We start from the raw sequence: 45,527 nt of genomic DNA on the forward strand, positions 1-45,527 counted from the left end.
CTCTTTTCACAATAGGTAATATACCTTCCTTTTCATAATACCTCATTGCTGAACTATTAATTCCCACTATTTTTTCAACATCTTGAGTATAATACATTAATCATCACCCTCTTTAAAGTTACTTTAACAAAAACATTCGAAATATTACAATATTAATATATGAAATTAATTGTAATATTAAGCTGAAAATGACAGTTAAAGTGAAAAAGAAATAAAGTTGAACTTATTTTCGTTTTTGACACAAAACCTCTTAACTTAATATTAAGAGGTTTTTCTTGGATATTTAAATCTATAAACTTGTGTTATAATCTATGTATCATAAATATCAAAACTCATGAGTTTTTAGACGATGAGAGACGCGTTTATTTGCATCGAGAATTAGATTTCGTTAATAAGTACCCATAAAACGATTAAAAGAGGTGGTATTCAAATGGCTAAAATTGGTTATGCACGTGTATCAACACAAGATCAAAGTCTTGATGGACAGATTGATACACTTGAGGAATATGGTTGCGAACGTATCTTTAGCGAGAAAGCGAGTGGTCGCAAAACGAAAAGAACGGAACTTGATAAGTGTTTGGATTATTTACGAGAAGGAGACATTCTAGTTATCTATAAACTAGATCGTCTTGGACGTACAACGAAACAATTAATTGAGTTATCTCAGTGGTTGGATGAAAACAGCATTGATTTACATATTATAGATATGAATGTATCAACAAAAGATGCGATGGGCAAGATGTTCTTTACCATGATGAGTGCATTCGCTGAACTCGAAGCTAATTTACTAAGTGAACGTACTAAAAAAGGATTAGAAGCTGCAAGAGCAAGAGGTAGAAAAGGTGGACGACCATCTTTACCAGATCACAAGAAAAGGGAAATTAAATTCTTATATGATGAACAGAAGCTTACAGGTGAAGAAATTGCTGAACAAACTAGAGTAAGTAGATCGACTGTTTACAGGGTTATTAAAGAAATATAAATATCATAGATTTTATCAAATTAGTCTTTTGCATTCCTATACCTTATGGTTTTATAATATAATTAATAAGTAGAGTGTCTATAAGATAAACACCGAGCCCGATAACTATGTCAGTAGTCATCGGGCTTTTTTTGGTGTATTTACTATGTCGTCTTATTATTTATTACATTATTAAAAATTAGTACAATCTCACATATACTGTAGCAATATAAACTATTTTAATTTGTTGCTATATCTTTGCTCGTTTTGATAATAAATAAAACAAGTAAAGTCAGACAAACAGAACCAACAAGTGTCGGAATTATAAAGAACATGCCTGCCGAATTTGATAATGCATTGCCTGAAGAATTTAACATTGTTAGACCAATGAATGCACCAATTACTGCTGAAATCAAACTAATAATAAGATTAGTAATTTTATTGTTAGTTAACCAGATTGAAAATACCACGCCAACGATTACACCTATTACTATTGTAATGATAAAATCCATAAAACCCCTCCAGTAATGTAATATTTCAAACTGCGTTAATATTAAGTAACTCCTAACTTGATAGAAAAACATAATAAATATCCTACTTACAAACTCAAATAACCTCAAAAGAAGTATGTTAAACACGTAAAATTAAAATTTTGACTTAAACAAAAGTTTATTTTCCAATTTAAATAATAAAAAAATGACCCACACCCTGAATACGTCTTGCTCAAAAAAAGAAGTTAAATCATTCGAATAAGTAATTGTTTTACGTATAAACTTTCACATTTACAAAGATTTATGATTTATACATACGAATACAGGGGATAAAATAAGTGTATATCAAATAATAAGGAGGGTTTTTTATGTCAAGATACGTTTTTCAATCGCCAAGTAGATATATACAAGGAAAAGGAGAAATAAAAAGTTTAGCCAATGAAGTTAATAAATTAGGTGATACACCCTTGATTATTTCAGATAGTTTAGTTTGGTCACTAACAAATAAAGACATAAATGAGAGTTTTGAATCTAACGAGATTAGTTACAAATACGAAGAATTTAATGGGGAAGCCTCTGAAAATGAAATAGCAAGACTTAGCCAAATAGCCAAAGAAAATAACATAAATGTGATTGTTGGCGTTGGAGGAGGAAAGACATTAGATACAGCAAAAGCAATTTCTGATGATCTTAATTCCCCTGTTATTATTGTCCCAACAACTGCTTCTACAGATGCGCCTACGAGTGCTTTGTCAGTTATCTATTCAGATGAAGGTGTTTTTACGGGTTACAGATTTTACTATAAAAACCCAAATGTAGTATTAGCAGATTCACAAATTATAGTCCAAGCACCAGTCAAATTGTTTGCGGCGGGCATGAGCGATGCTTTAGCTACTTTAGTAGAAGTTAAAGCAACTTTAAACCGTAGAGGGAAAACTATGGTGGATGGAAAACCAACATTAGCTTCTTTAGCCATTGCTGAAAAAGCAGAAGAAACAATATTTAAATACGGTAAAAGCGCCTATTTTTCTGCAACACAAGGTATTGTAACACCTCAAGTGGAGTCTATTATCGAAGCAAACACTTTACTCTCAGGACTTGGTTTTGAAAACGGTGGACTTGCTGCAGCCCATGCAATACACAATGGGTTTACAGCTTTATCAGGAGATATCCATAAACTTGGACACGGCGAAAAAGTGGCGTATGGGACTCTCGTTCAAATGGTTTTAGAAAATAGACCTTATGAAGAAATTAAAAAATATATTGATTTTTATAAATTCTTAGAAATGCCAACAAATTTAAATAATATGCATTTACACGACGTTTCTTTTGAGGATTTAGTAAAAGTGGGAGAATTAGCAAAAGATCCTAATGACACTTTCTCTAATTTAAGTGACGAATTCACTGCTGAAGACGTAGCGCAAGCTATACTAGCAGTGAATGAATTAAGTGGAGGCAAAACTAAGTAAATTGCTCTTTATTTAGACTACGTATATATTTATTCTTATTTTGCATTTCTCTCCACTATGATGTTATAATTTAGATAACAAATATGTGTTGAACATGGTAAACACCGAGCCCGATAACTACTGGAATAGTTATCGGGCTCTTTTTGGTGTTATTACTATGTCGTCGCTTAATTATTTATCACGATTATTCAACCAATATGAAAACAACGTGATTATAACCCCCACTATAATAGGAGCTACTATAGATACAAATATGATGCTGAACATGGTGTCACCTCCTTCCATGCTAAACCAGCACAGAAGTAGAACGACGACTTCCCTATTATACCATCTGTTAATCTGCAAGCATATGCACTTCCGATAAGTTGAATTATGTTTGATTATTCATCGTTTAACCACTTAAGTAAAACTAAACTAATTATCAATAAAATCACCAAAAATAAACATGTTTTTACCAGTAGCCCAGAAGCTTTCCTATTCTTATTTTCCAATTCTTCAATCCTTTGAAGATAAATATCCATATCTTCTCTAGACCCTGAGTCATCGTATAACACAATTGATTCATTTTTATTTTTCATATTTCAACCCCTTTTTCCGATTTATGTACTGATTTTTATAGAAACAGAATCTAATTTTTCTAAAGATGCCCACTATTTTACTACAATTGATTTACATCTAAATCTACCAATTCTTCTAGTTCATCTTCTTCATTACTTTTCTTTCTGGATTGTTTAATATTTTCTTGCTTAATTGCTTCTCGAATTTCCTTTTTTCGTTCTTCACTCGGATTTCTCAATAATTTTCCATTATCGTACTTGATAGATTCCATATCATTTATTTTGTTATTAAAAGGTATCGGAGGAGTACCACCCAAATCATTAATGTATCTAATAAGTGCTTCTCGTATATGCGCAGTTTTGGTACCTTTAGGAACATTTTCTAAAAAATCAAAGATTTGGGGATAATCTTTTTTTTTAATTTTTAGAAGATGATTAGTTTCTTGTTTGCTCAAAGCAATCAACCTCTTGTTCTACCTTATCTTTCAGTAGTTCCCCCAATTTTTCGTAACCACGTACATTACTAAGCTGACTGTTTTCAACCTTTTCAAAAACATCAGGATAATAATAACTCAATGAATCAAAATGAATAGCTGAACCGCCACCAGTCACTATAATTCTGTCTATAGAATTAATATTACCTACCACTGTTTCAAATCTACTCATAACTTCCTGTATAATTTTTTCTTGTTCTTCTATAAAATAATCCACAAAATCAACTGTTAGTCTCGAATTCACCTTACATTGCTTATACTCCATCCCCTCTTCGATCATTCTTGGTGTTATTGAAGCACCATCAGCTTCTTTACTAACATGTGTAGCAATACGCTTATAAAAATCAATCATACCTTTATTAATAACAAAACTTTCTTCCTCTACACGTTTTAGGTTTTGATATGTATCTATTATTGTTGTCCCACTACCAAAATCTAAAACACTATACTTACCTTCTGTGAAAGATTTAAAGACTTTTCCATTTTCCATATGTAAATCTAATAAAGTTCCCATAGGTTGTGCGATGATTTTAATATCTTGAACATTAACTACTTTAGTTATACCATCTATTGTTATAGACCTATTTCTCCTTAATATTTCCTCAAATTGAGCCTGGCTTTTAGAATCTATTTCGTTACTAGGCATACCTGTTGCGATGACAACATCTATCTCTTCTTCAGGTAGTTCCCTTGCAAGTAAACCGATGGAGCATTCAACTAAATCTTCAAAAGATTGGTATATGTATCTATTATTAGTTGATGCAGTATCTTTACCCGTGCTTGTTGTCTTATCTAAGTCTTTACCAAATAATATTATATTTTCATAATCGTCGTTAATAACAAATTCACTAACCTCTATTTCACTATTAATAAAACCCTCTAATTGTTTATCGGTATTTGATTTATAACCAATGCGCGAGGGGATTACAAAATTTTCATCATTAATTCTTCCTTTTACAAAACCATTTCCAAAATCTAAAGCCATTACATGAATATTTGCCATTTTTAATAAAACCTCCATCAAGAAAATTTACAATATAAATACTTATACACCTTTATATACTTTTTTATACTTTTATAAACATATTTTTTGTTTCATCCTTGATTTTATTTAATATAAAATATTATATTCATATAATATTTTCGTTCAGGTAACTATTTTAGAATCTATATTATTTTATAAATACACTCTCTTATTGTTAGGAAAATTCTTCACTTAATAATACATCTCTTATCAAATAAAAAAACCCACCTAATAAATAGGTAGATTTTCCGGAAGTATTTCATTTTTATTTATATTGTTTGAATAAATTTTGATTAAATTCGGTATTATCCATAGCCCCCTCAAACATCTCTTTGTTTACTCCATAACCATATATATTTGTATCATGCCCGACATGTGAATCTGAAGTCCATCCTGTATTACTTCTTTCATTTACTGGTTTGGTTAAGGCTTTTTCTAACGTGTTTTGCTCTTTATAATCTTCATCTTTGTCTGATTTCATTTCTTGAGCAGCTTTTTTAATTTTTTCTATTTCTAATTCTTTTAATTTAAAACCATACCCCTCTTTTATTACTTTATCAATATTTTCACCTTTTAGTATCTCTTCTTCCATATGTCTAGCCGAATGATTCATTTCTTTAATAGCTTCTGGATGAAAACTTTGTTTTCCTTTTGTTCCCATCGTTAATCCTCCTGTGGCATGATCTCCTGTTGTTACAACTAAAGTATTCTTGTCTTTCTTGGCAAACTCTATAGCTTCTTTATATGCTTCCTCGAAATCCTCCATCTCTGACATCACACCAGTCGCATCATTTGGATGGGCTGCTTTATCTATTTGTGATCCTTCCACCATTAAAAAGAATCCTTTGTCATTTTTATTCATTTTTTGTATTGCTGATGAAGTCATGTCTTTTAGCGATGGTGTATCAGTTTTTCTATCTATTGCATATGGTAGAGTTTCATCTGCAAATGTACCTAAAATTTGCTTTCCATCAGATTCATTTAAACCTTTTTTATCTGTTATAATATCGTAACCGTCTTCTTTGAATTTTTGATCTAGATTCCTATTCTTTTCTCCAAAATATTTAGCTCCCCCACCTAATAATACATCTATTTTATGTTTTCCATTGATTTTTTCATTATAATAATCTTTAGCGATTTCATTTTTATTATCTCTATTTGTTTCATGTGCTCCAAAAGCCGCTGGGGTAGCATCTGTAAGGTCTGAAGTAACAACGAGACCTGTTGATTTTTCATTTTTTTTAGCATACTCTAACACAGATTCTAATTCTTTTTTATTATTATCAACTGACACAGCACCATTATATGTCTTTTCTCCAGTTGCCATAGCAGTTCCAGCTGCAGCAGAATCAGTAATATTCTCCTCTTCTGTATTCTCAGGATCTGTTGACATTTGACCTAACAAATTACTATCAAATGCTGTTCTTTCAATTTTTGATGTTTCTGGATTGTCCTTATAATGACGATAAGCACTATTAAATTCGGGACCCATACCATCACCTACTAAAACAATGACGTTCTTTGGCTTATCTTTATCTTTTCCCGACTCTCCAGCATATGTATTACTAGTCAAAGCTGTTGAAATTACTAACGAAGCTACTAAAGTCTTTTTGATATTTAACATGTATTTTACTCCTTAAAAATGTGATTTATTAAACTTATCATCTGTATGTAAATAGGATGTTTATTTTATTTTAAGAAAATGTAAAAAACCCTTCCAGTTAATTAACTGAAAGGGTTTAAAGAAAATAGCACTTATAAACAAAATTTCTTTTACTATTTTTCATTATATTTTTTAAACAACAGGACAGCATTATGTCCGCCAAAACCAAGACTGTTACTCATAGCATACGTAACATTTAAATTCTCATATTCATTAGCAACCAAGTTAATATCGCAATCTAAATCAGGTTTTGTAGCATTGATAGTTGGAGGAATCTTACTATCTCTAATAGATAAAATAGAAAATATTGCCTCAATAGCTCCAGTAGCACCAAATGAATGCCCCATCATCGACTTAGTAGAGCTTACTTTTAAAGATTTAAAGGCTTCACCGAAAACTTTTTTTATAGCTTGTACCTCTGTAAAATCTCCCAATGGAGTACTTGTACCGTGAGCATTTAAGTATTGAATATCTTTAGCTTCTATTTGTGCATCTTCTATTGCTGCTTGTATTGCACGAGCACCTCCTTCTCCTTCAATAGCTGGAGCTGTAATGTGATAGCTATCCCCTGTTGACCCATAACCAACAACTTCCGCATAAATTTTAGCGTTTCTTGATTGTGCTGACTTTAGAGATTCAATAACTAAAATACCTGCTCCTTCTCCTATAACAAAACCATCTCTTTCCTTCTGAAAAGGGCGGCATGCAGTTTCAGCATCATTATTTATGGATAAAGCATGACTTGCACTAAAACCAGCAATACCAATTTCGGTAATTGGCGCTTCTGTCCCACCAGTAACCATAGCGTCAGCATCCCCACGTTGAATAATCCTAAATGCTTCACCGATGGAGTTTGTACCTGTAGCACATGCAGTGACAGTAGCACCGTTTGGTCCTTTAATACCTAAATCAATTGAAACTTGCCCAGTCGCCATATCAGGTATAAGCATAGGTATACAAAAAGGACTCACACGTTTTGCACCTTTATACTTTAAAGTACTATAAGTTTTCTCTAAAGTTTCTACGCCCCCCATACCTGCACCAATCCATACGCCTATATTTTTTGCATTATGCTCGTTAATATTTAAATTAGAATCTTTAACAGCTTCTCGAGCTGCTACAACTGCATATTGTGTAAAACGGTCCATACGCCTAGATTCTTTCTTAGATATGTAATCATTTATATTAAATTCTTTCAATTCACCGGCTAAGTGTACATTATACGGTTGAGTATTAAATCGGGTTATTTTATCGATACCATTAACTCCATTTAATGTATTTATCCAAGTGGTCTTAGCATCATTACCTAGAGGCGTAAGGGCCCCGATACCTGTAACTACCACACGTTGATTTCCGTTCATAAAAATCCTCCTTACGAATTTTTAAAATATGTAAATTAATATTAAAACAACTTTCATTATAAATAATCCTCTAATATAATACATTAGAACTAAGTGAAATACAGATCTATAAGTTTTCCATAAACATTTGATAAAAATATATTTAAATATTTTATATCATATAAATACATACCCTGTTTAAAATTTTTATATTAATATATTAACTAAAAAGTATATTATGTAGAAAATCGAACTAAATATTCTAATAAGGTTGTGTTGCTAATAATCTCTGTATACGCTTATGTATGTGTTCTGTAATAAACTTTGACACACTAAAAACCCCCTATGGTTAGGAGGTTACAATGCTACTAGAAGTATCAGACATTCATTAATTTAAATGTCTTTTTTTAAATAATTAAAACTAATCCAGCTCTACGATATCTTTTCAATTTTTTATTATATATCTTTTATCATCATGATTAAATGAAGCTCTCCATATTAACCACTAATATATCCACTTCTGATAAGTTAAATTATGTAGTATCTGTATAACGATATAAAGGGAAATGTAAAATTACAGAAATGTTTTTTATGTGAGTAACTTTTTAAATTGACCAAAAAAACTCTATCTTCTTGTGGACTTTGAGTAAGGTTGTGAACTGACATATAACCCCTTTTTTTCTATCTCTTTGTCTAACAGGTGCTATATTGCTAATACATTTATAATATTTGTAAGTCTCGAGGAAATGAAGTTAATATTTCTACTTCACTGTTTTCATTAATATATACTTCATCTTCAATGCGTACGCCACCATAATTAGGAATATAAATTCCTGGTTCAATTGTAAAAAACAGACCAGATTGAGCGATATCTTCATTCTGTTCATGAATAGAAGGTGATTCATGAACATCAATACCCAAACCATGACCAACTCGATTATTAAAATATTTACCATAACCACTTTGCTTGATAACATTACGTGAAGCAATATCAAATTCTTTAAGGGGAACTCCTGATTTTACAGCATCGAGACCTGCTTGATTTGAGGCTTTGACAATGTTGTAAATGTTTTTTTGTTTTTCATCTGCTTCTCCAATGATGAAAGTGCGCGTAATGTCAGAACAGTAATTATTTTGCGTTATGACTCCAAAATCAATGAGTAAAAAGTCCCCATTTTTAAATTTTCGTTCACCTGGTGAGCCATGAGGTAAAGAAGCCTTTTCCCCTGATAATACTGTAGTTGCAAATGAAGGTCCCACTGCTCCATATTTTTTCATTAACAATTCTAATTGTCCTGTAAGTTCAAGTTCAGTCATCCCTATTTTCACTTCTTTAATACCATCTGATAATACTTTTTCAATAATATCAACTGCTTCTTGTAAGTACTGAATCTCTTGAAGAGATTTTATTAACCTCTGCTCATTAATCAGGGGACCAATATCAAAATAGGCGGATGATTTAAAGATGTTTTGGAACCCCTCATAACGCATGACACTTATATATTCTTTCTCAAAGTAGATTTTAGAATTTATCCCATTCATATGTAATTGGATTACTTGAAAAGGATCTTGTTCATCACTAATTGGTATGATTTCTTGGATGACCGACTCAGCAAGAGCTGCATCATTGTCTAATGTAGGGACAAAAAGTGTGTATTGTTCTGTTTTGAAATCAAATATCAACCCCATAAAACGTTCATGTGGATTTGAATTAAATCCAGTAAAATAAAAAACATTTGCAGGATCCATAATAATTGCTAAATCTGCTTCTTCTTCTTTTAATCGTGTTGTTAATGTTTTAATACGTTGAGTATAATTAATCATACTTGTCCTCCTCGAATTTCTTAAAATTACTTAATGTAAATATTTAACATGATATACTTTGTTTTTAATTTCAATAATTAAAGCGAAGAATTTTCTTTTAAAAAGTGTAAGTAAATAAATTTAATTAGTCCGAGAGGCCTTCCACAGCTTGTTAACATAATCTCGTCCTTCTTCGATACATTCATGGAATTCTATCGTCGCTTCGCGACGTTCTTGTAAAAGTTCATTTTGTACTGATTTCACTTTTTCAGCCAAACCTAATATTTTATAAGCAGCTATTTCTCCCTGCTTCATAGCTACCATGGCGCCTTCAATACCCGTTATATTTCCGGCTATATATAGATTTTTTATTTCGGTCTCCATAACATCATTGTGTAATGGGATAAACCCTCCTAAACTTTCTATATAGGTAAATGATACATCTAATAATCCAAGCAGCTCAGATAAAGGCGTTAAACCTCCAGACAAACATACAAAATCTATAGGGATAATCTCTTCTTTATTTGAGATTACGTTGCCATCTTTATCTACATTTTTTAATGTAATAGATTCTACTTTTTCTTTACCATTAATAGATACAACTGCTTTTTTTAAATGCACTGATGTATTAAAAAGCTTTATACCTTTTTTAGGAATAAGTTTAAAAGCTAAAGGTTGAATTTGGGGCATAGTTTTCAATAATTTCGTACCTAATTTTATAAAAAAGCTAGGCGCCATATGTGAGATATTCAATAATTTTTTAAATACATTTTGAGGAATAGCATCCTGTGCGTTTACTTCGTTGTGGTATGGCAGGGACATCACTTTAACTTCTATATTAGCCATGTGTAATTCAGATAGAATGGCACTACTTAAGACATTTATACCTATAATGGCTCCTTTATTACCTGGAGCTACACGCTGAACATTTGTTAGAACTTGTGCTGCCCCCACGGTCATAACGCCTGGTAATGTACTTCCGGGTAAAGCGGGCGTTAATTCTTGAGCTCCAGCACACACTAGTAAATATTTAGCTTTAAAATTACCACTAGTGGTATTAATATGATAATATTCTTTTGATTTTTCGATATTAGTAACGCTTGTGGATAATTTTACAGTTAAGTTAGGGTGGTGTAACACATCGGATAGTGTTTCTGCTTTTTCATATCCATTCCAAATTTCTCCGTTATTGTCCTCATAGAGTTGACCTATTAATCTCCCGCCTATACGATAATACTCGTCTAGTAATAATACTTTTTTTTCTTCCATGAGAATTCGCGCAGCGGATGCGCCAGCAGGACCCGCGCCTACTACAATTACATCAAACATGATTTTCACTCCATTCTTTCACATCATGAGGAAGGGATTGGCCACTTATCACAGACATTCCTTCTTGTACTGGTGTAAGACATGTTCTAATATTCTTTTTCCCATCAATCTCTGCTCGGCATTCAAAGCAATGTCCTATATTACAAAAAACACCTCTTGGGGAACTATCATCTTCATGATAACGAATTGTACGTATATCATTGGCTAGTAGGCAACTTGCTACACTTTCTCCAACATGACATGTTAGAGATTGGTGGTTGAAAAAAATTTCAACAGTTTCAGTTTCAATATTTTTCAATAAAGGATGGTTATAAATACGTTTAGTCATCCTCACCACCTCCTAACTCTCCAAATGTAACAGGACGCACGGGAGGTTGAACTTTCATTGTTGTAAATTCATCATTTATTTTTTTGTCTTTATTTATAATCCTATCGATATGATTTTTACATGTTCTCCCACCACAAAACCCCATACCTGCTCGCGTACGTAATTTAGTTTCTCTGACACTACTATCATATTTTTCTACTGTTTCTAGTATGTGTTTTAAAGTTACATTTTCACAACGACAAATCACGATATCTTCCATAACTTACACCTCATTTTCTAATTTATAAATATGTAAGCAAATTTGATGCCAAACTTGTTAAACGATGTTGTAATAGTTTAATTTTGCATATAAAGTAGGCCTAGAGATACCTAGTTCTATTGCTGTTGCCTTTTTATTATAATCACACTCTTTATAGACCTTTTTTATAATTTCACCTTCATGGTATTTTAATTTTTCTGATAAACTGCCCTCTATTTCAATAGATCTTGAATAATTGTTCTTTTTGAAATTAGCATAATCATCAAAAATATATTCTTGAAAATCTCCGTCTTCTGAAAAAATAACTAACCTTTCAATGATATTTTGTAATTCACGAACGTTACCAGGCCAGTTGTAATGTTTGAATTTTTGCATTAAATTCAAAGGGATGGGTTCTAGTTTGATGTCGTAATTTTGTTTAGCTAGTTGATAAAAGTAATATGAAAGTGTTTCTATATCCTCTTTTCTATCTCGTAAAGGTGGGATTTCAATATTTACTACATTAAGTCTATAAAATAAATCCTCTCTAAATGTCCCTTTTTGTACTTCATCTATTAAATTTTTATTTGTAGCTGCAACAATACGTATATCAATAGAGCGTTCTGTGGTACCTCCAACGCGATAAAATTTTTTCTCTTGAATCATTCTAAGTAACTTAACTTGCATTTCAAGAGGCATGTCAGCAATCTCATCTAGGAAAAGGGTCCCTTTATCTGCCCGTTCAATCAGTCCTTCTTTACCTTTTTGGTTGGCACCGCTAAATGCTCCTTTTTCATAGCCAAACATTTCACTTTCGAAAAGGTTGGCAGGTATAGTTCCACAGTTAACGGTTACAAAAGGTTGTTTAAATCGTTTACTAAAATCATGTATACTACGTGAAAATAATTCCTTTCCAACACCACTTTCTCCAGTAATTAATGTGTTCACCTCAGATTGTGCAGCTTTTTTTATTAAATATTTTACACGGGTCATGTTACTACTGTTACCAATAATTGAACTAAACGCACCATGATCATTGTATTCTGAAATTTGACGTTCCAGTACTGAAATTTGGTTTTCAAATTGTTTTATTTTGTTACGGTTATATACTTGGTCACTTACATCTAATTCCGTAACAATTGCACCAACTACTTCATTGTTGCAAATGATTGGTTTTGAAATGATATTAACGTATTTATTATTACCAGCGTAATGTTCTTCTTTTTGGTAGGGCTTCGCTTTTTTTAATGATTCTAAAATAATTAAATCCTTTTTTTCAAAAAATTGATTAATGGATTTTCCTATAATATCTTCATTTGAAATTTGAAATATATTAGATGCTTCCACACTCCAATAAACTACTCGTCCCTCTTTATCAATAATGGTGTAGCTTTGATGACTAATGTTAAGTAATACTTCAACTAATGCTTCTAATTCTGATTTATTCAATAGTATTTTCCTCCAATGTAAAAAAATTAATAAATACTATATAAAAATTAACACTTATGTAAGCGCTTTACCAAAATTCTTTTATTTTCTTTTTGGCATATAAATTGCTTATAGAATTAGTAAAGGAGGGATATTATTTGAACGATATAAATCACGAGGTACTTATAATCGGTGGCGGCATTATAGGCGCAAGTATTAGTTATTTTTTATCAAAAGCTGGATATGATGTCGGTTTGATTGAAAGTAAAGAAATTGCTTCTTTAACTTCATCCCATTGTGATGGAAATATTTTAGCGATTGATAAAACGCCAGGGTTTGATAGCCAAATGACTTTACGAAGTCAAAAGTTGATTCATGAATTGAGCAAAGAATTGATCCTACCTTTTGAGTATCGGAAACCCGGAAGTATATTAGTTTGTGAAACTGAAAAGGAGATGCAGGCTGCAGAACAATGGGTTCAACAACAACGAGACTACGGATTAGATTTTAAAATGTTGGATAAACAGGATATAAAAAATGAGTCTAAGTATTTTTCAGATCATTTATTGGGAGGTTTGGAATGTTCTACAGACTCGACGGTTAATCCCTATATGCTCACCTATAGTTTTATTGAAACTGCTAAACAACATGGCTTAAAAGTTTATGAATATGAACATGTGAAGAACATAAATAAAAGTGATGAAACTTTTTATATTCAAACTACCAATTATTCTTTTTACGCTAATAAAGTGGTCAACGCATGTGGTATATATGCTTCTGAAATAGGAAGTATGCTAGATGTTCATATTCCCATTTATCCAAGAAAAGGACAGATTTTAGTAGCATCTAGGAATGAAACAGTTGGAATTAGAAAAGTAATGGAATTTGGCTATCTGATGTCCAAATTTGGGGGAGAACGACAAGTATCTAAAGAGATGGAGGATTACGGTATTGCTTTAGTATTTGAACCCACAGAAAGTCAAAATTTTCTTATTGGCTCAAGCAGAGAATTTAATGGATATGATAAAAAAGTTAATTCAACGGTAAATCGGTTAATCGCACAGAGAGCAATTCATTTTTACCCTAAATTAAAAGATATGAGTTTAATAAGAACTTATTCTGGATTAAGACCTTTTACAGAGGACCATTTACCAATTGTTAGCGAAACAGAAGTTGAAGGATTTTATGTCGCTGCAGGACATGAAGGGGACGGTATCGGGTTGTCTTCTATTACGGGCTTATTTATAGAACAACTTATTTCAGACAAAGAAACAGAAATTGATATTTCTCCTTTATCAGTGAATCGTTTTAAGGAGGTTTAATTATGAAATATGACCGTTTGTTTTCAACATTTGATACACATACTGGAGGAAACCCTACTCGGACAGTTTTGAGCGGAATGCCTAAAATGATAGGGGATACAGTAGCTGAAAAAATGCAATATATGAAGTTACATTATGATCACTATCGCAGATTTTTAATGAACGAGCCAAGAGGTCATGAAGTAATGAGCGGAACTATCATGGTAGAACCTTGCAATAAGGAAGCTGATTTTGGTGCTATTTATATAGAGACAGGTGGTTACTTACCTATGTGTGGTCACGATACGATTGGGTTTTGTACTGCGCTGATTGAGCTTGGTTTCGTTGAAAAAGTTGATCCTATAACGAGAATTAATATTGATACTCCTGCAGGTTTGGTAAAAACAGAAACTAAAATAGAAGATGGAGAAGTTAAGGAAGTTAGTTTTAAGAACGTCCCGAGCTTTTATTTGAAAACTGTAAATATCGAACATGCAACGCTAGGTAAAATTTTTATCGATATTAGTTATGGAGGAAATTTTTACGGCATTATAGATGCTGACCAATTAGGTATTGAATTAATACCTGAAAATAGCAGCTATATTGTTAAAAAAGCTATAGAGATTAGAAATCAAATTAATGAAAAATATAACGTTCAGCATCCAGAAAAATCGTTTATTAAAGGTTTAACACATATTGAGTTTTCATCTAAAAAAGTGACTCATAAGGATATTAATTTTAAAAACACAGTTATTGTGCCACCAGGTGGTATTGATAGATCTCCTTGCGGGACAGGTACATCAGCTAAAATGGCTACGCTTGTTTATAAAAAAGAACTTAAAAAAGGAGATGAATTTTTACATGAAAGTATTATAGGTTCTGTTTTTAAAGGAATCGTGCTAAATAATACAATCGTGAATGGATATGAATATATTGATGTTAGTATTTCGGGTAGGGCTTGGCCAATGGGGAAAAATGATTTTTATTACAGTGAAAAAGCGAAGGAAGATAATTACTTATTTATCCCGCCATTAACTTAATATAGGAGGTTTATAAAATGAACACTCAATTGATATGTACAAGCTATGATTGTGAAGTAATGGGTGGTTTATTTAGATTTGTTTCTTTTGAACAACTTAAAACTACTTCTAACCAAAAGTTAAGTATGGATTGGATGAAACAAAACATTTCAAAATTATCAGCAATGTATCACGAGCCTAGGGGTCATCCTTATTTATTATTTTGTGTTTACTCTATTAAAGGCGACAAATGTGAAGTGGTAACGTTTCAGCCTCTTGGCCATTCAGTACAATTAGAAACAATTTCGAAAGCCACACGTTTTATGTTACAGAATGTAGTGAATGCAAATATGAATTTTAATATAGAAGTAAACGGCTTATATACGAATCATTCAGTGGAAGATAAAAACATGGAAGTTAAAGTGTCTTCAGTGGAGTTAGTTAAAGAAAAAGAAGAAATGGATATTTATAAAGTTGATAGTAAGCTTTACGGGTTTGTTAAAACTCTAGATTTAAAATCGATGAACATACAAAAAATATTGGGAATATATGATGCATATCAAAAACACCATCAGCAAAATGATATTGAAAATTATATATATTTTGATAGCAAAACACATCGTGTCTTAATTATGCATAGTGATCAAATTGTTAGGGTGCCAGATTCAGCGGCGTATTCTATAATCTATCATCGTTTCGACAATATATCTAGTCTACTTACTATGACGAATCAACATATAAAAACTCAGGATAAAAAATTTGTTTTAGAGGCATCATTAAGTAGCTTTAGTCAATTTTATATGTCTGAAACAGATCCATTTAAAAAAGGGTTCATTTTACAATGACCTTAAACTAAAGGGTGGGGAAAATGGATAACAATTACAGATTACCAACCGGAAAAGAAATCATATTTATACTTATAGCATTTATTATAACTATGTTTGTAGTAGTGATTTATTTAGGATTACCAATCCAAGTAGCGTTATTACTTATTTGGTTCATCATCATTATAGTTGGCTTAAAAATAGGTTACTCCTATAACCAACTTCAAGCAGGTCTATGTAAAGGCATATATGAGGGAATGGAAGCAATACTAGTAATGATTTCAATTGGAGCATTAATAGGTACATGGATTGCTAGTGGTATTGTACCAAGTATCATTTACGCAGGATTGCATATCATAAGCCCAACGTTCTTTCTTGTTACAGCATTTGTTATATGTATTATAACTTCCTTGGCGACTGGTACATCTTTTGGATCAGCAGGAACAGCAGGGATTGCGATGATAGGAATTGGCACAAGCTTTGGATTGCCCCTTCCACTTGTGGCAGGAGCAGTTATTTCAGGCTGTTACGTAGGGGACAAAATGTCGCCACTATCTGACACAACAGTTATGACAGCTTCATTATCTAGAGTGGACTTGTTTGACCACATCAAATCAATGTCATTCGTCTCTATACCAAGTGTCATTATTACTTTAATTCTATTTGGGATAGCTAACTTTACAGTGAGCAGTAAAGAAGGTAGTTTAGCTCAAGCTGAAAAAGCGATGGGACAATTATCTGATCAATTTAACATTTCAGGTTGGATGGCGGTGCCTTTAATAATAGTTATAATTCTATTGGCATTAAAGGTTCCATCTGTTCCTGTAATATTATTCGGAAGCTTAATGGGAGCATTATGGTCTGTTTGGTTCCAAGGCATCCCTTTTGTGGAAAGTATAAAAATATTATATAGAGGTAATGATATTTCTTCTGGCATCTCATTTATTGATAACTTATTAAATCGTGGAGGCATCACCTTTATGCTCGAGACAGTATTACTCGTAATCATTGCCTTAGGTATTGGAGGATTAATGGAAGTAATTGGTGTTACTCAAAAAATAAGTAATATATTTAGTGAATGGGCTTATAATTCAGGGCGTTTAACTTTAACCACTTTACTAGCAGGGATATTTGGTAATTTCTTTGGTGGTGCTGCATATGTATCATTACTTACAGCAACAAAAATGACTGAAAAAAACTACGATAAATTAAAAATTAAGCGTACCGTATTATCTAGGAATTCAGAGGCAGGTGGTACAGTTACTACCCCAATGATTCCATGGTCAGATGGTGGGGTATTTATGGCTACCACTTTAGGTATATCTACCATGCACTATTTACCTTTCTTATGGTATAGCTTTGTAGTTCTTATTATTTCCATTATTTTCGGTTTTAAAGGAATATTCATATGGAAAACAGATGATTATTACAGTGAAAAAGAGAGTTATAAGAATCATAAAATTAAAACTAAATATGCAGATAAGAATATTATTAATTAAAAAATAAAACATTAAAGGAGAAATGAAAATGGAAAAATTCAAAGGGGTATACCCAGTTATCATAACACCTATGAAAGAAAATTTTGAAATAAATTACGAAGGTTTAAAAGAAAATGTTAATTACTTTATTAAACAAAAAGTCTCTGGACTTGTAATAAATGGGAGCACAGGCGAGTTTGTTTCATTAACAGAAAAGGAAAAAGAAGAAATAATTAAAACAGTTCTATCAACTGTAAATGGTGCTTTTCCCATTATTGTTGGTACGGCAAGTGAATATACAAATGATGCTATTCGTTTAACACAATCTGCTGAAAATTTAGGGGCAGATGGCGTTTTAGTTATAAACTCATATTATGCACATCCTACTGATGAAGAAATTTATCATCAATTTAAAGATATTGCTGAGAGTACATCTTTACCAGTCATGATTTATAACAATCCTTTTACTACAGGAATAGATATTGATCAAAATACATTAATTGATTTAGGTAACAACGTAAAAAATATTACGCATTTAAAAGAATCGAGTGGTTCTATTCAAAAATTAAGAGATATACATTACGCTACAGGTAATAATTTAACATTATTCTGTGGTAGTGATGACTTAGCGTTTGAGTCTATTGTAATGGGAGCTCAAGGGTGGGTTTCAGTTGCAGGAAATTTAGCTCCGAATTTAACCAAAGAGTTATATGAAAAAATAGAGTCAAAAGATTTTAATTCTGCACATGAAATATATAAGAAACTTTTACCATTATTGCAATTTATAGAAGATAGTGGAAAGTATGTACAAATTGTTAAAGCAGGTATGGAAATTAAAGGATTAAACGGTGGACCTAGTAGGCCACCAAGAAGAAACTTAAACACAGAAGAAACAAAAAAATTAAAAGAAATTATTTCAACTTTAAATTAGGAGGAATACTATGACAAAAACAATCAAAATGCCAGCAAAAGTACAAAAATTTATTAAACATGATATCGGATTATTCATTAATAACGATTACGTAAGTAGTGAAAATCACAACACTTTTGAGGTATATAACCCAGCAGATGATACACTTATTACTCGAGTTGCAGAAGCGAATTCAAAAGATATCGATTATGCAGTAGAATGTGCTGAAAAAGCCTTTAAAGGTGAGTGGAGTCAATTAACTGCACAAGAACGTAGTGATTTAATCATAAAATTTACGGATTTATTAGAAGAAAACAAAGAAGAGTTAGCTTATTTAGAAGCATTAGATAACGGCAAGTCATATGAAATCGCGCTTTCAGACGACATACCAGGAGCAATTAACCAATTTAGATATTACGCAGGTTGGGCTACTAAAGTATTAGGGCAGACCACACCAATAAGTCCTGAGTATTTTAATTATTCAGTACATGAACCTATAGGTGTTGTAGGGCAAATTATTCCGTGGAATTTCCCACTGAACATGGCTTCATGGAAAATGGGGGCGGCTCTTGCAACGGGATGTACAATTTTAATTAAACCGGCAGAACAAACCCCTTTATCATTATTGTACGCTGCACAATTAATTAAAGAGGCAGGTATACCTCAAGGTGTTGTTAATGTGGTTCCCGGTAGGGGGCCAGTAACAGGAGAAGCAATTTCAACCCATCCTAAAATACGTAAAATTGCTTTTACAGGATCTACGGAAACTGGGAAAGGGATAATGAAAAAAGCTGCAGATACAGTTAAAAACATCACTTTAGAACTAGGAGGAAAATCGGCTAATATTATATTTGAAGATGCTGATTTGTCTGAAGCAGCAACAACTGCAGTAGATGGAGTAATGTTTAATCATGGACAGAATTGTAGCGCTGGTACTAGAATATTTGTGCAATCTTCTATTTATAAAGAGTTTGTTGAAAAATTCATTGAGCAAACAAAAAATATTAAAGTCGGATTTGGTACCGAAAAAGGTATAGATATGGGACCATTAATTTCACGTAAACAACAACAGCGCGTTGAAGAATATATAGATATTGGAGTAAAAGAAGGTGGCACTATAGCTTACCAACAAAGTATAGAAGATAGTAAAGGATATTTTGTAGCCCCTACTGTATTTACAGATTTAACAGATGATATGCGTATTGTTCAAGAAGAAATTTTCGGACCTGTAGCATGTATATTACCGTTTGAAACAGAACAAGAAGTAGTGGAAAGAGCTAATGCCAGTGAATATGGTTTAGCTGCGGCAGTATGGACAAAAGATATTCAAAGAGCAATTAATGTAACAAATCAACTAGAGGCAGGAACTGTTTGGATAAATGATTATAACTTAGAAGACCCTTCTGCAGCATTTGGTGGTTACAAACAGTCAGGTATTGGTAGAGAAATGGGGAGTTACGCGTTAGATAACTATACAGAAGTTAAATTTGTATGGGTCAAATTATAGATGCAAAAAAATAGGAGGGGATGCCCTTCCTATTTTTTTGCATCTTTTTCTTTGTATATTGCCCTACGTTGATTACAATTTTTAATTTGCAATTCCTTACGATATTTTGCAACAGTTCTTCTAGAAATAAAAATATCCTCTCCTTTTAGGTAAGAAACAAGGGTGTCATCAGAAAAAGGGTTTCGAAATGGCTCATTTTTAATTAAATATTTAATTTTATGCTTAATATGATGAGTTGAAATAGTAGAATTATATGGTTGTACAAATAAATCAGATAATTTATATAAAGTATGATTAATCTGTATATAACGTGAATGGATGCCGCGACTGATAGTGGAAGGATGCATATTAATATTTTCTGCAACCATATTTTGAGTTAAAGGACGGTATTTTAATTGATTGTTATTGAGGATCCCCTCATATTGAACAGTAATAATCATGTTAATTATTTTGTATAGTGTTTCAGTTCGCTTTGAAAGTATTGTTTTTAAAAAATTAAACTTACTTTCATTTTGTTTATAAATTTTATCGTGGACTGGAGCACTTTCATCTAGAGATAAAGCATTGATATAATGATCATTCATTTTGATTGTAAATTCTTTATTCTTTATAGTTATATATGCTTCTGGAATAATATTTTGCGGAGCGTTGGATTCAAGATAAGGAAAAATGTCTTGATCTTTAATATAGGATAAATAGTTTACAAATGACTCATGTGAAACATCATAATTCTCAAGGAAATTAAAATTTGCATTCGCAATATCTTCAAGATGATTTCGAAATAAACCGAATAATGTGTTATCCCATAATTTTTTTTCCTGTAATTGGAATGAGATGAAATCAAATGTATTTTCGCTACCACAACCAATAGGTGATAAATTTTGTATTATTTTTTTAATAGATTGGAATTCTATGAAAGTAATATTTTGCTGATTACAAAAGGATTTTTTGTCTATGTCAAAAAATCCTTTATTATCAAGATTTAAAATTATGAATTTAGCTATATGAAAATATTTATTTGTTAAATTGTAATCGAAAAGTTGATCAATTAAATCTTCCCTTATATTAGTTTCAGAACTCTTGTAATTATCCATAGACATAGTGTTTTCGCTGTTATTAAATTTATATTGAATATAGGGATAATTATCTTCCACACGATATAAATACTGAATAATGTCTTCTTGTTTATAGGAGAGCATCTTAAGTGACTGTAACTGATAATTAGATAGTTGCATTTCATGGTTTAATATTTGCTCATTACTCATTAAATTGCCACCTTTCTCAAATAAATAAAAGTAGTATATGATTATCTATTAGTTGTTATTTTACATTTAAAAGTATTTTAATCATAATATTATTACAAGTTATAAAAAAAGTTTGAAAATAACTTCATAGAGGTAACTTAATTTATAAATCCCTATATCACAGCACTAAAAATAATATTAATTTTCTTTTTTCATATGAAAGTAATAAAAGCACCAAATATACTCTGAAAATTATATTTATATATCAATAAAATTAAGATAAAAACATAATTTTGCATTCCCCTACGCTATGATGTTATAATGCACTTAACAAGAATATCTGCATTTGATGCACCAAACCCCTCACTACTGAGAATAGTGAGGGGTTTTTGGTGTGACTTAGTCGCCTATTTTACTTATCATCACGTTTGCGAAGCCAATACGCAAAGAAAGCGACAATGCAACCACTTGCTGCTGTGGTCATGATGTGAACAAGAATATCTGTCATTTTCTGCACCTCCTCTCTACGTCAAATTGACGCCTGAGAGATAGGCGACTTCCCTATTATACCATCTGTTAATCTGCAAGCATATGCACTTCCGATAAGTTGAATTATGTATTTTAATTAGATTAACATTTCTTATCTTTTTTAGAAAAATAATTTAATAAAAGTATTTTCGCCCTATTATTCTTTTTATCTATACTATCAATAATCATTGAAAGTATCCCAAAGCTTAAAAAATAATAGATATTGTAAATTATTAAATTTAACATTGCAGCACTTGAATCATTCAAAAAAGTAATATTAGAGATGGTAGAATATAACAATGTTAGTACAATTGTAAATACACTCAGTATCAACCATGCTATTTTTTTCTTTTTATGTTCTTTAGAGAATATAAATCTTTTATAAAAAAATTTGTTAAATATACATGCTATTTCTTCGAATTTTTCTCCATGATGATTATAGTATCTATAATGTAAGCTCTTATATAATCTTCTTAAAGGATAATCTACATCTTGACTATTAATCTGTTTTTCTATATCTCTAACTGTATCTAGTCTAATCATTTCTTCATAATAATTTCTATTAAAACTATGTTTTATAAAATACCGTTTATCTTTATCTATAAAAACAATGAAGAAATTCAATGATTTTTTTATTAATAATATGCACATTAAGTAATACACAAAAAGAAAAGCATATGTAGTGATAGATAATATAATAGAAAGAAATTCGTCTTTTATTTTTAATAAAAGTAAATAATCTATAAATACTGGAAGCATAAAACATATCCCAACAATAAGGACATTCATCAATAATATAAAATAATAATCAACCTTTTTTTTCAAAATCCACAAACTTTAATAATGTCTTAAACGCATGTACTACAATTGCTACCATGATATGCTCCTCTTTTCGACTTAAACAAGTAATTCCAAATTTTTAATTAATTTAATTTCATACTTTTTATTTCAGTTTTTCAATAACATCCCTAATCTCTTCTTTTAATTTTTCATCATTTTTATAGCCATTTAAATTGATATATTCCGCATCGTTTTGCACATACTTTAAGAAGTCTTTAAATGTATTCACATAGCCTGCATACTGATAATATTGCTCTTCTAGATTATCGAAATCTTCTCTTGTCACTTCATATTGACCATAACCTGCCATAAGTTGCTTTTTAAGATCTTGATTCTCTTTTTCAAGTTCATCAATACGTTCATCGGCAGGATATAAAATCGTCGGTTTAATTCGATTGCCTAATGCAGTAAGTCGTGTATATGCCGTTGGATTTAAATCCCTTATTTCCGCAAGTTGCTTTACTTTTTCATACTCGTCTTCAGTTAAATTGATATTGATTGTTTTAGCTTTTTTATGATTTTGATCTGGCATTGATATCCCCTCCATAACTAAGTAAATACTCAAAAAATAAACACTATTTTGATTGAGTGATTGCTTAGTTATCATTCTAACATATGAGGGGATATTTGATGAGTATTTACTAATTATATAAATAATATTTATATTTAGTAATTACTCATATTTACGCTCACATTTTTGAGCGTAAGGACTAAGCAAATACGCATGCGTATTTGCTATTTTTTCGCAGAAAAAATCACAGGGGGCTTGGGGGATTTATCCACCAACAAGCAGGGCATCTAGACACGAAGTGGCTAGCATTCCCATTGCTTGCCAAACCTCTGAAACGATGTGAGGAAGGTTATATTATGTTATAATATAACCAACGGAACAACGTATCTTTCGTTAGAAAGCGAGGTGGGGTTGTGAGCGAACATAAAACAATGCGTGAAGGGAACGAAGCTGTCGGGAAAAACCTAACCCCCGACCGCAAGGCACCGAAACAAATTAGTTTTCGTGTGAGCGAATCCGAATATTCAAAGTTACAGGCTTCGGCTGAAACTTTGAATATGAGTGTGCCTTTGTTTGTTAAAAACAAGGCACAAGGGGCTCGATTAGTGGCGCCCAAATTAGACAAAGTCACGCGCCAATCGATGGCCAAAGATATGGGTAAGTTGGGCAGCAACTTAAACCAAATTGCTAAAGCTTTAAATACGTATGGCGAGCGCGCAAATATGGAACAAATGCAACAAGATATCGCCATCATGCGTAAGGAGTTGAATCATATATGGCAACAACTAAAATAAGTCCTACGAAATCGACATCACGGGCCATTAACTATGCAGAAAAACGCGCTGAAGAAAAAAGTGGTTTAAATTGCGACATCGATTATGCGAAAAGTGCGTTTAAAGCTTCTCGCGAAGTTTACGGTAAAACAGACGGCAACCAAGGTCATGTGATTATCCAGTCATTTAAACCAGGAGAAGTAAACCCTGAACAGTGTAATGCACTCGGTTTAGAACTAGCCGAAAAAATAGCGCCTGATCATCAAGTGGCGATTTATACGCATGGTGATACTGATCATGTACATAATCATATCGTGATTAATGCCATCAACTTAGAAACAGGAAAAAAATTCAACAACAACAAACAGGCACTCAAAAACGTCAGACAGGCAAATGATGAAGTTTGCCGTAACCACGATTTATCCATTCCTAACGACCAAGCAGAGATACGCTACACACAAGCTGAACAAAATCTCATAGATAAAGGGAAACAATCATGGAAAAACGACATTCGAATCGCCATTGATGAAACACAAGCGACAGATATGGAAAGTTTTCAAGAACAATTACGTCCGAAAGGCATCATTATTGAACGTGTGACGGATAAGACGATCACATATAGACATATAGAAGCAGATAAAAAAGTACGTGGCAGCAAATTAGGGGATATTTATGACAAAGGAGGCATTACACATGGCTTTGAAGCCGAGAAACAACGTAGAAGAAGAAAATACGAATCAAAATCAACAACTCCTGAACGAACTCCAAAAGATCAATCAACGCATAGACAGCCTAGAACAACGCTTAACTGGTCAGCTTTCGACCAATCAACCCAAGCCCTCTTCAATGAACGCAAACGCCGTGAACGAGCTGAAAGAACAGAACGCGAAGCTCGGGAACAGGATGATCGAGCTCGAGCAGCGAGAGCAAAACAGATCGAATCAGAACCAAAACTTAGTAAACGAACTAAAGGCTTCGACCTCGAACTTTAAAAACTACTTAGATAAAACAGAAACCAAAGTGATTAAAATTTCCAATCAAATGTTAGCAAAAATTGATACCAAACATATAACTGAGGATGTCACAAAGGCGTTTAGACAAGAAAAAGATGGTATGTATGAGGATCTCAAAGGTATTCGGATGGCCAACCAAGAACAGCATGAAGCATTGAATAACAGTTTAAAAGAAAATCAAAAATTGAATAGCACGTTTAAATCGAGTATCAAAAGTATGACGCATGGTATCGGGGCTTTATACTTCGTTATTTTATTGATGGCCTTAGTTTCTATCGTTACCGGTCCGATTGGACACGTTTTAGGTATTGATAGCATGTACAGTGCGCTGCATCATACGATTACACATACACAGTCTGCATGGGGCTACTTATGGTATATCGCTTATATCGTCCCTTATATACTCTTTGTTTTAATTTTGTTGGGTTGTTTAAGCCTTTTAAGATTATTCGAGAATTAAAATAAAAACTACTGTTAGCAATTAATGCTAACAGTAGCAAGTGTGAAACAAATAGTTACATTAAAATCCTATTATATTAATACCTTTAATTTATTTAAATAAACAAAGTAATGCTATGTTTTAAAACAAGTAATTCAGAATAAAATGCTAATCAGGGAAAGGATCATTTTTTTGCAATTTTTATACGGTTTTCTATTTATTATTATTTTTGTTCCTCTTTGTATATACTTCCAACTATCCGTAGGAAGATTTCAAAAAAGAAGAACGGGTAAAAGCGATAAGGAATTAAAAATTGATAGAAAACACTTAATTCTAGGCGCTATATATTACACTTTTCTAGCTATATTATTAGTCATAAGTAAATTATATTTCTAATTAACAAAGGCTATATGCTAAAGTTCAGCATATAGCCTTTGTATCTATTAATTTTAAAGAACGTTATTTCTATATAGTATCAAGACAAGAAAAAACTCGTTTCAAAAACCAAAAATTAAAGGGATAAAAATGAATATTTAACAAAACTTTTCGAAGACGCTAAAACACTAATAAAAGTCTCGGTCTATTTAAATCAAGACTTTTTAGTTCATTGTTTTATTCCAATTCCTCTATTTTTTGCTTTAAAATTAATTAAAAAATTAGTAATAAAAGCAAAAGAATAATTACAGCCACAATTAATATAATAAAATCTTTCTTATTTCTCTTTTTATAAGCAATAAAGAATAAAAAGAGAAATAAAACACCTAATCCTAGATAAGCTAACCAACTTAAATCAGCCAAAAAGCTAATGAAAAGTATTATTATATAAATAATTAGTGCTATTTTAGTCATTTTTTCATAAGTCATAAAAACTTCTCCTTTTTTATTAAGAATATTGAAAATAATACATTTTTTGTTAAACTCTCACAAGAATATATTATAGGAGTGAAAGAATGAATAGTTTAATAAGAAAAATAGGTACGGTAACAATTTCTGTAGCATTATTATCAACTGTTACAACATCATTTGTATCACATCAAAATACAAACAATAAATTACATAACACTGCTGAAGCAGCTGGTGGTTGGAAATATTCAACTTCTAAAACAGGTAATACATCAGGTAATAAACTCGCTCAACAAACTGGTGCAACCGCAGTTTTAGGTTTATTAGGCGCTGCTTCAGGCGGCGGTACAGTAGCTGCAACATTCCTTTCATCAGGAGGATTCTTAACAAATAAAGCAATTTCTAGTAGCAAAACTGTATATTACACTGATAAAATTTATCAAAGACAAACATTACAAGGTCCTGAATTTAAACATGTAATCACTTTTTATAAAAACAAAGCTAAAACTAAAAAAATCGGAACAACTTCAATCCTTCAAAAAACTGTAGTAAAAGGTGAATCAGGAAAAAAATAAAAACACTGTAATTGCTTTATTAACTTTGAGTATCGGAATCCTTAACAATCCCAAAAATTATCGAATGGTTGAATTAATAACTCACGCTATGCCGATATTCGCCTGCAAGTTTAGTTAAGGGTTCTTCTCAACTTTAATAAATTTTCTCGGCATAAATGCGTGTTCTACTTTTTATTTTTACTCACCTTGATAACAAAAAATGCCATTCCAATACAAAACCACATACCTATAATCGATAACCACATAGCAGCCATAAAATCACTCCTTTTTAGCAAACTTTATCACAAGACTTAATAAAATTTTAAATACCCTTATTTTGAATTTAAAGGGGTATATTAAAGATTTAATGTCGGTCATATAGTTTTTTGCCTAAATACTTACATAAGCTCTTAAAACGCAAATATGAGCCAAATAAGAGTATGTCTTTCTGACACTTATTTGTATTTTTTGTATGCCCTCCCCCAAAACCAATAGAGCTATTACAAACATTTTTCTAGTTTGATTGGAACTCCCTAAAATTTATATAACTTCAAAAGTTAAATTATTCAGGGTATTTTTATCCATGACCAGTGGCGATTTTTTTAGACACTACCCATCTACATGCAAATCTTAATTTGTATTGCTAAACGCTATATTTCTCAAAGTACAGTGTAACTTCTTTTAAATATGCTTTTTCATTGAAACAATTTTCAACTTTTGATTGTTCGGTTTATCAATCGTTGTTTTACTAAATACCTCATACCCCATCGACTCATAAAGACTTATATTTTTAGAAACGGTTGCACGCACTTTGCATTGTATTTCATTTGCGCCCTGTTTTTTGCCATAAGTCTCTAAATATTCCAACATATTCTTAGCAACACCTTTGCCCTGCTTTTGAGGTATTACTGATAAGCGATAAAAATATAAAATCGATTTATTTAATTTAAATCTAACCATGCCAATGGGTTGATTGTTTTCATAAGCTATTAAGGCTTGTTCGCCTGATTTAAATGAATCAGTAATCATTTGATGTGTTTCTTGTAAAGCACTAGACGGAGACACTTCATTTTTATATTCAGAAAAGGCTTGAATCATTACATCATGAATTATAGCGATGTCTTTAAAATTTGTTGTTTGGATGATCATCTTTATTTCACCTTCTCAGTGTTATTGATTAAAGATATTATGTTTAGGTATATTTTGACGACGCATATTCAGTGCATGTGTTTCTTCGAGTTCAGCTTTAATGGATTGCATTAAATACCCTTGCATCGCTTCAACGGTTTCATTCTTTTGTAGCAACATCGCTTTAAAACGTTTCAACACACTTACAATTTCAAACTCCACATCTTCTAAACGGTAATAGGTATCATGTGCATTATTAAATGATTTCTTCCCTTTGAGTAATACACTTTTAATAATTCGTACTTCTCTAATTTCAAATTTACTTAAATAGTCTTGAAGTTGTTGTGGCAATTCTTGGAGCACTTGGAACTTAAGTGCATCATTATTAAATTCGGTTTGTTGATGATTTGTATGATTCGAATGATTATGGTTTATTGGATTGTGGTATGTATCATTCAAGTCATTCGGATCATTATTCTCAGTCTCTATATAGTCAGTATTACTTAAGTCAGTATCATTAGTGTATTCTTTTGATATGTCATGATGTATCAAATTAATATTTCTTGATGTATCATTATCATATTTCTGGACGTATGATAATGATACGTCCGTGTTATTGCGATGTTCTATATCGTTTTCTTGTTGTGAAATATAATATACATCAGCTTCTGTTACTTCCGGTTTTTTAATATATAATTTATTAGGTTTATTTAAACCTACTCTTATTTGATTGAATAAATCAGCTTGAGTTAATTCTTTTTTAATTTTAGATAGCTTATTTGGACTACTAATATTTAAAATAGATTTAAGCTTTTCATTGGTATAAATAAAAAATATATCTCCATTTTTATCTACCCAATTATTTCTTATAGATAAATCTAAACGATCTCTTAGTATCGACCAAGTTATTTTTGCATCATTAGACAAATTAATATATTTAGGATTCGTAAAAAACACTTTAGGTAATTGATAAAATTTCTCTTTTTGGATTTCTTTAATATTAAAGTTGGACATACAAAAACCTCTTTCATATTTAAATTTCTAAAAGAGGTAATAAAAAGCTATAAGTAAGTTTATATGTATTCGACTTGCACTAACAATTCTTAGTATATATAATAAGAATATAACAACTATATAAACAAACAAATCACTTGTTTTATTACCGAAGAAACCTGACTATTCCCGTAGTTGGGTTTCTTTTATATATATTTATAATAACACTTTTAAAAGTTTTGTTAAATTGTTTATATACATTTGGGTGTATGCATTTTCAAAGAAGGATAAAAGTTCGTATAATGCCTTTATGTGATTATGCCGTATAAGAACGTATAAACACTTATAGAGCAAGTATAAAGAGAATATAACCCCTGTATAAACAGGGTTAAAAGTTTATACATATAACCCTATATACCTATACGTATAACTATATAAAGTTATATGTGTAATGAATTATATGTACTTGTAATAACAAGTATAATGGCTATATAATGGTGTAAGCGTTATGTACATAACTATATGGGGGCCGTTATATGAAGAGTATGAAGAAAATTGCCGATGAATTAAACGTAACAAAAATGACTGTTTATAATAATGCTAAAAAAGCAAATGTAAAATTTCAAAAAATCGATAACGTAAATTACTTATCCAGTGAAGATGAAATTATAGTAGTAAACCGAATAAGAAAAAATCAAAATAAGAATGATGATTTTGAAGGTGAAAAAAAAGAAGAAGCTGAACCTAATAATGATAACCTGGTGAAAGATGAGATAATAAAACAATTATATAACCAAGTAGATATATATAAAGAACAATCAAATAGAGATAAAGAACAAATAAATACACTTAATAGACTTTTAGAGAATCAACAAATATTAGCTTTAGAAAGTAATAAAAAGATTCAAAAGCTAGAAAATCAATTAGAGGAAGAAAGACAGCTTAATTATCCCTTTGATACATCTGTTAATGATAGGAAAAACGTTAATGTGAAAGAATCAACATTCACCGAAGATTCTAAAGGCATTAATCAACAACAAGATGATGAACAGCCAAAAGAAGTACAATATGAAGATATAACTGAAGAGAAAAAGGATGACAGTACAAACGAAGAGGAATTACCAAAAAATGATAAACTATCTGAAGAAATAGAAAGTGAGATTGATAATAGGGGAGAACAGCCCTCTAAAAAGGGGTTTTGGAGTCGTTTATTTGGTAACTAATTGTAAATAAAAAGGCACGACAAGTTTATGAACATGTCGTGCCTTTTTTATCTGAATCGAACTTCTGATAATCATCGGTTATGTAAATTATATCAATAACTTAGATTAAATATAAAAAGTATTTTCTTAAAATAGCTATATATAAATTATTAATTATTTGTTATGTTTATATTGTTTGATATACATATAAAGAGATTATTACTAATGAGAAGAATTTTGATTTTAATTATTACAGTAATTTTTGTTTTATCAGCTTGCAATCAAGAAAATAAACCTAAAAATGAAATTATTATTTACGGTGACTACAAATGCCCATATTGTAAGAAATTAGAAAAAAGTATAATGCCAAAATTAAAGAAGGATTATATTGATAAAGGTAAAGTTAAATTCACGTTTGTTAATATGGCTTTTCTAGGTGAAGATTCTATTAAAGGATCAAGAGCTGGTCATGCAGTTCAAAATATCGCGCCTAAACAGTTTCTGGAGTTTCAAAAAAATATGTTTAGTGTACAACCAAATCATGAAGATAAATGGATTACTAATAAATTATTAGATAACCAGATTGAAAAATTGGATATAAGTAAAGAAAAGAAAGAAGAAATAAAGAAAGACTATAAAATTAAAGATAGTCAGTCTTGGAATGGTGCTAAAGAAGATAAAATCAAAGCAAAAGAAGAAAAAATTAAAATGGCACCTTCCGTTTTTATTAACGATAAAAAGGTAGAGGATGTTTACAATTTTAATGAATATAAGAAAAAATTAAATAACAATTAGAGTGGTACTTTTAAAGATAAGAAAGGATTTATTTTAATGAAATTCATTAAACAGTATGATGAAAGTGACTGTGGACCGGCATGTTTAGCTATGATAAGTCAATATTATGGAAAAAAAACGCTAGTCTCAAGAATTAGGAAATGGTCAAGAACAGATGAAGAAGGTACTAGTTTATATGGGCTTATAAAAGGTGGAGAGCGTTTAGGAATTGAATTAACAGGGGTTAAAGCCGATGGAATAAAAGATATACAAGTTTCTGACTTACCTTTAATTGCTCACATTTTAAATGAAGATGGGTTTCCACACTTTATAATAATAGAAAAGAAGACTCATAATAAATTGTATATTATCGATCCAGCTAAGGGAAAAGAAAAGATGAGTTTCTATGAATTTGAAAAAAATTGGGATGGCATATTGATGCTTGTTAAAAATAATCCGAATTTTGGCTATGATGAAACACTTCCTAGTAAATATAAATTATTCAGTGAAATATTAAAAGATAATAAATTTATTATTATTAATATATTCATTTTATCTATAGTAATAAACTTATTAGGTATTTTTGGAGCTTTTTATTATAAGTATCTTATAGATACTATCATACCTTCAAGAATTTTAGAAAATTTACATATGATTACTATAGCAGTTTTATTTTTATATGTAGTAAATGCAGTTGTTTCTTTAATTAGATATCAAATATCTTTAAAATTAAGTTTAAAGATAGACATGGACTTTATGAAAAAATATTATCAACATGTTTTAAATCTACCTGTTACATTTTATGAAAAAAGAAAAAGTGGTGAAATTTTATCCAGGTTCTCTGATCTTTCTAATATAAGGGAAGCTCTATCTTCAGTGACAATAACATTACTTGTTGATACATTGATGGTTATAGTTGGAGGAAGTATCTTATTTATTCAAAGTCCTATACTTTTCTATATCACTCTATTTCTTATACCATTATATTTATTCATCGGCTTATCTTTTCGAAAAGTTTTGAAAAAATATAATAGATTAGTTATGGAACAAGATGCCACCTTGGATGCTTATCTTATTGAAAGTTTTTCAGGATATCCAGTTATTAAAAGTTTCGTAGCAGAGAATGAAGTCTTTCAGAAAGGAGTAAATTACTTTGAAAAGTTAATAAAAAGACTTTATAAATTGAATTTCTTTATAAATATCCAACTTACTATTAATGACTTTATGAAAATGACTACGACATTAGTGATTTTATGGGTGGGATCTTTTATGATTATGAAAGGTGAATTATCACTAGGTGAACTGTTAACATTTAATGCGCTAGTTATATACTATATTGATCCAATAGAACGTTTAATAAACTTACAGCCACAAATACAGTCTGCTCTTGTAGCTACTCAAAGGTATTTAGATATTATTGACATAAAAACGGAAAGTAATATAAAAGAGAAAAAGACGAATTCAAATATCCAATTTAAAGAACTATTAGAAATCAAAAACTTAAATTTTCAGTATGGTTTTCAAGAAATGACATTAAAAAATATAAATATATCAATTCCTAAAAATCATAAAGTATCTATTATTGGTGAAAGTGGATCGGGTAAATCAACTATTGCAAAGCTAATTGATAATTTTCATATAGAATATGATGGAGAAATTAAAATAGATGATGTTATAACCAAAAATATCTCAAGAGATTCTTTAAGATCTATGATTACTTTCGTTACACAACAAAATTTTATATTTGGTGCAACAATTAGAGATAATTTAAAAATAGGGCTAGAAAGAGAAGTAACTGATGAAGAAATAATGGAAGTATGTAAGATTGTTTGTGCTTATAACTTTATAAATAAACTACCACAAAAATTAGATACTCAATTACATAATAGCGGAACTAACTTATCAGGAGGGCAATTACAAAGAATATCTTTAGCAAGAGCTATTCTTAAGAACTCCGACATATTACTTTTAGATGAGGCCACTAGTTCGTTAGATACTCTAACTGAAAAAGAAGTGTTAAAAAATATAGAAAAATATGTTAAAAATACAACAATAATATTAATTACTCATAAATTGAGCAATGTCAAGAATTCGGATAATATATATTTACTTAAACATGGAGAAATTATTGAGCAAGGAAAACACGAAGATTTGTTAAGAAATAAAGGAGAATATCACAAATTGTGGTCTAATCAATTTTAAGAATTAAATATTATATACATAAAAATCAAAAAATCCCTCTTTAATATATTAAAGAGGGATTTTTTGATTTTTATGGAGTTGCGCAACCTTTAACACCTGGAGCAAATTCGATACAATTGTGTTTATTCTTTTTCTTCTTCTTCTTTTTTCCACCAGATATATTCAATAATTCTGAATCGTTTAATTTTTTCATGTTATTCCACCTCCTATGTATAAGTTCACTGTAACATAACTAAAACCTATAGTCACTCACAATATTATTTTTAAAAAGAATAATATCACTTTATATAAAGTCGGAGAATCGATCTCTATAACGTACATGCAATATTGATCCTAAAGAGAAAATGAAAATAACAAGAACAATATTATATACGGTTAGATGCCAATGGGTAATAAAAAACCACTCATGGTGTAGAATAGCTGCTCGATATCCTTCTGCTAAAAAAAATATTGGATTAAACTGCATAACAGTCATAACTAATTGATTATTAGGTAAGTATAAAATCGAAGAAACAAAAAATATCATTCTCATTAATACTTGCATTATTAATTGAGTATCTCTAATTAATGCACCTAAAGTTGACGTTAATAACGCTATAGCATTTGTTAAAACTAATGCGTAGGAAATATAAATAAGTAATTGTAAGGTGTATATTGATGGAGTATACCCACCAATAAGACAAAGACCCATTACAATTAATAATAAAAAGATGTGTCCATAGAACTTGCTAAAAACTGTATAACTAGGAATAATAGATAAAGGGAAATTCATTTTAGCTACTTGATTATATTTAGAGGTAATGGATTTAGTCCCTTCGAGAACTCCTTGGTTTATGAAAAACCACATGCTAATGCCAACCATTAACCAATATATAAATGGGACGCCTTCCATTATTCTATTACTTTTTATACCTAGACCAAAAATAAACCAAAAAACTGCAATTTGCATAGCAGGGTTAATTAATTCCCAAAGAATACCTAAATAATTATTTTTATTAGAAATTCTTACTTGAAACTCAGCTAATCTTTTTATTAAGTATAGATTGCTTAACTGTTCTTTAAATACAAAATATGTTGATTTCATTAAAAACCACACTTTCAAAGATTGAAATTTAATTTTTTGAAGTAACTATGTAATATAAATGTACATGTACATGTAAATACTTTAATACAAAATACTATTAACATCTATGCACTTTACAATATTTGAACTAATAAAACAATATAATTAATATTAATTATTGAGGAGGTTATAACAATGGATTTGTCAGTAAGTATAGAAAAAGTAACGAAAGAGTATAAACTTTATCGTAATAATAAAGATAGAATTAAGGATCTACTCTTCCCTTTTGCTAAAAGTAAAATATTTAGCGCTTTAGAAGATGTTTCTTTAAATGCATACAAAGGAGATATTATAGGCCTAGTTGGGATTAATGGATCAGGTAAGTCTACATTAAGTAATGTAATAAGCGGTGTTTTATCTCCAACAAAAGGCAATATCGAAAGAAAAGGTAGCGTTAATAGTATAGCGATAAATAGTGGACTAAATAATCAACTTACTGGATTTGAAAATATTGAGTTTAAAATGTTATGTATGGGTTTTTCAAAAAAAGACATTAAAGAATTGACACCTAAAATTGTTGAATTTAGTGAATTAGGCGAATTTCTTTACCAACCAGTAAAAAAGTATTCAAGTGGTATGCGATCTAAACTTGGTTTTTCTATTAATATTAATGTTAATCCTGACATTTTAGTTATAGATGAAGCTTTGTCAGTTGGAGATCCAACCTTTACAGATAAATGTCTTAAAGAAATATATAATTATAAAGAACAAGGTAAAACAATATTTTTTGTCAGTCACAACATGAAACAAATAAGAGAATTTTGTACTAAAATTGCTTGGATCGAGGGCGGGAAATTAAAGTATTTTGGAATAAAGAAAGAAGTATTACCTAAATACGAAAGGTTTTTGAAAAATTTTAATAATTGTTCTAAAAAGGAACAAAAGCAAATAAAAATGAAAATAGATGCTTCTAGGTTAACAATAAGAAAATAGTATTTTAGACACTTATGCTCTATTTACAAAAAGTTAAGAAATATAAGTAACTATATATGGTAAATATTATTCTGGATTAGCAAAAGCAAATTATAATAAAAATGATGGAGAGTTAACTGTAAACCACATATTGATTACAGAAATAGACAATAAAAACCAACAGATTGTATTAGATGACCAAAATAAATTCAACGATGATGAAATTATAAAATACGAGGATACAGAAGAAGCCAAAAAACAAAAAGAGAAAGAAAAAGATGATTTAGATAATCTATAATGTGAAAACTACTTAATAGACTGTATTATCTTGCAATGGCATGTGTATATAAATGTTTTAGCATTAAATTATAAGGGGGGGGAGCTTTTAAATGAATATTGTTGTTTATTGTGGAGCTAGTGAAGGAAATGCAAATATTTTCAAACAAGAAACTATAAATTTAGGAATGTGGATAGCTAAGAAAGGTCATACTTTAGTTTATGGTGGCGGAAATGTTGGTTTAATGGGTCTGTTAGCAGACACTGTATTGAATAATAAGGGAAAAGTTATTGGAGTTATTCCAGAATTTTTAATTGAAAGAGAACTTTCTCCTCCTAACTTAACAGAATTACATATTGTTAACACTATGTCTGAAAGAAAATCAAAAATGATAGAATTAGGGCAAGCTTGCATAGCTCTTCCTGGGGGCCCAGGTACTTTGGAAGAAATAACAGAAGTGATATCTTGGGCACATGTTGGCAAAAATGATAGTCCTTGTATATTCTATAACATAAACAGTTATTATCATCCAATGGAAAATATGTATGATGACATGGTTAAAAATGGCTTTTTAACTATAACTGATAGAGAAAAAACACTTTTTAGTAATTCTTTAGATTCTATAGAAGAATTTATTTCTAATTATGAAAAACCAGTAGTACGTAGTTATAAATAAAAAGCAGCGATAATTATCGCTGCTTTTTTAATACCTTTGAAACCTCGTTTATTGCAGTGGTGGAATAAAAAAGTACACCTAATTCACTTATATAGTATTTCCGCTTTTTCGTTTGTTAATAATAACTAATAATAAGGAGGATAAACTGCCTAAAATAGCTATTCCTATACCTATTTTAAATATCAATTCGTAAGCAACGATTTTATCATCAGAATACAAATCAAGTAATGACCCATTCATGGTATAAACCCAAAATATTGGAGCGTAAGCAACAAAAGATCCTATACTCATTGCAGACCCCATATATTTCTCAGGTATCTTAAGTTCTGCTATCGGAGCTAAAATAACGCTTTTAGATAAAAAGGTAGTTACTGAGAATAAGATTAAAAGTACAAAACTGAAAATCATACCCACTTTAAAAAATACAACAATCGATAATGTGATAGCCGAAATTAATAAAGCAACAGAAATCATTTTAGATGAAGATTTAAAAACGAAATCTGAAACAACTCCAGCTACAAGCCCCATTAAAACGCCCATTAAACCAGTATTAAAAATCCCAAATAATGCTGTTTGCGACGTCGATAAATTATACATGTTTTGTAAATATGGGACACTATAGATTAAAATTATGTAACACCAATATATAGTTAAAGCACTGATTGAAGCAAGCCAAACCTTTGGTTTTGAGAAAACAAAAAAGATTCCCTTAAGCGCTTCGAGTGACTTATTTGATGTATCACTTTCATTGATTTCTTCCTCTACGGCCATACCATTCTTAGGTACATACTTAATAATTAAGAAAATAAGAGGTATTATTAATAAATTATATATCAACATACCTCCTTTAAATATAATAAGTCCACTAAAGAGTGCCATAACAGCAACGATTAATAAATTCATTAGCATTTCTTCTGCTCGTCTCACCGATTCTAAGAGACCAAAACCGAGCGCACGTTTATTTTCGTTAGTAAATAAAGTAACGCCATTTAATACTGCTGGCCAAAAGAAAGCGTCCACTATTCCCCATATAATGGCAATTATTTTTAAAATACTAAATGAGGGAGAAAACATTATTACGACAGTCATGGTAACAAAGCGAACGACCAAACCAAAAATTAATATAGATTTAACAGAAAACCTGTTGTTTATCCATCCGCCAGGTATATAGAAGAATACAGATATACCAATTAAACTAAATATAACGCCTAACTCTGAATTAGATATGTTCAAAACTTCAAGTAATAAATTGTAAAAAGTTCCTTTGAAGGCTTCAAAACCTGAGTATATAAGTTGTCCTGCTGTTAAAACAGAAAAGAAACCTACTAAGTCTTTTCTATTTTTTAAGCCTAATTTTTCAATTAACATATTCATATTACTGCACCGTTTCTTCCGAACTTAGGTGTAGTAACTCATTGGCCATATCTGTAAATATGCCGTTTACGCCCCAATTAAACAGTTCGTTAGCTCTTCCTTTATCGTTTACTGTCCAAACATTTAAAGTATAACCTTGAGTAATAATATGATTAACCTTTTCTTTTGTTAATCCTTTATCCTCTATATGTATAGTTTTAGATCCTAAATAATCGACGATTGATTGCCAATCTGGATAAAATGCATGTTCTTCAAATAAAACAGCTCTTTCAACTTCAGGCAATGATTCTTGAGCTAATTTTAATAACGTAAAATTAAAACTAGATATAAGCACTTTAATATTGTCATTCAATAAACCAAGATTTTCTTTTAAAAGTTGGATTAACTTTTTCGATTGGTTTACACTATTATTGCCTGTAACACCTTTCAATTCAATATTCACATTAATATCATATTTGTTTACAATATCGATTAATTGTTTAAATGTAGGAACTGTTTCTTTATTGTATTGTTCCCCGAACCATAGTCCAGCTGAAGCATTTTTAATATCTTCATAATATGATTTAGATACTTCACCCGTCATGTTTGTTGTTCTATCTAAAAAGTCATCATGTATAATAATTAATTCTTCATCAGCTGTAATAGCTATATCTATTTCTATCCAATTTAAACTATCAATTTCCCCACATTTTACAAAAGAAGCTAATGTATTCTCTGGTGTGATTTTAGGTAAACCTCGATGTGCAAATATTGTATTCATTTATAAGACTCCTTATTATTTTATTCGACAATATATGATACTACATTATGTAAACGCATCCAACACTTTTTGAAAAATTTGTTAATAATGTTCAATTTATATTTAACATTATTAACAAAGAGGGCATATAAAAACAAATTAATAATATAAAAAAAGACTTCTTAGAATTTAAGAAGTCTTCTTTTATAGTTAATTCTGATTTTGTTATTCACTTTATACCTTTACCTAGATAAGCATATTTTATTACTACTGTAAGTAATATATAATCATCTTATTTCTTGTTATATATACTACCTCTTATACCTACATCAATTGCTAAAACTACTAGTTCATCATCTTGAATTTCAACTATAATTCTATATTTACCTACTCTATATCTCCAAAGGCCAGATAACTCACCTCGTAAAGTTTTTCCATGAAGTCTAGGGTTGTCAGTGTTGTGAATATTATTGTTCATCCATTTCAATAATAGATTTCTAGTGGGATTGTCCATTTTACTTAAAGTTTTATTTGTTTTTTTACTAATTTTTAATGAATACTTCATTTAACATTCCACTGTTTCATTACATCGTCAATATCGAGAGCTTGTTCACCATTTTCACGATATTCTTTTAAAGCATCATCACCAACTTTAGCATCATAAATATTTTCTAAATCTTCTATAGTGTATTCCTTGATTATCTTACTTAAACTTAGTCCGAGAAAATTAGACATATATTCTAAAAATTCTTTTTCCTCATCGCTTACTCTTACTGTGATAGTAGCCATAATGTAACCTCCATACATCTATTTATTAAGTTGATTGTAACACATATGTAAGACAAACTCGAACACAAACGTGTTCGTATTCAATAAAGGGTTATTCTGTTTGGTATTTTTCATCACTCTTTTTAAGTGATCTATCGCTATTAGTTGTTGCTGCTCCTAATACTTCTTTTTTTCCATTTTCACTAATAACTGAATATTCATAAGTTACTTTTGGTTTGTCTTTATATATAACTTGTATTTCAGGTCGTCCCATTTTTGAATTATATGTTTCGTTTTTAGACTTTTTATTTTTTTACTTATAATTTGATAATCTTCTTCTTTTTCTTTGTTAACGTTATTTTTGTGAATGGTCTTTATTATCATACCTCCAGTAACAATTACAATGATTAAGCTAGCTATTATTACAAATCCTTTTTGATTACTACTCATTTTATCACCTAACCCTATTTTAAAAACTACTTTTTTAAAGTATCATTTATTGAGTATTAAATAAATTTTAAAAAAGTCTAAATTATTATTAAAAAGGATTGTTTAAATTATGAAAAGGAATATTTTTGAATGGCTCCTAGCATTATTAATAGGCGTTGTTATAGCATTACTTTTAACTACTTTTGTAGGGTCAAGATATAGTGTGAGTGGCAACTCTATGGATCCAACTTTTAAAGACAAGAACGAATTAATTATTAATAAATTAGCTGTTCCGTTTCACACTATAAATAGAGGCGACGTTATTGTTTTTCATGCTTCAAAAGATAAAGATTATATTAAAAGATTAATAGGTAAACCTGGTGATGAAGTTAAATATAAAAAGGATAAATTATACATCAATGGTAAATATGTGAAAGAATCTTATTTAACAGCTAATAAAGATAAACGAATTACAAAGTATCTAACCGAAAATTTCAATGTTTCCGAATTAAAGCATTCTAATGGTAAAAAGAAAATACCTAAAAATAAATATTTAGTTTTAGGAGATAATAGATTAATAAGTAATGATAGTAGAAGAGATTTAGGTCTTATTGATAAAGATGATATTGTTGGCAAAGTATTTGTTAGGATATTGCCCATAAAAGACTTTAAATTTAATTTTTACTCAAATGATTTTGATAAAGTAAATGGAAAATAAAGAAAGTCTAAGTAATCGGAGTGAAATTAATGAAGAAAACAAATTGGAAAGTCTATTTTACATTACTAATAATATTTATACCTTTAGTTATTGCCACAATTTTTATACTCCCCAATAATTGCATATACTTTATTTACATTTATCTAATTCTATTTTGGATAATTTACTATATTTTAAATCATCGTGAAAAAAATAGAAAAGATGATTGATACAACCTATATAACAAGGAGGGGACATTATTGAAGAAATTAACTAAAAAATTATCAATCACATTAATTGCCTAACTGGTTTTCATGTATTATATTTTCACAGCAATTGTTTGGAGTCAGTTTTTAATTTTTGGTATTTTTTCAGCTAATTATCCTATAGCTATATCATTTACATTAATTGCTATATCCCTAATCTGTTTTATAATCATCATACCGATGTGCATCATATGGACGTCAATCATATTAATAAAGAATCTAAAGTAAATATAAAAAGACATCTTAAATGTTAAGAAGTCTTTTTTATAAAGGAATTAAAGTAGCTAAAGATAAAGGCGTATACAAAGGCAGGCCTGTACTTTATTCGCCAAATGCTAAAGGTCCTCAGAAACGATTAGTGTATCACAGCGTTGTAGAAATGCTTGAACAAGGCGTTTCAATTAGTAAAATTGCTAAAGAAGTTAATATTACCCGACAAACCGTATATAGAATTAAAAGTAGAGAAATATAAACTATTATTTATAAAATTTACACATTGAAATAATTAGTTAACTAATATATGATTATAGATAATTAAATATTGAATTCAGAGAAAAAGAAAAAGTATCTAACTAAAAACAGGGATTAGAGGTCACCGGCTGAAAACTTCTATACTTATAAATACTTTACTACTTTGGAGATATGTATGAAAATACATCGTTTAATAACATGTTACGTTGTTCAATGAGCCCTAATTGGTTAACAAATCAGTTAGGGAAATTTGGGTGGTACCACGAGACTGCGCTCGTCCCTATATCTATAGGGATAAGCGCAGTTTTTTTATTATAAATAAAAGGAGTGTTATCAATGTTTGCAGATAATGTGAAAGTTAAACTATCAAATAATAATGAATTGGAGGTGCCCCAAGAAACAACATTACTTCATATTACTAAAATTATTGGTAGCTCTTTTTCAAAAAAAGCTGCCCTAGGATATGTTAACGGTGAATTAAAAGAACTCAATTATGTACTCAAAGAAGATTGTAAAGTTAAGTTTATTACTTTTGAAGATCAAGAAGCCGAAGAATCAATCAGATATACATTATCTTTTTTAATCAGTTATATAATTCAAAATCAATTTGAAGGTATTGAAATCGCTGATATAGGAGTTAATAATGAAGATTTTTATTGTGATTTCCAAACTACAATTAAAAATCTTAATAAAGATGATTTGAAACACCTTAACAAATCACTTAATAAGCTTATAGAATCTAACCCCACAATCGAAGTATCAGAAGTATCAATAGAAACAGCAAAACAAGTTTTGGGAGATAAAAAATACATGAAATATCATGTTGAAAATAACGAGGATAGCAAGGTTAGAATTGCTAAAATAGGAGCTTATACATCGATAATTAGTTATCCTATTATTAGTAATTTAGCAAAACTTAAAAACTATAAACTCAAAAATATTTCATCTACAAATTGGCTAAGAGATGTAAATAACGAACCTTTGCAACGTATATCAGGCATAGCTTTTTCTAGTGGAGATGGCTTAAAAGAACACGAAGCATTTCTTGAAAAATACGAAAATATTAATCATAGAAAAATAGGTAAAGAACTCAATTTGTTTACATTTTCTGATTATGCACCTGGTATGCCTTTTTATAAACATAATGGCCAAATTATACGTCTTGAACTTCAAAACCTTTTAAGAAAACTACAATTTGAAGAAGATTATGAAGAAGTTTATACACCGTTTATAATGAATGAGTCATTATGGAAGAATAGTGGACATTGGGATCACTATAAAGATAATATGTATTTTACAGAAGTAGATGATATAAAATATTCACTAAAGCCTATGAATTGTCCAGGACACATGCTCATTTATAAAAATGAACATCACTCATACAGAGATTTACCTATTCGCATGGCTGAATTTGGTCAAGTACATCGACATGAATTAAGTGGCTCTTTAAATGGTTTGTTCAGAGTAAGAACTTTTAATCAAGATGATGCCCATATCTATGTGAGCAAAAACCAAATAGAAAGTGAAATTCTTAATGTACTTAATTTAATTGATAAGGTATATACTATCTTTGGGTTTGACTATAGTATTGAATTATCTACACGTCCAGACGATTATATGGGGGATATCAATTTATGGAATTTTGCCGAAGAATCTCTTGAAAATGTACTTAATTATAATGATTTAGAATATACAATCAACGAAAAAGATGGAGCATTTTATGGTCCTAAAATAGACATCCATATTAAAGATGCATTAGGTAGAAGTCACCAATGTGGCACAATACAACTTGATTTCCAAATGCCTGAAAAATTTGATTTGAACTATATTAATGAGAACAATGAAAAAGAAAAGCCTGTAGTTATTCATAGAGCTATTTATGGATCTATAGATCGTTTCTTAGGTATCTTACTTGAACACTACAGTGGCAAATTGCCTCTATGGTTATCTCCAAACCAAGTTAATATCATACCTGTTAATAACAAAATGCATTTGGATCATGTTGAGAAAATTAAAAAACAACTAAAATCTAAAGGTATAAGAGTTAATGTTGATAAAAGCGAGGAAAAAATGGGCTATAAAATTAGAAATGCTCAAGTTAAAAAAGTGCCCTATACTGTTGTTATCGGTGATGATGAGGTGAAAAACAATACTTTATCTGTCCGAAAACATGGCGGAAATTCAGAACAAACATTTGAAGTATATGATTTTATAGAAAAAGCGATAGAAGAAAAAGACATATTATAGCAAATTACAAAAACCCTTCGTTTATAAAACACACTTTCTCAATTAATTAAGAAAGTGTGTTATTGTTCGTTTAAGGTCTACCCTAATCGAACAATGAAAAGTGCTTGTAAAATGCTGTTTCTATTTGTATGATTAGGGTGTATGAAAATAGGAGGGTAAAAATGATTGTTGGTTATGCAAGAGTTTCAACTATTGATCAAAATTTAGACAGACAAATTGAAAATCTTCAGTCCTTTGGTGCTGAAAAAATATTTACTGAAAAACAATCAGGTAAATCTATAGAAAATAGGCCTACTTTTCAAGAAACGCTAAGTTTTGTACGTATGGGAGATCGTTTAATTGTAGAGTCTATTGATCGTCTAGGCCGGAATTATGATGAGATTATTCAAACGGTTAACTATTTAAAAGAAAAAGAAGTCCAATTGATGATTACAAGCTTGCCTATGATGAATGAAGCAATTGGAAATCCATTGTTAGATAAGTTCATGAAAGATTTAATTATTCAAATTTTAGCAATGATTTCAGAACAAGAAAGAAATGAAAGTAAGCGTAGGCAAGCACAGGGTATTAAAGTGGCTAAAGAAAAAGGCATCTATAAAGGCAGACCTGTACTTTATTCACCAAATGCAAAAGATCCTCAAAAACGTTTGGTCTATTACCGAGTTATAGAAATGTTAGATCAAGGAATTTCTATTAGTAAGATTGCGAAAGAAGTAGATATTACAAGACAGACTGTTTATAGAATTAAAAAGGAACAAGCATAATAGTGTAATTATGCTTGTTCCTTTTTAACTCTATATAAGATATTTGAAATGATAAATCTATGAAACGTATTATTTATTTATTTTTTAATATTAAATGATAGAACGTAAACACTATTCTTGATCACTTAATAATTTTCCTCCAGAACCCACGTTATCTAAGTTGTTTTCTTTTAAAATAACATAATATCCTTCTTTAGGGATTCCAGTAATACGTGAAGCAGTTTCTGTTAATTCCTCAACTAGTTGCTTTTTTTGATCTTTTGTTAAATCTAGTGTTTCTAATTTTAAAATTGGCATAATAGTCAACCTCTTTTCTAAATAAATTCTTTTTTTATTTTATCTTTATAATTAATAAAAACAACTATGACAATGGTAAATATAAAGATTATATTAATTAATATAAAGCTATTTAATATAGACGTTAATACAACACATATAATTATTACCATAGTGTTCAATTTAACCTTGGTAGAATTTAAAATATTACTATAATGCTTAGTATTAAAAAGTAATAGAATTAAATACATTACAAAAGAAATAATATATAAATAATGGTAGTTAAATGAAGAAAAATGATTTTGCTGTATTTCTTCATTCATAACTAAAAACATTATATCTATAAAGTATAGAAGGAATAAATGTATATATAAAGTGAAAAAACCTGTTCTTCTTTTTTCTTCTTTTTCTGTGTATTTATAGTGCAAGGTATATAAAATAAATAGAGATACCAATAACACAAACATTACTATATACACTGGTTTTAATGAGAAAACGCTAATATCACTTGCAATAAATATTAAACCTTCACCAAACATCAATATTACAAATAAACTTAATCGTTCACTCAAATGATCAAAATAAACTGGGTATCTTTTTGCTTGCTTTTGAAAGAACAAAGGTACTATAGATGCTACTGTTACAGCAATTAAAAATATTAAAACATTTGAGCTATCATTAATGAATAAAGCAAAAATTGAAATTAAAGATGCTAATATAAGACTTAATACATATGGTAAAATGAGTCTTATATCAAACCTTTCTTTATTAATAATATAGTTTAATATATATTGCGTAGCAATACTTAAAAATAGAAATATTGTAATTAGAACGCCGGGTGTGAAGGTTGATTGAAAATCTGAATTAATAGCCTTTGAAAGTAATATTATTAAAAACATATCAATAAATACAAATGCATATTGATACCATTTTTTATTAAAAAATCTATTAACTAATAATGTTCTATATACCCATATAGCTACAAAGATAAGAAAAAGCATAAAATTTTTAAGTAAACTTTCAATTGATAAAACACCGTCCGTCATGTGCTCGGTAGCTTGATTAACTTGAGAAAGTATTGAAACAAAAATCAAATCAAAAAATAATTCTGACATACTAACTTCTTTTTTACTCATATTGTACTCCTAATGATATTTTATTTACCATTCTTGATTTGTAGGTCTAACAATAAGTTCATTAACAGCGACATTAGAAGGCTCATTTATTGCAAATGCTATAGCTCTAGCCATATCATTAGGTTCTATTGTGGTTTCATATACAGAAGATACATTACCTTCTA

Annotated in this window: 50 protein-coding genes and 1 pseudogene; 22 read left to right on the forward strand and 29 right to left on the reverse strand. The window is 30.1% G+C overall.

What is annotated here, in order from left to right; genetic code table 11:
- Window positions 1-430 precede the first annotated feature (430 nt).
- A complete protein-coding gene (locus ACSUE0_RS13820) occupies window positions 431-982 on the forward strand; it encodes a recombinase family protein (RefSeq protein ID WP_069828360.1) in 552 nt (183 codons plus the stop codon).
- Window positions 983-1,200: 218 nt separating this feature from the next.
- On the opposite strand, the gene ACSUE0_RS13825 is transcribed toward ACSUE0_RS13820, so the two are convergent.
- Entirely contained in the window at window positions 1,201-1,473 is a 273-nt protein-coding gene (locus tag ACSUE0_RS13825) for a hypothetical protein (protein ID WP_021340009.1), read from the reverse strand.
- Between the two features lie 347 nt (window positions 1,474-1,820).
- Between ACSUE0_RS13825 and ACSUE0_RS13830 the strand changes: the two genes are divergently transcribed.
- Window positions 1,821-2,921, forward strand: coding sequence for a glycerol dehydrogenase (locus ACSUE0_RS13830; protein ID WP_404476930.1), 1,101 nt, complete (start codon window positions 1,821-1,823; stop codon window positions 2,919-2,921).
- Window positions 2,922-3,092: 171 nt separating this feature from the next.
- On the opposite strand, the gene ACSUE0_RS13835 is transcribed toward ACSUE0_RS13830, so the two are convergent.
- The 11 genes from ACSUE0_RS13835 to ACSUE0_RS13885 all read right to left on the reverse strand — a co-directional run bounded on the left by ACSUE0_RS13835 (window position 3,093) and on the right by ACSUE0_RS13885 (window position 13,146).
- Window positions 3,093-3,188, reverse strand: coding sequence for a type I toxin-antitoxin system Fst family toxin (locus ACSUE0_RS13835; protein WP_021340007.1), 96 nt, complete (start codon window positions 3,186-3,188; stop codon window positions 3,093-3,095).
- 113 nt (window positions 3,189-3,301) lie between these two features.
- Entirely contained in the window at window positions 3,302-3,499 is a 198-nt protein-coding gene (locus ACSUE0_RS13840) for a hypothetical protein (protein WP_107380580.1), read from the reverse strand.
- A gap of 80 nt (window positions 3,500-3,579) precedes the next feature.
- The gene (locus ACSUE0_RS13845) at window positions 3,580-3,933 is read right to left on the reverse strand and encodes a plasmid segregation protein ParR (protein ID WP_241966023.1); all 354 of its coding nucleotides are present in this window, start codon (window positions 3,931-3,933) and stop codon (window positions 3,580-3,582) included.
- On the reverse strand, window positions 3,914-4,975 hold the full coding sequence (locus ACSUE0_RS13850) for a parM protein (RefSeq protein WP_404476926.1): 1,062 nt from the start codon (window positions 4,973-4,975) through the stop codon (window positions 3,914-3,916). The genes ACSUE0_RS13845 and ACSUE0_RS13850 overlap by 20 nt, the downstream gene beginning before the upstream one ends.
- Before the next feature lie 286 nt (window positions 4,976-5,261).
- A complete protein-coding gene (locus ACSUE0_RS13855; protein ID WP_107558444.1) occupies window positions 5,262-6,620 on the reverse strand; it encodes an alkaline phosphatase in 1,359 nt (452 codons plus the stop codon).
- Window positions 6,621-6,772: 152 nt separating this feature from the next.
- Entirely contained in the window at window positions 6,773-8,020 is a 1,248-nt protein-coding gene (gene fabF, locus ACSUE0_RS13860; protein ID WP_107551891.1) for a beta-ketoacyl-ACP synthase II, read from the reverse strand.
- Window positions 8,021-8,719: 699 nt separating this feature from the next.
- A complete protein-coding gene (locus ACSUE0_RS13865; protein WP_404476981.1) occupies window positions 8,720-9,823 on the reverse strand; it encodes a M24 family metallopeptidase in 1,104 nt (367 codons plus the stop codon).
- 120 nt (window positions 9,824-9,943) lie between these two features.
- Entirely contained in the window at window positions 9,944-11,131 is a 1,188-nt protein-coding gene (locus tag ACSUE0_RS13870; protein WP_404476979.1) for an NAD(P)/FAD-dependent oxidoreductase, read from the reverse strand.
- Complete coding sequence (locus ACSUE0_RS13875; protein ID WP_404476976.1) at window positions 11,124-11,459, reverse strand: (2Fe-2S)-binding protein; 336 nt, start codon at window positions 11,457-11,459, stop codon at window positions 11,124-11,126. The genes ACSUE0_RS13870 and ACSUE0_RS13875 overlap by 8 nt, the downstream gene beginning before the upstream one ends.
- Complete coding sequence (locus tag ACSUE0_RS13880) at window positions 11,452-11,718, reverse strand: (2Fe-2S)-binding protein (RefSeq protein ID WP_171917087.1); 267 nt, start codon at window positions 11,716-11,718, stop codon at window positions 11,452-11,454. The genes ACSUE0_RS13875 and ACSUE0_RS13880 overlap by 8 nt, the downstream gene beginning before the upstream one ends.
- A 57-nt stretch (window positions 11,719-11,775) precedes the next feature.
- Entirely contained in the window at window positions 11,776-13,146 is a 1,371-nt protein-coding gene (locus ACSUE0_RS13885; RefSeq protein WP_404476972.1) for a sigma-54 interaction domain-containing protein, read from the reverse strand.
- Between the two features lie 137 nt (window positions 13,147-13,283).
- Between ACSUE0_RS13885 and ACSUE0_RS13890 the strand changes: the two genes are divergently transcribed.
- The 6 genes from ACSUE0_RS13890 to ACSUE0_RS13915 are packed head-to-tail and all read left to right on the forward strand — an operon-like array spanning window position 13,284 to window position 20,164.
- Complete coding sequence (locus ACSUE0_RS13890; RefSeq protein ID WP_436957758.1) at window positions 13,284-14,447, forward strand: NAD(P)/FAD-dependent oxidoreductase; 1,164 nt, start codon at window positions 13,284-13,286, stop codon at window positions 14,445-14,447.
- 2 nt (window positions 14,448-14,449) lie between these two features.
- On the forward strand, window positions 14,450-15,466 hold the full coding sequence (locus ACSUE0_RS13895) for a proline racemase family protein (protein ID WP_436957760.1): 1,017 nt from the start codon (window positions 14,450-14,452) through the stop codon (window positions 15,464-15,466).
- A gap of 17 nt (window positions 15,467-15,483) precedes the next feature.
- Window positions 15,484-16,290: a hypothetical protein gene (locus tag ACSUE0_RS13900; protein WP_404476967.1), complete on the forward strand. Its 807-nt coding sequence runs from the start codon at window positions 15,484-15,486 to the stop codon at window positions 16,288-16,290.
- Between the two features lie 23 nt (window positions 16,291-16,313).
- Complete coding sequence (nhaC, locus tag ACSUE0_RS13905; protein ID WP_404476964.1) at window positions 16,314-17,768, forward strand: Na+/H+ antiporter NhaC; 1,455 nt, start codon at window positions 16,314-16,316, stop codon at window positions 17,766-17,768.
- A 28-nt stretch (window positions 17,769-17,796) separates the two neighbouring features.
- Window positions 17,797-18,678: a 4-hydroxy-tetrahydrodipicolinate synthase gene (dapA, locus tag ACSUE0_RS13910; RefSeq protein ID WP_404476961.1), complete on the forward strand. Its 882-nt coding sequence runs from the start codon at window positions 17,797-17,799 to the stop codon at window positions 18,676-18,678.
- A 10-nt stretch (window positions 18,679-18,688) separates the two neighbouring features.
- On the forward strand, window positions 18,689-20,164 hold the full coding sequence (locus tag ACSUE0_RS13915; protein ID WP_404476958.1) for an aldehyde dehydrogenase family protein: 1,476 nt from the start codon (window positions 18,689-18,691) through the stop codon (window positions 20,162-20,164).
- A 29-nt stretch (window positions 20,165-20,193) separates the two neighbouring features.
- Here the strand turns inward: ACSUE0_RS13915 and ACSUE0_RS13920 are convergent, their stop codons facing one another.
- From ACSUE0_RS13920 to ACSUE0_RS13935, 4 genes are all read right to left on the reverse strand, one after another.
- A complete protein-coding gene (locus tag ACSUE0_RS13920; RefSeq protein WP_404476956.1) occupies window positions 20,194-21,429 on the reverse strand; it encodes a hypothetical protein in 1,236 nt (411 codons plus the stop codon).
- Window positions 21,430-21,820: 391 nt separating this feature from the next.
- Window positions 21,821-21,916: a type I toxin-antitoxin system Fst family toxin gene (locus ACSUE0_RS13925; protein ID WP_107399593.1), complete on the reverse strand. Its 96-nt coding sequence runs from the start codon at window positions 21,914-21,916 to the stop codon at window positions 21,821-21,823.
- A gap of 122 nt (window positions 21,917-22,038) precedes the next feature.
- Window positions 22,039-22,695 carry a hypothetical protein gene (locus ACSUE0_RS13930; RefSeq protein WP_436957764.1) on the reverse strand — a complete coding sequence of 219 codons (657 nt, stop codon included), beginning with the start codon at window positions 22,693-22,695 and terminating at the stop codon, window positions 22,039-22,041.
- Window positions 22,696-22,879: 184 nt separating this feature from the next.
- The gene (locus ACSUE0_RS13935) at window positions 22,880-23,308 is read right to left on the reverse strand and encodes a plasmid mobilization protein (protein ID WP_107531347.1); all 429 of its coding nucleotides are present in this window, start codon (window positions 23,306-23,308) and stop codon (window positions 22,880-22,882) included.
- A gap of 410 nt (window positions 23,309-23,718) precedes the next feature.
- Here ACSUE0_RS13935 and ACSUE0_RS13940 point away from each other — a divergent pair, with 410 nt between their 5' ends.
- The 3 genes from ACSUE0_RS13940 to ACSUE0_RS13950 are packed head-to-tail and all read left to right on the forward strand — an operon-like array spanning window position 23,719 to window position 25,533.
- The gene (locus ACSUE0_RS13940; protein ID WP_203266971.1) at window positions 23,719-24,081 is read left to right on the forward strand and encodes a plasmid mobilization protein; all 363 of its coding nucleotides are present in this window, start codon (window positions 23,719-23,721) and stop codon (window positions 24,079-24,081) included.
- Window positions 24,063-25,052: a relaxase/mobilization nuclease domain-containing protein gene (locus ACSUE0_RS13945; protein ID WP_208182369.1), complete on the forward strand. Its 990-nt coding sequence runs from the start codon at window positions 24,063-24,065 to the stop codon at window positions 25,050-25,052. The genes ACSUE0_RS13940 and ACSUE0_RS13945 overlap by 19 nt, the downstream gene beginning before the upstream one ends.
- A gap of 28 nt (window positions 25,053-25,080) precedes the next feature.
- Window positions 25,081-25,533: a DUF334 domain-containing protein gene (locus tag ACSUE0_RS13950; RefSeq protein WP_124226769.1), complete on the forward strand. Its 453-nt coding sequence runs from the start codon at window positions 25,081-25,083 to the stop codon at window positions 25,531-25,533.
- A gap of 627 nt (window positions 25,534-26,160) precedes the next feature.
- Here the strand turns inward: ACSUE0_RS13950 and ACSUE0_RS13955 are convergent.
- Window positions 26,161-26,376, reverse strand: coding sequence for a hypothetical protein (locus tag ACSUE0_RS13955; RefSeq protein WP_069792583.1), 216 nt, complete (start codon window positions 26,374-26,376; stop codon window positions 26,161-26,163).
- 86 nt (window positions 26,377-26,462) lie between these two features.
- Between ACSUE0_RS13955 and ACSUE0_RS13960 the strand changes: the two genes are divergently transcribed.
- Window positions 26,463-26,930: a hypothetical protein gene (locus tag ACSUE0_RS13960; protein WP_069792584.1), complete on the forward strand. Its 468-nt coding sequence runs from the start codon at window positions 26,463-26,465 to the stop codon at window positions 26,928-26,930.
- A gap of 660 nt (window positions 26,931-27,590) precedes the next feature.
- On the opposite strand, the gene ACSUE0_RS13965 is transcribed toward ACSUE0_RS13960, so the two are convergent.
- Window positions 27,591-28,058, reverse strand: a complete 468-nt coding sequence (locus tag ACSUE0_RS13965; RefSeq protein WP_069792585.1) for a GNAT family N-acetyltransferase — start codon at window positions 28,056-28,058, stop codon at window positions 27,591-27,593.
- Window positions 28,059-28,079: 21 nt separating this feature from the next.
- A complete protein-coding gene (locus tag ACSUE0_RS13970; protein WP_069792586.1) occupies window positions 28,080-29,051 on the reverse strand; it encodes a replication initiator protein A in 972 nt (323 codons plus the stop codon).
- A gap of 515 nt (window positions 29,052-29,566) precedes the next feature.
- Here ACSUE0_RS13970 and ACSUE0_RS13975 point away from each other — a divergent pair.
- The 3 genes from ACSUE0_RS13975 (at window position 29,567) to ACSUE0_RS13985 (ending at window position 33,208) form a co-directional block, all read left to right on the forward strand.
- Window positions 29,567-30,253, forward strand: coding sequence for a DUF536 domain-containing protein (locus ACSUE0_RS13975; protein WP_069792587.1), 687 nt, complete (start codon window positions 29,567-29,569; stop codon window positions 30,251-30,253).
- A gap of 186 nt (window positions 30,254-30,439) precedes the next feature.
- A complete protein-coding gene (locus tag ACSUE0_RS13980; RefSeq protein ID WP_436957773.1) occupies window positions 30,440-31,027 on the forward strand; it encodes a DsbA family protein in 588 nt (195 codons plus the stop codon).
- Between the two features lie 36 nt (window positions 31,028-31,063).
- Window positions 31,064-33,208: a peptidase domain-containing ABC transporter gene (locus ACSUE0_RS13985; protein ID WP_069792589.1), complete on the forward strand. Its 2,145-nt coding sequence runs from the start codon at window positions 31,064-31,066 to the stop codon at window positions 33,206-33,208.
- Window positions 33,209-33,278: 70 nt separating this feature from the next.
- Here the strand turns inward: ACSUE0_RS13985 and ACSUE0_RS13990 are convergent, their stop codons facing one another.
- Window positions 33,279-33,401 carry a hypothetical protein gene (locus ACSUE0_RS13990; RefSeq protein WP_256093185.1) on the reverse strand — a complete coding sequence of 41 codons (123 nt, stop codon included), beginning with the start codon at window positions 33,399-33,401 and terminating at the stop codon, window positions 33,279-33,281.
- A gap of 90 nt (window positions 33,402-33,491) precedes the next feature.
- Window positions 33,492-34,292, reverse strand: coding sequence for an ABC transporter permease (locus ACSUE0_RS13995; protein WP_069792590.1), 801 nt, complete (start codon window positions 34,290-34,292; stop codon window positions 33,492-33,494).
- Between the two features lie 174 nt (window positions 34,293-34,466).
- Here ACSUE0_RS13995 and tagH point away from each other — a divergent pair, with 174 nt between their 5' ends.
- The 3 genes from tagH to ACSUE0_RS14010 all read left to right on the forward strand — a co-directional run bounded on the left by tagH (window position 34,467) and on the right by ACSUE0_RS14010 (window position 36,196).
- Entirely contained in the window at window positions 34,467-35,264 is a 798-nt protein-coding gene (gene tagH, locus ACSUE0_RS14000; RefSeq protein ID WP_069792591.1) for a teichoic acids export ABC transporter ATP-binding subunit TagH, read from the forward strand.
- Window positions 35,265-35,394: 130 nt separating this feature from the next.
- The gene (locus ACSUE0_RS14005) at window positions 35,395-35,541 is read left to right on the forward strand and encodes a hypothetical protein (RefSeq protein ID WP_172592846.1); all 147 of its coding nucleotides are present in this window, start codon (window positions 35,395-35,397) and stop codon (window positions 35,539-35,541) included.
- A gap of 91 nt (window positions 35,542-35,632) precedes the next feature.
- Entirely contained in the window at window positions 35,633-36,196 is a 564-nt protein-coding gene (locus tag ACSUE0_RS14010) for a TIGR00730 family Rossman fold protein (RefSeq protein WP_069792592.1), read from the forward strand.
- Between the two features lie 87 nt (window positions 36,197-36,283).
- Here ACSUE0_RS14010 and ACSUE0_RS14015 read toward each other — a convergent pair whose 3' ends face one another.
- The 5 genes from ACSUE0_RS14015 to ACSUE0_RS14035 form a co-directional block, all read right to left on the reverse strand.
- Window positions 36,284-37,570, reverse strand: a complete 1,287-nt coding sequence (locus ACSUE0_RS14015) for an MFS transporter (protein WP_069792593.1) — start codon at window positions 37,568-37,570, stop codon at window positions 36,284-36,286.
- A gap of 1 nt (window position 37,571) precedes the next feature.
- Window positions 37,572-38,330, reverse strand: coding sequence for a glycerophosphodiester phosphodiesterase family protein (locus ACSUE0_RS14020; protein ID WP_436957766.1), 759 nt, complete (start codon window positions 38,328-38,330; stop codon window positions 37,572-37,574).
- 271 nt (window positions 38,331-38,601) lie between these two features.
- Window positions 38,602-38,874, reverse strand: a complete 273-nt coding sequence (locus ACSUE0_RS14025; RefSeq protein WP_069792595.1) for a type II toxin-antitoxin system RelE family toxin — start codon at window positions 38,872-38,874, stop codon at window positions 38,602-38,604.
- A complete protein-coding gene (relB, locus tag ACSUE0_RS14030; protein WP_069792596.1) occupies window positions 38,871-39,098 on the reverse strand; it encodes a type II toxin-antitoxin system RelB family antitoxin in 228 nt (75 codons plus the stop codon). Before relB ends, ACSUE0_RS14025 begins: the two co-directional genes overlap by 4 nt.
- A gap of 91 nt (window positions 39,099-39,189) precedes the next feature.
- A complete protein-coding gene (locus ACSUE0_RS14035; RefSeq protein ID WP_436957768.1) occupies window positions 39,190-39,351 on the reverse strand; it encodes a hypothetical protein in 162 nt (53 codons plus the stop codon).
- 285 nt (window positions 39,352-39,636) lie between these two features.
- On the opposite strand from ACSUE0_RS14035, the gene lepB reads away from it, so the two are divergent.
- The gene (gene lepB, locus ACSUE0_RS14040; protein ID WP_069792598.1) at window positions 39,637-40,224 is read left to right on the forward strand and encodes a signal peptidase I; all 588 of its coding nucleotides are present in this window, start codon (window positions 39,637-39,639) and stop codon (window positions 40,222-40,224) included.
- Window positions 40,225-40,582: 358 nt separating this feature from the next.
- On the opposite strand, the gene ACSUE0_RS14045 is transcribed toward lepB, so the two are convergent.
- Window positions 40,583-40,711, reverse strand: coding sequence for a hypothetical protein (locus tag ACSUE0_RS14045; protein WP_358246632.1), 129 nt, complete (start codon window positions 40,709-40,711; stop codon window positions 40,583-40,585).
- A 26-nt stretch (window positions 40,712-40,737) separates the two neighbouring features.
- Here ACSUE0_RS14045 and ACSUE0_RS14050 point away from each other — a divergent pair.
- From ACSUE0_RS14050 to ACSUE0_RS14060, 3 genes and pseudogenes are all read left to right on the forward strand, one after another.
- Window positions 40,738-40,941, forward strand: a pseudogene (locus tag ACSUE0_RS14050) (helix-turn-helix domain-containing protein); the annotation flags it as partial.
- A 335-nt stretch (window positions 40,942-41,276) separates the two neighbouring features.
- On the forward strand, window positions 41,277-43,187 hold the full coding sequence (thrS, locus tag ACSUE0_RS14055; RefSeq protein WP_069792599.1) for a threonine--tRNA ligase: 1,911 nt from the start codon (window positions 41,277-41,279) through the stop codon (window positions 43,185-43,187).
- A gap of 161 nt (window positions 43,188-43,348) precedes the next feature.
- Entirely contained in the window at window positions 43,349-43,951 is a 603-nt protein-coding gene (locus tag ACSUE0_RS14060; RefSeq protein ID WP_071331830.1) for a recombinase family protein, read from the forward strand.
- A 111-nt stretch (window positions 43,952-44,062) separates the two neighbouring features.
- Here the strand turns inward: ACSUE0_RS14060 and dmpI are convergent, their stop codons facing one another.
- The gene (gene dmpI, locus ACSUE0_RS14065) at window positions 44,063-44,248 is read right to left on the reverse strand and encodes a 4-oxalocrotonate tautomerase DmpI (protein ID WP_069828390.1); all 186 of its coding nucleotides are present in this window, start codon (window positions 44,246-44,248) and stop codon (window positions 44,063-44,065) included.
- A gap of 17 nt (window positions 44,249-44,265) precedes the next feature.
- Window positions 44,266-45,363, reverse strand: a complete 1,098-nt coding sequence (locus ACSUE0_RS14070; protein ID WP_436957771.1) for a low temperature requirement protein A — start codon at window positions 45,361-45,363, stop codon at window positions 44,266-44,268.
- Between the last annotated feature and the right edge of the window lie 164 nt (window positions 45,364-45,527).

Source organism: Staphylococcus sp. AS1337 (genome assembly GCF_051408735.1).
Taxonomy (GTDB): domain Bacteria; phylum Bacillota; class Bacilli; order Staphylococcales; family Staphylococcaceae; genus Staphylococcus; species Staphylococcus xylosus_B.

Bases quoted from the DNA above. Each gene is read 5' to 3' on its own strand.
- ACSUE0_RS13820 (WP_069828360.1), top strand. From the start codon at position 431: ATGGCTAAAATTGGTTATGCACGTGTATCAACACAAGATCAAAGTCTT.
- ACSUE0_RS13825 (WP_021340009.1), bottom strand. From the start codon at position 1,473: ATGGATTTTATCATTACAATAGTAATAGGTGTAATCGTTGGCGTGGTA.
- ACSUE0_RS13830 (WP_404476930.1), top strand. From the start codon at position 1,821: ATGTCAAGATACGTTTTTCAATCGCCAAGTAGATATATACAAGGAAAA.
- ACSUE0_RS13835 (WP_021340007.1), bottom strand. From the start codon at position 3,188: ATGTTCAGCATCATATTTGTATCTATAGTAGCTCCTATTATAGTGGGG.
- ACSUE0_RS13840 (WP_107380580.1), bottom strand. From the start codon at position 3,499: ATGAAAAATAAAAATGAATCAATTGTGTTATACGATGACTCAGGGTCT.
- ACSUE0_RS13850 (WP_404476926.1), bottom strand. From the start codon at position 4,975: ATGGCAAATATTCATGTAATGGCTTTAGATTTTGGAAATGGTTTTGTA.
- ACSUE0_RS13855 (WP_107558444.1), bottom strand. From the start codon at position 6,620: ATGTTAAATATCAAAAAGACTTTAGTAGCTTCGTTAGTAATTTCAACA.
- fabF (WP_107551891.1), bottom strand. From the start codon at position 8,020: ATGAACGGAAATCAACGTGTGGTAGTTACAGGTATCGGGGCCCTTACG.
- ACSUE0_RS13865 (WP_404476981.1), bottom strand. From the start codon at position 9,823: ATGATTAATTATACTCAACGTATTAAAACATTAACAACACGATTAAAA.
- ACSUE0_RS13870 (WP_404476979.1), bottom strand. From the start codon at position 11,131: ATGTTTGATGTAATTGTAGTAGGCGCGGGTCCTGCTGGCGCATCCGCT.
- ACSUE0_RS13875 (WP_404476976.1), bottom strand. From the start codon at position 11,459: ATGACTAAACGTATTTATAACCATCCTTTATTGAAAAATATTGAAACT.
- ACSUE0_RS13880 (WP_171917087.1), bottom strand. From the start codon at position 11,718: ATGGAAGATATCGTGATTTGTCGTTGTGAAAATGTAACTTTAAAACAC.
- ACSUE0_RS13895 (WP_436957760.1), top strand. From the start codon at position 14,450: ATGAAATATGACCGTTTGTTTTCAACATTTGATACACATACTGGAGGA.
- ACSUE0_RS13900 (WP_404476967.1), top strand. From the start codon at position 15,484: ATGAACACTCAATTGATATGTACAAGCTATGATTGTGAAGTAATGGGT.
- nhaC (WP_404476964.1), top strand. From the start codon at position 16,314: ATGGATAACAATTACAGATTACCAACCGGAAAAGAAATCATATTTATA.
- dapA (WP_404476961.1), top strand. From the start codon at position 17,797: ATGGAAAAATTCAAAGGGGTATACCCAGTTATCATAACACCTATGAAA.
- ACSUE0_RS13915 (WP_404476958.1), top strand. From the start codon at position 18,689: ATGACAAAAACAATCAAAATGCCAGCAAAAGTACAAAAATTTATTAAA.
- ACSUE0_RS13920 (WP_404476956.1), bottom strand. From the start codon at position 21,429: ATGAGTAATGAGCAAATATTAAACCATGAAATGCAACTATCTAATTAT.
- ACSUE0_RS13925 (WP_107399593.1), bottom strand. From the start codon at position 21,916: ATGACAGATATTCTTGTTCACATCATGACCACAGCAGCAAGTGGTTGC.
- ACSUE0_RS13930 (WP_436957764.1), bottom strand. From the start codon at position 22,695: ATGCTTCCAGTATTTATAGATTATTTACTTTTATTAAAAATAAAAGAC.
- ACSUE0_RS13935 (WP_107531347.1), bottom strand. From the start codon at position 23,308: ATGCCAGATCAAAATCATAAAAAAGCTAAAACAATCAATATCAATTTA.
- ACSUE0_RS13940 (WP_203266971.1), top strand. From the start codon at position 23,719: ATGCGTGAAGGGAACGAAGCTGTCGGGAAAAACCTAACCCCCGACCGC.
- ACSUE0_RS13945 (WP_208182369.1), top strand. From the start codon at position 24,063: ATGGCAACAACTAAAATAAGTCCTACGAAATCGACATCACGGGCCATT.
- ACSUE0_RS13955 (WP_069792583.1), bottom strand. From the start codon at position 26,376: ATGACTTATGAAAAAATGACTAAAATAGCACTAATTATTTATATAATA.
- ACSUE0_RS13960 (WP_069792584.1), top strand. From the start codon at position 26,463: ATGAATAGTTTAATAAGAAAAATAGGTACGGTAACAATTTCTGTAGCA.
- ACSUE0_RS13965 (WP_069792585.1), bottom strand. From the start codon at position 28,058: ATGATCATCCAAACAACAAATTTTAAAGACATCGCTATAATTCATGAT.
- ACSUE0_RS13970 (WP_069792586.1), bottom strand. From the start codon at position 29,051: ATGTCCAACTTTAATATTAAAGAAATCCAAAAAGAGAAATTTTATCAA.
- ACSUE0_RS13975 (WP_069792587.1), top strand. From the start codon at position 29,567: ATGAAGAGTATGAAGAAAATTGCCGATGAATTAAACGTAACAAAAATG.
- ACSUE0_RS13985 (WP_069792589.1), top strand. From the start codon at position 31,064: ATGAAATTCATTAAACAGTATGATGAAAGTGACTGTGGACCGGCATGT.
- ACSUE0_RS13990 (WP_256093185.1), bottom strand. From the start codon at position 33,401: ATGAAAAAATTAAACGATTCAGAATTATTGAATATATCTGGTGGAAAA.
- ACSUE0_RS13995 (WP_069792590.1), bottom strand. From the start codon at position 34,292: ATGAAATCAACATATTTTGTATTTAAAGAACAGTTAAGCAATCTATAC.
- tagH (WP_069792591.1), top strand. From the start codon at position 34,467: ATGGATTTGTCAGTAAGTATAGAAAAAGTAACGAAAGAGTATAAACTT.
- ACSUE0_RS14010 (WP_069792592.1), top strand. From the start codon at position 35,633: ATGAATATTGTTGTTTATTGTGGAGCTAGTGAAGGAAATGCAAATATT.
- ACSUE0_RS14015 (WP_069792593.1), bottom strand. From the start codon at position 37,570: ATGAATATGTTAATTGAAAAATTAGGCTTAAAAAATAGAAAAGACTTA.
- ACSUE0_RS14020 (WP_436957766.1), bottom strand. From the start codon at position 38,330: ATGAATACAATATTTGCACATCGAGGTTTACCTAAAATCACACCAGAG.
- ACSUE0_RS14025 (WP_069792595.1), bottom strand. From the start codon at position 38,874: ATGAAGTATTCATTAAAAATTAGTAAAAAAACAAATAAAACTTTAAGT.
- relB (WP_069792596.1), bottom strand. From the start codon at position 39,098: ATGGCTACTATCACAGTAAGAGTAAGCGATGAGGAAAAAGAATTTTTA.
- ACSUE0_RS14035 (WP_436957768.1), bottom strand. From the start codon at position 39,351: ATGGGACGACCTGAAATACAAGTTATATATAAAGACAAACCAAAAGTA.
- lepB (WP_069792598.1), top strand. From the start codon at position 39,637: ATGAAAAGGAATATTTTTGAATGGCTCCTAGCATTATTAATAGGCGTT.
- ACSUE0_RS14045 (WP_358246632.1), bottom strand. From the start codon at position 40,711: ATGTCTTTTTATATTTACTTTAGATTCTTTATTAATATGATTGACGTC.
- thrS (WP_069792599.1), top strand. From the start codon at position 41,277: ATGTTTGCAGATAATGTGAAAGTTAAACTATCAAATAATAATGAATTG.
- ACSUE0_RS14060 (WP_071331830.1), top strand. From the start codon at position 43,349: ATGATTGTTGGTTATGCAAGAGTTTCAACTATTGATCAAAATTTAGAC.
- dmpI (WP_069828390.1), bottom strand. From the start codon at position 44,248: ATGCCAATTTTAAAATTAGAAACACTAGATTTAACAAAAGATCAAAAA.
- ACSUE0_RS14070 (WP_436957771.1), bottom strand. From the start codon at position 45,363: ATGAGTAAAAAAGAAGTTAGTATGTCAGAATTATTTTTTGATTTGATT.